This window comes from Paenibacillus sp. J31R122 (assembly GCF_056269185.1).
This window is the reverse complement of sequence record NZ_JBWDNM010000017.1, coordinates 57,672-115,342: the sequence shown is the minus strand read 5'-3', so window position 1 is coordinate 115,342 and position 57,671 is coordinate 57,672. Positions and strand designations below refer to the sequence as shown.

Below are 57,671 nucleotides of genomic sequence, written 5' to 3'. Positions count from 1 at the left end.
AACAGAGAGCCCGACTGTAGATAATTTACCTGATCAAAGCGGAGTTATTGAGCCTGACGTGCCGGCATCCGGTAACACGGATAGTGAAAATAATAATACGGATACAAACAATTCAGGAGCATCCGAGCCAGGAGTATCCGAGCCCGATCCAACAGCTCCCGTCAAAAGTGGCGAGGGTACTTTCGTCGGATTAAGCGACTCACACTCTATTGAAATAGAAACGAAAGACGGCGCAATGCCCTTTCAAGTATCGGAAGAGCTCTTAGCTGTCGTGAATGAATTGCCGTCCGATTCAAAGGTTACATTTGAGTATACGGAGAAAGAGATTGAAAAGGGCAGCGGTGTAAAGCAAAATTGGCTTAAAAAAATTGAACAAAGCAAATAACCTTTAGCTTGAAGGAGCGAAAGCAGAATGCGGGTTGCGATTGCAGGTGGAACGGGGTTTATAGGAAGTGCGCTGACTAAAGCTTTGCTGCAGAGAAATGATGAGGTTTGGATTATTTCAAGGAAGAATGCTAAAAATCAACTTTCCGGAGGGCTCCATCAAATAACATGGAGTGAGCTGGACGCAGCTCCGGCTTTACTTGAGGGAATGGATGCCATAATTAATTTAACTGGCGAATCGATTAATCAGCGGTGGACCCCAGCAGCAAAGCAGCGGATCATACATTCTAGAATCACGGCAGCAGCCCGCATAACTGCTCTTCTTTCCGCATTAATTGAAAAACCTCCACTCGTTATTAACGCTTCAGGAATTTCCGCATATGGAATGTCTGATGATAAAATATTCGATGAGACAAGTCCAACAGCAGTTACAGACTTTTTGTCGGAGGTCGTTCAAAAATGGGAGCTTGCAGCTGATGTTATACCTGTTGAACGACTCATTAAGCTCCGCGTAGGTGTGGTATTGAATGAAAAGGATGGTGCGTTTCCTCTAATGGCTATGCCTTATCGCTTGTTTGGCGGCGGCAAAATCGGCAGCGGAAAGCAGTGGCTGTCTTGGATTCACCTTAAAGATATGGTAGCACTCATCCTGTTCTGTCTCGACAATAAACAGATTAACGGTCCCGTCAATGCTTCTGCGCCTGATCCGGTGACGAACGACGCTTTTGGTCGCGCACTTGGCAAAGCGATGGGAAGGCCACACTGGTTTCCCGTTCCCACTTTCCTTATGCGAACATTATTCGGTGAAATGTCTACTTTATTGCTTGATGGACAACGAGCACTGCCTCAAAAAGCACTCGATTACGGCTTTCTATTTCAGTATCCGACTGTTGACAGCGCGATGCAGCAATTAGTCGGCCGTAAAGCTTAAGCTACATTGACTGTAGCTCATAGGATGGCCCCTTCATGCCCGCTAAATGAATAATATCACCTATCGCTAGCGTATATGCCTTGTACGGAATCATCGCTTGGCCATTTAGCAGGCTGCCATTCCTAGAACCAAAATCCTTCGCTTTATGCTCACCGTTAATAAACTCAATTTCCAGATGAGTGCGCGACACGCCACTGGCGCTGTCTGCATAGCTCACCTGCTCACCTGCTCGTCCAATTTTGAAGCTTGCAGCATTTAACTCAATCTTCGTTTCTTGCCCTTCCCAGCTTCGCTTTAACCAGATTGAAGACTGCCTTCCTTTTTCTTGTGATTGCTGAGGAGCAAGCAGTACTGTTGCTTCAACAGGAGGAATCACTTTTTTCTCGGCTGGCACAAATAAACGATTATCCATTTCTGGCTCTTCCAATTCCAACGATATCGATGACATTTTTGCCGGAGAAGGCTCATTTCTATTATTTGTCTCACGCCAATACTCTAGCTTACGAAATGGCAACGAATCCGGTACGATTGGCTCCATTTCAAATTGCGTTTTCTCTGAAGATAACGCGGTTTTTCTCGAAATAAACAAAAAACCTGCAAGAAGCAGCAGCGTCACACCTAAACTAATAAACAAGCTTTGGCGAGTTAGCGCCTCTGCATAAATAAATCTCCAATTACAAGCAATCGCTACTATTAACCCAGCAGATGCTATCCATTTTCTCTTACCAGTATGGACATCCTGTTCTTGCTCTTCCGCATAAGGAATGTCCACGAACTCTTCCTCCATTGCGATAGAATGGTTTTGCTGCTCAAGCTTTGGCGAAAGTAACTGCGGTTGCTGATGTGCTTGATGGCGTGCTTGTGGATTCGGTTGCTGATGTGCTTGTTGGAGTATTTGCTGATTCGATTGCAAATCTTGCTGTGGAGGACGCAGTCGCTGATGTTTTGTCTCCGGTCGGACTTCCATCTGAATTTGCGGTTCTTGGGAAGCTGCTGCCATCGGCCCGCTTCCGCTAATAAGATCCAGCAGCGTTTCACGCAGCTCCGCTAATGGCCACTTATTCCCATTAAGATGTTGTAGTACACGCTTTAAACCTTCTCCATTAATTTGATGTACATAGGAAGTCGATCGCACAATCAGCGACATTAAATCTCCAGTTCCCATCGTCTGCACAGTATCATGATCTTTCATTGGAACATAAACGAGCCTGATATCATGAATCTGTTCTCCAACAAATATAAACTGATCACTTAGCAGGCAGCCTTCCGGCCTAAGCATATAGTTTTGACATTCATTTAAAGCATCTATAACCCCTAACAGTAGTGCATAATATTCTTCCATCGTCAGAGGCTGCTGTTGTAAACGGTGAACAAGCATTCTAACGCCGGTTAGAGAGTATCGAAAGGTTATCCTGCCGTTTAACTCGAGCCAATCTACGGGCAGCAAATAGGGAATTCGCTGAGTTTGCAGCATGTTCAGCTCTATTTCATCCAAATCGTTGCGATAGATGCCCGCCACCCGATCAATCGTCATTTCATGTCCGCGATTCATAATAAAATCAATTTGATAGTTTTGTATTATTATCAACTCTTCCATTGTAAAGTACGTTAAATTATCAAGTACCAAACGGTTATAGCCGCGGGTAGAACCGCTAGCATAAAAGGGAACTTTTTGCCGGATTCAGCCCATTGCAGCCATTGCTTCACTTTCCAGCCAGTTGCAGGAATAATAATTGCAATAAACCCCACTGCAACCTTCTTTCGCAAGGAGCTGTGAACGATAACTAGAAACAGTCCTATCAGACCTGCATACAGAATCGAATAAAGCAGCAACTGAAGCACCGTCCATACACCTACCCAGGCACCAATCGCCCCAAATAGCTTTACATCGCCAGCTCCAATTCCTTTAGCAAAATAAAGCATCAGCAGCGGCGCAAAACCAGCCGCAGCACCCGCTCCCGCCGCAATTAGTCCAGAGAGTCCATTTGCAGCTAACTGGTATATCAATGCCCCGATAAAAAAGCTGAGTGTTAAACGATTAGGTATGATTTGCGATCTGATATCTGTATAAAATGCAACAATTATCAATAGTGCAATTGCTGCTATTTGAACGATGTCCATAGCACACTCCTTCCTCATAAGCTGTTTCTCATTATCGTTATTCGTTCATATCGTTCTTCTTCTCTACAACAAAATGCTTCGAAACCGAATTTTCCACATCTCCGACTGCGGAAGCCGTCAACTGCCATATGCCAGGCGTTGTATTTCCAGAAACATGCCATGTCCATTGCACGAAGCCGTCAGTATCCGCTGTTGCTTCTCCCAAATGCTTCGCTTTACTAGAGCCGCTTTTGTATACCACCTCCATAGAAACAACAGCTCCTGGCGCTGTTTTCACGATAACAGTCGCTTTCCTTCCGGGCCGAATCGGTGAAGGCTCGATTGCTATAATTTGCAGCGGAACAGCTTCCTCCGTACCGCTGTCAGAACCGTACCTTGCAGGGGCGGCATCACTAATCCAGACCCTTTCTGCTGCTTGTTCCTTTAACACGATTGGCTTGCCATAAAAGGGAAGCTTAAGCGGAAACTCATATTCAACCGCTATCGCCAAATAGGGCTGCTCTTTCTTCTGCAAATCCGGTAATGTTAACAGCTGCAGTTTTACCCGAGCAGGATCTATGATCGCTTCATCAGCAAACTCTCTTATCAACGGCTCGACTACAGCTCGTCCTATTTCAGTTGCAGCCATGTTCTCCAACGGACGAAAGTCACCGCGCAGTGCGGATGCTATGAGCGTTCCAGTCGGATCAGGCAGCCAGTCCGCAGCTTGCGCTGCTACCTCACTCCATGAAGATAGAGGACTTTTTGTCGGCTGCTGGTCTGTACCATTAGGTAGTGAATCTGTAGGTAGTGGATCTGTAGGTAATGGATTGCTGGCAGCAGCTTGCTGCCAGGCCAAATGAACGGGGTGAATATGTGTTGCCATTTGCCTTACAGCCTGTTCTGCAGCTGAATGAAGTGCCATCTGTACCGCACATAAGCGGATGAGCACAACAAACACCAGTAGTACAATTATTATTAGAGGCATAACTAATGCAGCTTCTACTACAATCGAGCCCTGTTCGTTTTTTTGTCTGCCGCTCTTAGTACGACCAGCCAATCGTTTGCGTTGTCTCATAACGGTTGCCGACAACCTTTCCTTGCAAAAGTCCAAAGTGTCCTAGTGTTCGCATTAAACCAGGAATAAACCAAAGCTCCATTGAGAAACGAGCCTCACTAGTCACCGCGCTTGGTACTTCTGATAACACGATCCCGCTATTTTGCTCAATAACAGCAATCATTCGAGCCAGCCTTGAGGCTTCATTAGCTCCATGCATGAATTGAAATATTCGTAAATAATCGATATAGGATAGTTCGACCTTCACATATTTGGATAACGGTGCAGAGCCTCGCTCTGTAAAAGCAATCATATCTTCCATCGTTTTTCCTAATCCGTAAATAAGAGCAGCTGACAGTATTAGCAACGGATGACCTAACGCTCTGCTCTCTACAAGTCCTTCCATCGTGCGAATAGCTAATCGAGCTGCAAAAAGCTCACCATACGCAGCCGCTAGATTTGCTACTGAATTGTGAAAACCATAAATAACATACTCAGCTTCTTGATTATGGAAGGAAATAGCATCCGAAAATTCTTTAGTGTCTCCAGTCTCCAGCAAGGAACGCAGCTTTTGCGGAGGAAATGATGTATACCGATGCATAATATACTCTCCGAAATAAAGAGTACTTCTCGTTCGCTCTAGCATGTCTGCCAATCCGGTAAACATGTTACCCATAAGAGCGGTTGAATGCTCTGCAGCTCCATACGCATCATTTGGTTGTTCTTGCTGAATAATCTCCACAGCAGCATCAGATTGTTGATTGAATAGAAGATTGTTGTTATAACGCGACTTCACCTGATCAAAGAGCTTCTCTTGTTCATCGGTTTGTTTTACATTTGTCATTCTATTAAGCATGCCGCGCGCCTGCTTCCAGAGAAAACCTGCTTGCGCCTCCTGCTGCTTAAGCTGCTTCTTCACGTCACTGTCATGCAGCGTTTTCTTCCGTTCTTCAAGAACAGCGGCTGGTCGAATATAACGCTCCTCGTAGAGTCCATAAGCAACTCGCATACTATTGACGCCTTTTATTAATGCATCAGCTGATGTATTCACGATCGGCCTCGACAATGAGGCTAATACAATGGATTGGAAACTCTCAATTTCCCTATTTAGTGATAAGCTGGCTGCTCCTTGAGCTTCAATCTCCATTCTGTATGTACTGAACCAGCTTTCCGTTAACAATAGCTCATTTGCAGATTGTTTGATCTGCTCAATATCCGACTCTGTGCTTGAAGGCATTTCATCCAATTCAGTCCCAGGTATTTCGCTCTTCGAAACCGTATCGTAACTCGAATCAACTGATGCTTGATTGGCTTTCTGAACAAGCAGCTGCATTTCGCCATTCAGAGCCTTTGCCGCTTCTAACTCCAACAAAGCATCTCCTTGCAGCTTAATATGTCGCTTCAGCATCTCTGCACTCTGCTGAAGAAGCTGGGACGTTCCCGATCTTGCTTTATCCTCATACGCTGCTATTTCATTCGTATATTTCGGTAATTCATCACTTTTAATCGACAGGTCATACACAACTTGCGAAGCATACCTATCATATTCATTAGCTATGCTTATTTCAGTGCTGCCCCCTGAACCAAGTGCGGCTTGCATCGGAATCCTCGCATTAATACCACTTTCACTTACCGCATCCGCAGCCTGCTGCTGCAGTTGGAGTGCCTGAGCTAGATGCGCTTCACGCTGCTCATACAGCTTGCGCAAGCTCTCGAGCAAGTCCATCGTCACTGAAGCCTCTTTCATTGCTCCCGCCATCGGAGCAAATCTAGCAGCCAGCTCCAGCGTAAAATCAACTGGCGCCTTATATTTCATTTCTTCCAACACTTGCCTCGTAAAGATGTCATGATTGCCAAGAACCGCCGCAGTATTCAGTGTTGCAGACTCCAGCTTAGGGCGGGCAAGCTTGACACTTTTATTCGATTCAATCATTGTCCCTCCCGCATTGCTTGCAACAGCCTCATTAAAAATCGTTTGACCCTCCGTCCCCCCGCGTCCGAATAACCCATATTTCTCATATAGCATCGAATCATATGCTGATAGCACCGAACGAACGCCTGATCGAACGGAATCCTCTGTTATCTTATGGAGTGCAGCAATTCGCGCATAATCAATTAACAACGAGAAAAAGAGCAAGAGCGATGATAGTACGATTACTGCAAAAACAGTGACCGCACCATCGTCTCGTAATAGGAGCCTTATTAGTATCGACTTTCGATCTGCATGATGGTCTTTTCTCGCGATCACGTCTCCTTGCCCTCCCTCCGATATTCGATATTGAAGCATTCATTGCGTTAGAGACGACTTAGCATCTTTATAGGGTGACAACACCTTGCCAGCATGTGTCTTCGAGTAATTTCCTTCACTCCCATTGCTCTTAAGCTTCTTTGAAAAATATCTGACTAGATCCACACTACGAATAAATTCTACGGGATCAACTATTGAAGCAGCAGTTACCGTCTTCGGCACTTGTTTTAGCCAATTCTCTTCCAAAAGTGACAGGGATAGGGGCTGCTTCAGCTTCACTTCCACTTTTCGTTTCAACAGAGCATGCGAATAGCTGATTTCCCCCTCGTAGGCAAGTCCAGCTTGCCCAAACCAATTAACGGACTGCTCCATTTTTCGATGGGATAAATCAGATTTACTGCTCTCTCCAACCGATTTATCCAAAGGAAGATCGACTACTGCATCAGCTTCTTCCCCTCCTATCCCAAATAGGCCGGTGAGCATTTCATCCTCACTCAATCTCCAATATAGGCTGTCATACTTCGGCTCAGAGAGCATTCCGCTTCTAGAATCACGAAAGCTATTATCCCATCCAAAGGCTGCGCGTTCGGCCGTAGAAGAGGCGGCATAATATAGAACAACCTTCTGATACATATACATGCCAAACATAATAAAGAGGAGGATTAGCGAGAGCAGTATCGGGAACACCATCGTTGATTCTAGCGTGAAGCTGCCTTGCTCTTTCTTCAAACCTTGAAGCAATCCAGTTTTCCGCTCTAGTCTCACCGTCTTCACCACCTATCCCATCCTATGACTAACTAAATATTTTATCCGCTTCGTCGTCAGCTTTACCCATTAACCGTTCAATAAGCGCAATAACCCAATCTTTAAACAGAAGCGCAATAATAATAACAACTGCAATAATTAATATTATTTCAAGCGTCCCAAGACCGTCTTCCTCTTTCCAAAGTGACCGAATAGCTTGACCTAGCTTTCTCATGGATCCATCTTCCTTTCCTATTTGGATTAAGACATCAGCAATACTGCAGGTGCAGCTACTAGAATCATTAATACGAGTAAAATACCTACGAGCGGAAAAACCAGTTTAGATGAAGCCTCCTCCCCGCGCGCTCTAGCTATCGCCTTCCTTTTCTCCCATAACGTATACGATAGCTCCCTTAGTGCGAGAACGAAATGCTCGCCACCGCGGCGGTAATTGAGAAGCAGCACCGTCGTGAAAATAGAAACCTCCTGTACAGCGCACCGTCGGTTAAAGCGTTCTATAGCATTATTGAACGATTGTCCATTGTGTATCGACGAAACCGTATCATTCCACTCCTTGTATAATGGATGTGCATCCGTTTCTTTCCTTTCCAAGCAGCGTGCCAAAGCATGGTTTACCGTTTCACCTGCGCCAACTAACAGCATCAGCTTGCTTAGCATATCCGGCAGCTCTGTAATCATTTGCTGCTTGCGCTGCTCCACCCTTCGTCTTGCCTCTATTACTTGACGAATAGATAGTACGACGCCAAATACGAGTCCCATCATAAGCAGCAACGGTTCATTGGCCAGTAAGCTGAGCCACGCACAGCCTGTTAGCGCCGCATAACCATTTCCTATGGAGGCCGCTATCTCTAATTTTGTTCGCTCAATTGTCCAATCGTTTCCGTTCAAAATAATGAGCTTCATATGAAAGCTGCCAAGCTGGAGCTGGAGAGCGTCGAACAATCGTAGCCGTTCTAAGATACGAGCAAATGGGTCATTCATAATAAGCTGTCTTAGAGGCAGCACAGGTGCAGGCGCTTTAAGCTTGCCCGCGAGTTGGAACGCTTGCTTCCAAACGAGCTTTATTACTCTTGCTCCGATTAAGTACAACCATATGGCAGTAAGCAGCGTTACAACTGCTGCGGACATCCGTCCATCCTCCTTCTACATCCGAATGCTCATGATTCTGTTCATTACCCAGAAACATAGGAGTAAAAGAGCAAGCGCTGCCGTTAGTAGAATATAGCCCATTCCTCCATACAAGGGAGCCATATAATCGGGAGCGGCAAAGCCCAAAAAAGCTAAAAATACAAAAGGAACTGCCATCATAATTCGCGCCTCAAACTTTTTTTGTGCGATCATTACCGAAATCTCCTGCTCAATTTCTAGCTTCTCGCCAATAATGGTCGAGGTGCGCTTCATTACCTCCAGCAAATCTCCTCCTGAGCGCTTGCACGCTGTCAAGGCATCTACGAATTGCGTTATTTCGTCAATCTGGGCACGATCAGCAAATCCTCGCAATGCTTGCTCAAGCGGCTCAGCATTGTCCAATCGGAAGCTGATAACTTGAAATTCCAGCAGAATTTCAGTTCGTGAGTCAGGGTATAGCAGCTTCAAATCATCAAGTGTAGAAAGAAATGCATTTTCAATAGAGCGTCCTGCAGCTAAAGATGAGGTTAAAGAAAATAGCGCTTCTTTAAATTGCAGCTTTAGCCTGTCCTTGCGACGAAGCAGCATCTTTCTCTGCCTAAAGCGGGGGGCTAACATACCTGCTGCTGCTCCGACAGAAGATACAAGAACCGAATGATAGAACAAGTAAACTCCTGCGAAAATGACGCATGCAGCAACAACCGCAGTAACCAAAAACTGTCGACGACTTAACTGATATTTACTATAATCCGTTAATGAACTGCCTCTTCGACGTTTGGCTGCTGCCGACCCGCTTTCCCAGCCGCACCAAGTCAGCCCCTTTTGAATACTCCATTCGTTTAAGCCGCTCAACTCACCAGGCCTCCCCTGCTCGCTATTCCCGCCATGATCAGCTTTTCTGTTCGAATGAGACTATTGTCCGTCCGCTTAAGCGCTCCGATCACTCGCCCCTCTGCTTCCCCCTCCTCCTGAAACAGAAATAATGGATTAAGCAATACTTCACCCGCTTCTACACCTATCACTTCATAAATTTCGGTCACCTTGCGCGTACTATCCCGAAATCGAGATAAATGGATGATAATATCAATAGCGGAGGCAATTTGTTGACGAATGACCGTAACAGGCAAATCCGCCGCGCTGAGTACCATTGTCTCAAGACGGGCAATCATATCCCTTGCTCCATTACTATGGCCAGTGGACATGCTCCCAGAGTGTCCTGAATTTAATGCTTGCAGCATATCCAAAGCTTCACCGCCTCGCACCTCACCAACGATAATTCGATTTGGACGCATGCGCAGAGATGCTCGGATTAAATCACGAATCGTTATTTCCCCTTTACCCTCCGTATTCGAATTACGTGTCTCGAGGGAAACAAGGTTTGGCATGGTCCGAATTTGCAGCTCAGCTGAATCCTCAATAGTAACGATTCGTTCATCATTCGGAATGAATTGCGATAATGCGTTGAGAAAGGTTGTTTTCCCCGTTCCAGTGCCTCCGCTTATGAAAATGTTATATTGAGCGCTTATCATTTCTTCAAGAAATTGTGCAGCTTCAATCGATAATGAGCCAAGCGCTACGAGCTGCTTCATTGTAAGGGGCTGTTCAGGAAACTTTCGAATGGTCATGCAAGGTCCCTTTAACGCGACAGGAGGCAGCACTACATGCACGCGAGAGCCATCCTTCAACCTCGCATCAACAATAGGTGAAGATTCATTAACGACGCGATTTACGCTAGCAACAACAGTCTGAATGAGATCCTCCAGCCGTTCCCTACTTTCAAAAGCAACCGGCAGCTGCGTCATCCGTCCCCTGCGTTCAACAAAAATTTCAGCATGGTGGTTGATCATAATTTCACTCACTGATGCATCTTCCATTAGCGGCTGCAAAATATCCAGACCTCTAAAGGAGTGGAACAGTCTGCGCACAAGACTCACCTTCTCAGTGGCCGTCAGCGGATTTCGTTCACACCATTCAAACACAATTTCTTCCACAATACGTGTAAGACTGTCGTCAGATAACGCACCGCTGAAGTCTATTTTTGAACGGACCTTATTACGCAAATCGAGTACGGTATTATCTGTCAGCAATGACGTCCCCTCCTTCCCTTGTCAGGTATTTAAACAGCCTCTCCACCGAAGCCCGAAACAAAGGCGATGACAGCAGAGTCGCCCCGCTTGATATACGCCATTCAGGCACATCAGGCAGCGCAATACAAGCGTGTTTCAATCGGTCACTCACCTCTATCTCTTTCGAATGATCAGACTGAGAAGCTCTATTTCTTATGAACTCGAATTTATGTGTTAAACAAGTAAATTTCTCTCCCCACCTCTGTTCACCATATTTAAGCGCCAGCTTTTGTTTATTTAATGCAGACAAGCTATCATCCATAACCCATAGAACCTGATCCGCTTGCTCAATCATTGCTTGATGAAGATCACTGAGACCATTATCTAAATCAATCACTATGAGATCATACTGCCTGCTTTTAACGATAACATCTAAAATGCTAGTTGCATCTTCTGGGGTTAATGCCATCCGATCCTCCATATTTGTGAAGGGTGCTAAGTAATCCCCGTTCAGCAAGGGATGACGCTTGCGATGCTGTGTAAGCCAGCTAAACATTTGCTTAGATTGCGATTTCACCCCATACAGCAGCTCCGAAAATCCTTCGCTTGGTGACGTATCGTCCGCATAGTCCGTATAGCTATCTCCTAGCCAATTGTCGGTTGTATTCCACAGCTCTAAATTCAAATAAAAGGTTTTGTACGAATGTGAGCTGGCAGCCTGTACAAGATGCAGCGCCAAAGCCGTTTTCCCGACACCGCCAGCGGCGGAATGAACAGTAATAACCATTGGGCTTGATGTTCCTTCATCCCTAGCCGTTGAATGTGCTTGAACAATTTCAAAGCTTGCCCGGATCTGAGATAATCGTTGAAGCAGAGACGGCAGTGCTTGAAATTGAAGCACCTGCAACTCCTTCTCATATTCATTAAGCTTCATAACCAATGGTACAACTGGAATATGGGGTATCACAGTCTTCTGATCATCTTTCAATTCATCCAATAGCTCCGGTTGTGCTGCCAATAAATCAAACTTGTAGCCTTGCTTCAAATATTGCTTGATGGCTTCCGCATGCGTGAATGCTACTACCTGCCATTGTCCTTCGAACGGTCCATCACGAACATAATCCGCTAATCGTTTCAAATATTCTGGTTCCTTCACTGCAACCGCAAGCTTATATCTCTTCAACCCCAGACGGCCTCCCTTCGATTGTTAAAACACAAAAAAGCACCGTAATAGGCGCAGATAACTGCAGCCCTATACGGTGCTTCCGTGTTCGATATTTAGCTTTGTATAAAATTTACCATATCGTCTTCTATCTCGTCAACCAAGGAATTACTTTTTCTTGTCCCAGTCACTCAAAAACTTCTCGATGCCAATATCAGTGAGCGGATGCTTCCAGAGAGATGGCAATAGTGAACCAGGAATCGTTGCAATATGAGCACCAGCAATCGCAGCCTGCTCGACATGACCGATATGGCGTATGCTTGCAACTATAATTTCGGTTGAAAAACCATAATTTCGGATGATCGTATTCAAATCACGAACAAGTGTCATCCCTTCAACACCGATATCATCCAGCCTGCCAACGAACGGACTGATGAAGGTTGCTCCCGCTTTAGCTGCCATTAGTCCTTGTGCCGCCGAGAAAACAAGCGTCACATTGGTTTGAATGCCCTTCTCCGCAAGTGCGTGCGCAGCGTACAGTCCATCCTCCGTCATGGGCAGCTTAATGACCACATTCGAGCCCCATTCCGCCATTTCAAACGCTTCTTGCAACATATCTTCTGCTTTCGTGCTAATCACTTCTGCGCTGACAGGACCAGATACGATACTGCAAATCTCTTGAATAACTTGTTTAAAATCCCGTCCTTCCTTCGCGATAAGCGAAGGATTAGTAGTTACACCATCAACGAGTCCAAGCTTGGCAATACGTCTAATTTCCTCTACGTTAGCTGTATCCAAGAAAAATTTCATATCTGATCATCTCCTTTTTCTAATGAAAAAATAGATTGATTTCCCGTTCTGCGCTTTCATCCGAATCTGAGCCATGCACGATATTGCTAGCTACGTCGATAGCATAATCACCGCGAATCGTTCCAGGCGATGCTTCTGAGGGATTAGTTGCGCCAATAAGTGCTCTTGCATTTATAACGGCGTCTTTACCCTCCCATACCATTGCAAATACAGGTCCAGATACGATAAAATCGACCAACTCACCAAAAAATGCTTTCTCACGGAGATGCTCATAATGATGTTCTGCATGTTCTCTGCTAAGCTGGATTAAACTAGCCTTTAAAAGCTTGAAGCCTTTATCTTCGAACCTTGTTACTATTTGGCCTACCAAACCACGTGCTACTCCATCAGGTTTCACCATTACAAACGTTTTATCCATTAAGATCCCTCCATTAATTGGTATAGCATTTATTTCGTTAGCCATTCAGTAATAATGCCTGCAGTTTCTTCAATCGCTCTATTCGTTACATCAATAATTGGACAATCAAGTGACTTCATGACAGCTGTAGCGTAGTCAAGCTCCTCTTGAATACGTATGGAAGAAGCATAATGCGCAGACGAAGGAAGTCCTAATGTCTTTAATCGTTCCGTTCGAATTCCAAGTAAATGATCCACCTGCATTGTAAGCCCGACAATAAGACGCCCAGGCGCTGACTTCAACTCCACAGGCGGATTAACCTCTGGCATCAGAGGCAAATTCGCCGTCTTAATCCCTTTATGTGACAAAAATATACTAAGCGGTGTTTTGGAGGTTCGCGATACCCCAATAAGAATAACCTGTGCCTGCACAAGCCCCCTAGCATCCTTGCCATCATCGTATTTCACCGCAAATTCAATCGCTTCCATTCGACGATGATACTCGTCGTCGATGGAGTGAAGCAGTCCGGGCTCACGCTTAGGAAAGCTGCCAAAGGTGTCAACATAGGCTTGCATCATAGGGCCCATCACATCTACCGCGCGAATGCCTGCCTTCAAAGCTTCTTGTTTCATTAATTCCCGCAGCTCCGGCTGTACCAGCGTATAGCTTATAAATCCCCCGCTGGCAGCCGCTTCAGCAACAATACGAACAATCTCATCCTCAGATTTCAAATGCCCGTATCGTTTAACTTTCGCGCGTTCCGATGAAAACTGCCGCAAGGTTGCCTTGGCCACCGCTTCCGCTGTTTCGCCGATAGCGTCGGAGCACACGTAAATAATTTGCTCTTTCATAAATCTGGCTCCTCCAATTCCCCAACGGTCGTTATGTCTGCCATCAGACGTATAATGTTCGACTTTGATACCCATCCAGTCACTTCCGGATCATCCAGACCCTGCTCCTCGCGAGGCACAATTACCGGCAGGCAATCAACTTGATGTAGCGACATTTTGCGAATCGCTTCCATCACTGAATCATCGGGCATTAACGTCACGATATTAGGATAACGGGTCATCACCATACTGACGGGAATGGCTGCTGCACCAGCGTTGCCCAACGTAATTTTTAGCAAATCCTTAGGCGTCACAATTCCTGCAAATCGCTTCTGGTCATTAATGATTAGAAGTGTATCCGCATTTTCGGTAAACAACGTAATAACCGCATCATGTACAGATAATGTATCTGGAACATTAACAGGAACCCCCTGCACCTCTCTTACCTTCATGCTATTAAAGCGCTGCAGCGGCTCACTGTTCGATCGATAATTGTTGCCAAGAAAATAACCGACTTTCGGCTTCGCATCCAGCAGCCCTAACATAACGAGAAGCGATAGATCCGAACGCAATGTCGGCCTGCTTACACCAAGGTATTCTGCCAATTGTTCACCAGTTACCGGCGAATGCTTCTTCACGAGCTCAAGAAGCTCCAATTGCCGCGAAGATAGTTGAATCTTAGTCCCCTCCAATTCTTATATGACTCAAATTAATGCCATATAACACTCTTATATGCTAAATAGAATATCACATTAATATATAACGTACAATAAATAATAATAAAACTTATTAATCACACAGTATTTTGATTATCTGAATATCTTAATGTACCCCGAAATATTACTTCTTCATACTAAAAATACAAAAAAACAGGTGCAAAATGCACCTGTTCTTACTTAACCTCTCACTTATCCTTTGTCATTTCCAAAAATAAAGCAACATCCGCCGATGTCAGAGCAACCGCTTCCCGCCAAAAATCTATTTCTTCAAGCTTCACATCAAGATGCTTCTGAGCTAGCTGCTCAACCGTCATTCGTCCTGTATCACGAAGCAAACCAACGTAACGATCCGCAAACGCTGAGCCCTCATTAAGTGCTCTCGCATAAATACCCGCGCTGAACAAATAACCGAATGTATACGGGAAATTATAAAAAGGAACATCCGTTAAGTAGAAATGCAGCTTAGAAGCCCAGAAGTGTGGATGCACTTCACCCAACGTATCACAAAAGGCTTCTCGCTGAGCCGCTTCCATCAGCGTGTTAAGCTCCTCTACGGATACTAGACCTTTGCTCCGAAGCTCGTAGAATCTGGTCTCGAATAGAAAACGCGCATGAATATTCATGAAAAAAGCAACGGAACGTTGAATTTTATCTTCCAGCAATGCCAGCTTCTCATCTGGTTCCGCAGCAGCTTTCATTGCGGAATCAGATACAATCAACTCTGCGAAAGTTGAAGCAGTCTCTGCCACATTCATTGCGTATTCCTGCGATAGTGCAGGCAAATCGTTCATAACATGCTGATGGTATGCATGTCCTAGCTCATGCGCAAGCGTAGAGATGTTAGAGGCTGTTCCTGAATAGGTCATAAAGATGCGTGTTTGACCTGTCTTTGGAAATGCAGTGCAGAAACCGCCTGGACGCTTGCCTGCGCGGTCTTCCGCTTCTATCCAGCCGTCACGGAATGCTATTTCCGAAAAATTAGCCAGCTCAGGACTAAATTTTCGGAACTGCTCTACTATAAAGTCTGCAGCTTCTGCATACGGGACCGTTCTCGATGCAGTGCCGATCGGCGCTTCAACGTCATGCCAATCTAACTTATCGACTCCAAGCAGTTTTGCTTTCCGTTCCAAATAGCGTACCAGCTCCTGCTTACCCTCCATAATAGCCGCCCACATCGCCTGCAGCGTTGCGTCACTCATTCGATTCATTTGAAGTGGATCTTGAAGTACGGATTTCCAGCCTCGCTTCTCATATAGCTTTAAACGAAAACCAGATATACGATTTAATACTTCAGCGCATAAGTCGGCCTGTTCAGACCACTCTCTCTCCCACTCCTTGAATGCCGCCTCGCGAATAGTACGGTCAGCATCAGATAAGCGATTATCCATTTGACCAGCCGACAAGGCACGCTTCTCTCCATCTGGACCCACATCTATAAATTTTGCTCTTGATACGATGACATTATAATAATCTCCCCAGCCGTGATAGCCGTCTACAGCCAGATCACCGGCAAGCGCCTCCAGCTCTGGAGCCATTTTATGTTTTGCCAGCTCACGGCGTTCCTGTAGGTTGTATGCCACTTCAGCTAGCTTCTCATTCGTGAGCAAGTTCTGCCATTCACTCTCTTCAAAACCGCGCAATAAATTATCGTAGCGAGTCAGCACCCCTAGAAGCCTTGCCGTTAATGTTTTAACCCGATCATTTAACGAGCTTGCCGCTGAATCTTTCATATTTTGAGCTAATAAACAGGATACGAAAGATTCCGATTGGCGAAGTCTTAGTAAGACAGACTGCATGATTTCTGTCATTACCTCTATGTTTGCCGCGTTTCCATCAGCGCCTACAGCGAGCAGATCGTCCAACCGAGCAATATCTTGCTCCATTCCTTTAAGTTCTTGCAAGAAAGCTGGCGAGTTCGAACCTCCTGCATAAAACACGTCTAAATCCCAGCTTTGCGGGTATTCTTTATTCATCTCCATATCTTCCTCTCTCTCCAAAATAAAAAAAAGCCAAGAAGCGGCCGCGTTTTTATTTGCGCAAACCTTCTCGGCGGTGTATAACTTAATTATATCCAGAATGGAGGAATTACACCATGTCTAAACCATTGCAAATCTCGGCTGATACAGCTGTTAAGCTTTCCAAGCAGCTTGGCGTCCCGATCGAGCATTTAATGCATATGCCGCGCCACATACTACTGCAGAAGCTTGCGGAGCTGGCTAAGAACGATACTCAACCAGCTTCAGAGAGTGAAGAAAAATGATGATTCCGTTTGAGCGAACATGGCCGTATGACATTATTATGGGCGATGTTTATGTAACAAGCTGTCCTTATTGCGATGAGGAAAATATACTGCTTCCGTTGCACCCGGCAGAATTCCAGAATATTAAAGATGGCAAGAAGAGACTGCTTGTATTTCCTTGCTGTCACAGCAGCGTTTCAATTATTGATATTGATCATGACTATTTGCTCATGGACCGCACTCTTCGTAAACGCAGTCGTTAACCAGTAGATAATATTGCTCCAGTTGCTTCAGATGTGTCGCCGGACATTTTATTGGGTCTGGCTTCCATTTCCTCACGAATGAGCTTCCATTGCTCCCTACTTGCCCGAATCATTGCTGCATCGACGATTTTCTTGTCATTGACGACACGCGAGAACCATCTGACAGCCTCGTTCGGTTCTCCTATTCGGTGATTGAGCTCGCCAATCATATACATAAGCTTCGCATTGTTTAAGTCTGCGCCCTCCGCCTCATATACATGAATATACGCTTGAAGCGCAAAGCTCAGAAACCGTTTTTCCTCGTTCTGATTCATATCGTATCGGTGCAGCCATGCTATATGGTGTAATAAACCCGCAATGACACGATCCTTCTCCCCAACCGCTTGAGCGCTTAACAGCGCTAGCTTGTAGCAAGTCATCGCTCGCTTCGCAGTACGTTCACCGCCAAAATCCTGCACCTGCCAGTGTATTCCTATTTTCTGATTATATTGTTTTTTTTGCTGATCATTTAGACGATCCAATCCATTTTCAGTCGTTGCAAATCCGCAATTCGGACATACACGAACGACGTAAAAATCCGGATTTACATCCGCTTTATAATAACCACAAAAGTCAGAATCCATTGATATCGGTCTTTTGAAGCTTGGCCGTACTCTAGAGGTCATAAACGTATTTTCGCAGCAAATACATATCATTTTCGATTGATACAGTGGTTCGATAGCTATCACGTCTCCTCTTCTGATGTGTTTACAAAGTGGTAGGCAGGTCCGGATAATCTGTTAATGACAATCGATTGTAGTTCTTCTTCTATTCCGACTTCTTGCAAAGCTCTACGCATACAGTCTAGCCACGCTTCCGCACGCTCAGGTGTAATGGTAAAGGGCAAATGCCTTCCACGCATCATCGGATGACCATACTGATCAGAGTACAACTGCGGTCCCCCAAAAAACTGTGTCAGAAATAAATATTGCTTCTCAATAACTGGATCAATATTCTCGGGAAAAAGCGGACCAATTAATGGATGAGCTTGTACTTTTGGGTAAAAAGACTCAACAACTAGTCTTAACGCCTCGGAACCACCAATTGCTTCATATAGGCTTATATTATTATTCATCGTCATTTTCATCTCCATTATGTAGGTAATTAGTATTATATCACAACAATTTTTGATAGAGACACGAAAGAGCCCGCGTCATTATACGCGGGCTAGGGCAAGTAGATAAAATAATTAAACTTCATAGTCCTCTTCACCTGGTGCTGAAAGGGACTCTCGGATGACATAGACAAAAGCGCAGACTAGAATACCAGCCATTATACTCATTCTTATCACTCCAAACGTATCAAAGGTAATTCCATTGTACCATAAAAAATATAGGAATCCATCTTTTTTGCAAGCGTTTTCTTTTTGGGATTGTTAATATTTCACTTGGGTCAAGTGATGGATGTCCCCTTTCAAACATATATGTGTAGGAGGGGCTGTACAAATGCTGCATGATCTAGTTATTTTAGTATGAAAAACGTAAGGGGGCTGTCATCCTGCTGCGCGCGCTCGTCCATCCTTTATCCATTACCGCATTTGCCGCTTCGCTCATTGTACTGTTAATGACTGTCTATCCGACCGAAACGCTGCACTCGTCGCTGCGCGGTCTTTCGATATGGTGGCAGGTTCTGTTTCCCGCTCTGTTCCCTTTTTTTGTAATTTCTGAACTACTACTTGGCTTCGGTATCGTTCATTTCTTCGGCAAGCTGCTGGACCCGTTGATGAGACCGCTATTTCGACTGCCCGGCATCGGAGGCTTCGTAGTTACAATGGGCTATATTTCGGGCTATCCCGTTGGTGCAAGACTGACAGCAAAGCTTTGGGAACAGCGTTTGATCAATCGAGTTGAGGGTGAACGGTTAGTCGCTTTTACGACGACCTCCGATCCCATTTTCTTAATCGGAGCCGTTTCAGTCGGATTTTTCCAAAATGTCGCGCTTGCTCCCATCCTTGCGGCGGCGCATTATGGGGGCGGATTAATCATTGGTCTGCTGATGCGTTATCACGATCGCCATGCTCCAACATCTAGTGATACGACATCAACGGCTCGTAAAGCAAGTAATTCTCCAGTAATAAGGAAACGTAGAGCTTCACGTATCGCTTCCGCTTTTAAAGCTATGCATGATGCGCGACTTCTCGATGGCAGAGGTTTTGGCAGGCTACTCCAGGACTCCATTGAATCTGCACTCCGTTTAATGATAGTTGTTGGCGGGCTCGTCGTCTTCTTCTCTGTCATAATGGAAATGCTGACTCACGCAGGTGTCGTAGAAGCGCTTGCCGAAGCACTTCGTTATCTGTTTGGATTAATTGGACTACCTAAGCCGCTCGCGGATGCTGGTGTATTTGGTTTATTCGAGGTGACACTGGGCGCTCGGGCGGCAGGTACTGCTGGTACAGGACTGCTCCATCAAACCGCTATTGCAGCTTGGGTGCTGTCATGGGGTGGATTATCTGTACACGCTCAAATCGCCAGTCTGATTAGTAAAACCAATATGCGTTATTATCCTCTATTCTTGGCCAGGTTGCTGCATGGTTTTATTTCAATGGCACTTGTGTACATTCTATGGGGATGGCTTGGTCCATAAATAAAGGCCATTAGAAAAAGTGTTTTTTCTCGTCAATTCTATATCAATTCTATACTTGTACAATAACTTACTCGGCGACTCATTGAATTTGTAGCCAATATCCTTTATCATCTTAAGTACTACGGAGATTGGAAGGAGATTCACCTTGAAATATGCAGTTATCGACCGAGGCGATTCGTTATCCCAATCATTGGCGGCACAATTCCATAAGCTAGCTGCAGAGCGCGGCTTCAAACGAAACGACGTAGCACCTGAAATCGTCATTTCCATTGGAGGGGACGGCACGCTGCTGAAAGCATTTCATACCTATGTCGATCAAATAACGGATGTCGCTTTTGTCGGAATTCACACAGGACATCTAGGCTTCTATGCGGATTGGAAAGCAGATGAGTTAGAAGAGCTAGTACGGTTTATGGCAGAAGAAACACCGAAAATCGTCCGATACCCTCTAGCAGAAATAGAGCTTGTGACGCCTACAGAAAGCGGCCATCACCTCTCTTTGAATGAATTTACATTAAAAGGTGTGGACGGTACGCTCGTCGCGCAAATTAACATTAATGACGAAATGTTCGAAATGTTCCGCGGAGACGGAATTGTCATTTCTACCCCTTCGGGGAGCACAGCCTATAATAAAAGTCTTGGCGGCGCAATCGTGCATCCGTCTATCGAATCATTGCAAATTGCGGAGATCGCTTCAATAAATAATCGCGTGTATCGAACGCTTGGCTCGTCGGTACTGCTTCCGCAGCATCATCATTGCGATATCATCTCGAAAAAGCAGCAGAAGCTGCAGCTCACCATAGATCATGTAAGCATTATGCGCAGCGATATCCGTTCAATACGTTGCAATGTATCCAGCCGAAAGGTCAGCTTTGCCCGTTATCGACCATTTCCGTTCTGGAATCGGGTACGCGAAGCATTCCTCGGCTACGACGTTCATTAATTAGAAAAAAAGACACCGGAGGGCTCCAATTAGGAGCGTCCGGTGTCTTTTTTGGATTGATTGGATTCAGAGGAAGCAGCAACCGCTTCATTGGCAGCAAGCCGAATTGGTTTTTTGCCCTTGTGATCATTTCCTCGATGGCCCTTACGCGGTTGATACTCTCGTCGTCCGCCACCGCTTTGATTGCGTTCACCGCCGCTGCGAGATCCTCGGCTTTGTCGTTCTTGAGGAGGCAACAAGGTCGCCTCTGAATGATTTGAAGCTTCATCTTCCATTACATCCGCAAAGTCCGACAGGTCAGAAAAAGCCGCGTCTACCGCCGCTCGAAGATCTGCCGCCTCAATTCTCGGCTTCTGATCCTCCGCATCGAAATCATAATCCTCAGGTTCTCTCTGCGTGCTTACCGTTTTCTCTAAAATAAAGTACGCGCAGCCGAAATTACAATATTCATTAATGTAATCTGACATGCCGGAAAAGCTGCTCTCTTTCGTAGCCTTTTGATGATTGTCACGAAAGAAGCCCTTCAAACGTAACTGACTGTATCCCCAGTCTCCAATTATATAATCGTAACGCTCCAGCACCTCGCTATAACGATCACGAAAAGCTTCTGGATTCCAGCCATTTCTGTTCTCAAGCAAAATTTCGTATGATTTGCCTCCGATATGAATCAAACCCATCTACCCCACCTCATCTAAGCGTCGATTACATGCTGCTTGAGCAAGCGCCGGATGAAACTGAAACCTGCTGCTCATCTACTTCTTCAACACCATCTGCAGCAATTGCCGCGTGTGCTGAATTCGTTTGCTCATGCGCATGATAAGAACTGCGAACTAATGGTGCGGATTCCACATGGCTGAAACCGCGTTTCAGTCCTTCTTCTTTCAGTTTTGCAAATTCATCCGGATGTACATAACGAACAATCGGCAAATGAGTTGGCGAAGGCTGCAAATATTGACCGAGCGTCAAAATATTCACATCCTGAGCGCGAAGATCATCCATTGTTTGCAAAATTTCATCCCATTCTTCTCCTACGCCCAGCATAATGCTCGATTTGGTTGGAATGTTCGGTTTCATCTCTTTAGCACGTCTAAGCAGCTCCATCGTACGGCTATACTTCGCACGTGCGCGAACACGGTCGGAAAGTCTCTCCACCGTCTCGACGTTATGATTCAAAATATCAGGATTAGCATCCATCACAATTTGCAGTGCTTCCGCGTTTCCAAGAAAATCGGGAATAAGCACTTCGACACGACAAAACGGCATCCGTTTGCGGATCGCATGTACGCTAGCAGCAAATATGGATGCTCCTCCATCTTTAAGGTCGTCGCGCGCAACAGAAGTGATAACACAATGCTGCAAGCCCATCTGCTCCGCTGCTTCTGCAACCCGTTCTGGTTCGTCCAAATCGAGCTCAGTCGGCAAGCCTGTCTTAACCGCACAGAAACGGCAAGCGCGCGTGCAAATATCGCCCAAAATCATAAATGTAGCTGTGCGATTCGCCCAGCATTCATAGATATTTGGACAACGTGCTTCCTCACAAACGGTGTGCAGCGTTTTGGAACGCATCATATTTTTAATTTCAGCAAAATTACCGTCAGTCGCTAGTTTTATTCGAAGCCAATCAGGCTTTTTCAAAGTTTCTCGTTGTTTCATGCGGCATAACCTGCTTTCGAGTTAATCTATAAGTCCTAAACGCATGGGTTTATTATAACATGTTTCGCATAAAAATAGCACTTTCTTAAGCTTTACGATGTATTCGTTTCCCCTATATACTCACATATCTGAGCTAAAAAGCAAATACTATTTCAGCTGCTTTCGCTGACGCCGTTAAATAAGAATGCGAGCGAGGTATTGGAGCATGGAGAAAACTAGGAGGTCATCAAGAACATTTTCGGAACAAGAGGTCAGTAGCTAGGGTAAATACGAATGTACGTTGTGTATCGGAAACAACCATAACTAGGCTTATTATAAAAGAGCCGAATGGATCGTTCTCATCCACTCAGCTCTTAGGATTATTTTACAATAATTTGTATAACATCACTTACCGTTGCTCCACTTCCATTCATAAACTCGCCGCGATATTGATAAATGCCAGGAGCTTTTCCCGAAATTTGTGTAATTGCCGATTGGGCATTTGGTGTGTGTGAGGATAAAGATTGCGTTTCAATAAGTTCGCCATTTTCATATAATCGATACTGTGCTGCGTTCGTGCCCCACCACATATTAGCAGTAATGTTATAGTTCCCATCTTGATCCCAGTTGTCACTGGACAACACAGGTTTGCCGGGATTCGCCTCAGCCACGGTGACGGTGTGTGGATCACATGAAGTCGTTCCATACCAATTCGATAACTCACATGTATACACATAAGTTCCATTTGGCTTACCTTGAATAGGAATAATGGAAGTCTGGGCTGCTGGCGATGCATCGGCCAGTGACTTCGTTTGAATCAATTGGCCATTCTCATACAACTTATACAGTGAGCCATTGTTTCCCCACCACATATTCATCGTAACCTCATAATTGCCATCATGTAAGCCTGTCGCAACACCGCTATTATTCGATAGTATCGGTTTACCTGGCACCCCATTTGCAAGCAGCGGCGGACTAACGGAATGCCGTTCGAACTTGACTGCATCAGCCCTCGTATAGATCATATCGGCAGGAAGGGTTGGAGGATCTACCGTTGTCTGAGTAACCCTTGTTAAACGAACATATTCACTGCCGTCTCCTGTAAAGTCGAACGTTCCAAGATTAACCCAACCCGACGAGCCGACTGTCGCGTCGATATACGTGACTTCGGTAACCGACTGATGCTTCACTTCCACTTTGACATAATTATCGTTTGCCGTCGTATGGACGAGCTTGTAGATGGAGACCGTATATTTCCCCTCTGGAAACTGAGCCTTCCATGTCGCCGACGATCCTTGAACTGTAGAGTAACGGGACTTAACACCAATTTTGTATCCGGCTAAATTGCTTTGGCTCCAAGATCCTTCTGTCGTGTATAACCCAGTCGTATTCGTGCTGTCGACAATAACCGTTAGGTCTCTGATCGTTATTGTCAAAGGCGGTGTTGTTAAGGTCACTCCGTCAATCGTTACAGTGGCCCATACCTCAATGTGATCCGTTTCCCCATCGAGACTTAGAAGGGTCAACAAACCGCTACTGTCCACTTCAGCCAGATCGGTTCGATCAACGAAATACTGCACATTTGCCTGTGTCAGATCACCAATCAGACCGTTATCCAAATAGCCGGTTACGTTCAGTTGTGCGGTTTGAGTCATCTGCAGTTCGTCCCGATCCGACAGGATCACCACAGACTCCAATTGCGGCATCTTGTTCGGGTCCACCCACATCATCGCATCCGCAACTACTCGTGACTTATTGGCCTTATTGGTTAATTCCACGTACCCACTATCGCCTGCTGCAAAAGGATAAGCTCCCAGGTGCACCCAAGTCCCATTGGCCGTTGTCTCATCAACGGTAACCGTTTCGGAGCCCCCGCTATAATAAACGGTAAAAGAGGCATTCGTTGCCCAATTTTCACTAGTAGCAGTTATTTGCGGAAGCTTGTAATACACACTGTAAGTCACACTTTCCGGCAGCTCAGGCCGCCATAGAATTCTGCTTGTCGCTGTGCCGGCAGTCGATTTGGCATACACATAGTTATCATAGTAATAGTCGTTAGCCGTTGTATCCCGTATCCAAACGCCGTCTGTCTCCGCCTCCGTATTATCCACAATGATAGATGAACCATCCTGCCAATCCGGTTGAACTGGAATTACCGTTACCTGATCAGGCAGATAGAGTGTCCGCTTGCGAGTCTGTTTCCCGTCTGATTCCACATAATAAGTGAAGGTTTGGGATAAATCGTTTACCCGTATCGACCATTCCATCGGATATATCGTATCTGGAATGGTCATATACGTAGCCCCGCCATCCAAGGAATAATGGATTGTCGCTGGTTTCATCGTTTTTGCCTGCACATAAGCATCATAAACCGTTTCGTCGGGCTTGACGATTAGCATGCCTTTAACCGCATCTATTGGACTGTGGATATCGAAGAAATAACTTGCATCCGATGTATCAGCAGTTCTGACCTGGTGCAGCGGCACATCAATGTTGAGTCCTTCTACAATGATAGCGGTTATTCCCTTGCTTGAAACCGTGGCATGAATGATTCCGCCACTCATAACCGCTTGCTCTGGTGTGCCATTGTCGCGGATGATGGTTACGGTATAATCTTGTGCCGGGTTGAACCCAATGATTTGCGCATTCAATTCGATCGGAGTCTGAACTTCAGATGACGATTCGTTGCTTAACCCGATGTAGAATTTATTCCCGCTCTCACCCGTTATCCAGTTCAATTGAGGATGGTTGGTCTGGATAATCCCCTTGGGCATCCAGAGCCAAACGTCGGAATTGCCATAAAAATGACCTGGTTTATTCCCATAGAGGTGATATTTGAACCATAAAAAATTTGTTTCAAATACGGAAGGAAATGTAATACTCCCATTCGATTTCAACGATTGTTCGCTGATCAGATAATCCATCGTTTGCCCGAGTTGCGCTGGCATATGGTGATAATAGATAGATGTAGCCCCGCTTGGGCCTTCCAGAGGAAAATCCGGTTCAAGTTGACTAACGGCGAAGCCCTTATAGTAATAACCTGGATAGCTGGAATATCGTCCGATGACCGCATTATGAGCGATATCCTGCAGCAGTTTATCACCTGTATAGAGTGACAATCTCAGCATGAAAGGAGCCTCCTGCGCATTCATCCGATAATAGCCGGTTGTACTTCCCGCCTCAAACGTCAATCCGCTCGGTGAAACAAGCCAACTGTCCGCTTGTACGCCCCCGGCTGCATCTTCTGGGAGCTTGCTCCTAGGATATTCGTATTTACCGCTTTCCGGCCAATGGAACGACTCCGCGTAATTATACGTCTCCGGCTGCGGAATCGTAACGGTGCCTTCAGCAACTGGACGAGCAACGAACATGGTGGCGTACTGTTTGGCTTCTTTGTACGCGGCATTCAAGTATTTGGGATCCTTCGTTTCCTCGTAAAGCTCCAAGATCTCCATCCACAGCTTGCTATAATAATAAACAAACTCATTTTTACTCACATTCACGGATTCAGGAGTATCGATATGTTGAATGATGTAGCTGTCGGCTGCAGCCTTGGCAGCATCTAAATACTGCGCATCCCCCGTCATACGATACATCATAAGGGGCTGAATGACAGGCCCCCGGTCTTTCTGGTCAGGATCACGCACAAGGTACTCTTCCTGCGCCAGCGTCCCAATTCCTGCTGAAGTACCCATCATTTGATTGACAGCGGATACGCTTGAAACATCGAACGGCAGGGTTGCCATTTTCCATAACGAAGGCACGCCGTATACTTTCTTCTGTGTCGGCGACCAACCGATACCATTTCGCGATACACCATACTGGATGGACGGCAGCGCTCTCGTATCGTAAAGCTGGTCATCCCCGGTCAAATAGTAAGCCCCCAGAAGAACTGCATTCGATGTTGTTCGAACGCTATCCTCGTTCTCGATATCTATAAAGCCCTTGGCACGGCTCCACCACCCGCTAGGTGACGGGACATAATGAACAGAGTCGTCCCCCTGCGGCTCTATCTTGAGCAGATCGATCATATTGAACATCGCGTCAGTAAGCGACTGATCGGCAACATTTTCCCGGTATGCCGAATAACCGTATTCATTGCGGAGAATATCCTCGTAGGCCTCATACAGACTGTTGCTTTGAGCGATTAGCCCCATATGAAACTGATACGTGGTTTCCGCGGTCATTTGCGAATAAGTCCCCAGCTGAGGAGCATAAAGGATCGGCTGCACGCTGCCTTCGTTGTTGACAAGACTCATCCCAAGCCGTTGTTTCGTAAGGCCTCCCGTCGGTTCAAATTCAACCGGAAGCTCTTCCGACGGTACAAATACGCCATACGACAAAACGTTCCCCGCGCCGTCTTTCTTCTCAACCAGACTCATCGGAGCGGTCAGCTCTCTCAAGCTTGTTGATTCCACTGTACCTACCATTTTTGCATGCGACCTGAAACCATTTAAAACTTCATTGACGCCAGAGATTAGCTCTGTTGTGAAAGACTGATAGCCAATCACATAATTGCCATCCCGGCGAGGTGTAAAGGCGAATGAAACATCTGGTTTGTCTCCTGACATGGACCAGTTCACTTGAAAATCGTAATCGCTTCCATGCGTAGAATCGGTTAATACCGCCGTGTGGCTGTCGGGAAAATTGATCCCGTCAAATGTAATCCAGCGTTTGTTCATCGTATCGTAGTAATTGGTTCGACTCCCCGCATCCCCTTCCAATAAAACCCATTGTTCCTCAAGTCTTTCCGCTACATTATTTATTGGCATCCAGTGCCCCGTGTCCGTGTTCTTGTAGAACATATCACGAACAATGGATTTGCCTCCATCCCATGCTGCTTCATAGAAGGTCGCCTTATAGTTTGCGTTTTCGATACTGCCTTTTTCCGTGTAACTGAGATTCGCCAATATGCGGCTGCGCAGCGGGGGCAACGGTGGAGCTTGCTGCCGGATATTTCCTTCGAACTTGACCGCATCGGCCCGAGTAATGATGGTGCCCGTCGTAGGTTGCGTTCGAGTCAACCTGACAAATTCGGAATCAGCACCACTGAAATAATACTCACCCAAATCAACCCATCCGACAGATGGGCCCGACGAGGGCCTCAGATCCATAAACATGACATCAGTAATCCCGTTATGAACAATCTCAATCTTTACATTACTATCTGCTTTATCCGCCCAATCAAGCTTGTAGAACGATATTCTCGCCGTCCCTGCTTCCAATCGCGGATTCCATGTGATGCTTCTTCCCACAGCATCCGTATATTTGGAACTGGAATTATTGTATCCCTTCACTCCCGCACTTGTGGTCCAATAAGGAGCGGAGTACCCGTTATTCGCGTTATTCGCATCAGCGGTGACTATACTGTCAATCGTGATGCTTCCATCATCAATGATGATCGTCTTATGCGGCTCTTTCTGCTGAATATTCCCTTCGAACTTGACCGCATCAGCACGCGTAATTATCGTACTGGTGCTGCTGGTAGACCGAGTCAATTTAACGAATTCTTCACCAATCCCAGAAAAATAGTACTCTCCCAAATCAACCCATCCCGCAGGAGCGCCAAATGAAGGTCTCAAATCCATAAAGAGAACATCCGTCGTTCCATTGTGAACGATTTCAATTTTTACATTGCTATCTGCCTTATCCTCCCAGTTAAGCTTGTATAACGATATTCTCGCCGTTCCCGCTTCCAGTCGTGGATTCCATGATATCGTTCTGCCTGCTGTACTTGTATATTTGGAACTGGAATTATCATACCCCTTCACCCCTGTACTTGTAGTCCAATTCGGAGCCGAATATCCATTGTTCTCGTTACCCGCATCAGGTGTCACAACATCATTGATCGTGATGCTCCCGTCATCGATGATAATCGTCTTATACGGTAAGGTCTCCGCATTAGCGGTCCTTATTCCGAATAGGCTTAAAGGAACTATCATCGTCATGATGAAAACGATTAAGAAAAACAGCTTCCTTTTTATCATACAACTCACAGCCTCCCTTTATATTGATAACGCTTTCAAAATATTAATGCCCTCCTTTGTTTGAATGATCGCAAAGAAGCAATTAGCCTTATCCTTCTGGCTAATTCCCCCTCTGTCTTTTTTATCATAGCATGTCACATAACCCTGAAATTTCTTTAATTTCAAGAATTTCTTATAAGATTTTAAGCAAGAAGAAACGGCTTCGCCATCCTCTGCAAGAGGAGGGTATCCGTTTCTCGTAGAAATAGAAGAATACTTTATCGCGTGAAACATATAAAGTCTTATATCAAGCAAAAACGCCTTTAGCGTCCTTTAGACGCTGAAGTAGCTTTGACGGTGAAATATAAGCCCTTTATAAGCTAACAATCTTATAAATTCTTATATTTTTAAAAAAGAAACCTACATCGTATTAGACTGCTTAACTGCAGTCAGATACGATGTAGGTCTTACAATGGAAACAAAGTCGATTTTATCTACTATAATGGCGGCTGCACCAACAACAACTTCCCAAGCTGGATCACCGTTTGATCGTACCAATCCGGATGCTGCCGAACATGCTCCATACTTCGTTCATTGCCGCATGCCTCAAACACTGCCGTTTTGTCTGTCTTCTCGGTATCCACTTCGAAGCGAACCGTATGTTTCCCATTCGGGAGCTCCGGCAAGAAAACATACTGATTCCGATTATGATCGTTGTATGGTGTGAATCGATCGACAAGGAAAGGTTCCCCGCCATCTACCGTCACCTTCAATCTGCCGGAATCAGGCCCCCCGATATCGAACAGACCGATGTGAGTGCCTTCGAACTGCACCGTGATAGCCTCCTCCGGATCGACCGCTCGCCATAGGCCGGGGAACAACCAATTGTACTCGCGGACCAAAGCTAAATCATCGGGGGTTCTGTAAGACCATCCTTCCGAAAAAATGGAAATGTCATCCAGAGGCAGCATAGCGGCGTACTCCCAAGGATTGGCCGGGACCAACGGGTTTTGAGGCAAGTGATGTTCCAACCTTCCTAGGTGATCTCGGAGTTCACTAATTTGCTCAAATGACCGGGTGATCGTATCCGTGTAAATCTGGTGTCCTTCGGGAATTGTCGGATGGATCGAATCATGCGTAAAAATAACGGCTCCGGGATTAGACTGGTCTGCCTTTGAGGTGAAAATGAGCTTTCCCTCAGATACCAAATGACTGACCGCTACGCCCAGATGAATCGAAGGAATACCGTAATAATCGGCCACTTCCTCCTGCATAAGAGCCCCTTTCTGGTATTCCCCAGACTGAAATAGGGCCACATCCCGCTCCTTCAGCGTATAAACGAACAGGATATCTGTAAACCGGCTCCGCTTGCGGATCTGACGGACAATTCCTTCGATCCGCGCCTTGGATTCGGGAACTCCGCCATCGTTACCAACAAATTCAACAAACACTAGATCAGGCTGATGACGCAGCACATCCATCTCCAAGCGGGCGCAGCCCAGGTCCGATCCTGTCCCATCAATGCCTGCGTTCACAGAGCGGATTTCCGCCTTGGGATATTGCTCACGAAGCCATTCTGCCGTCATGACCCTGTATCCTTCAGAACGGGTATTACTACCGCCAAAATAGACGATTGTCACCGTTTCCCCATTTTCCAACTTCTGAATTACATTAGGGAGCCCTCTTCGAGCGAATAATTCCTTCATCGCGACTTCACCTTACCTCACTGTTCGTTTTTAGGAGCAAACAATTTTACAGCAAACACTTCAAAATAAGGCGAACCGTAAGTCGCACAGAAATCAAATCGAATTTGGGTTACACCTTTCGCATCCACCTTATGTTTATTCAATGTGAGATAATTCCCACGGATTTTAATTTCCCTTTCGGTTCCGTCTTCTAAGGTCAGGGTCATGTCATAATCTTGGGTAAGGAGCTCGATCGGATGGTCGAAATGCTCCAAATCCAGCTGCGAATTGAAAACAAGATGGATTTCATCCAGATTTTTGGGGCTTGCAAAAAAGAATTCCAACCATTCCTGTCCTTCCGTACGTTCGGAAATCCAGCCGTTCGGCAGGCCATAGGGTCTGGAGTAGCCGTTGACGATATTCTCAGGACTATACATATTCTGGGGTGGCAACAGATCCTTGAAGCAAATGCTCTTATTGAATTTCTTCAGCCTGGACGGCACTTCCGGCCTATAATGGAAGCTGACCGCTCCTGTCATTTTCTCTTCATTGCCGTATACGGCAAGGCTCGCCGCACCTTCCAATACGATGTAGATTTTGTCATCAGCCGGCTTCTTGCAGCCCAAGTCCAGCGTAATCCAGTCGTCATGACCGGCTGCAATAACCAAGCGGTAGTCTTTCAACTCACTGGCGGGAATGTAGTTTTCCTTCCGTTCCCCGCCAAACAGCTTCACCTGCAGAGTTTCCGAATGCTCAGACATATTTTTAATTTTGATCCTTACGCTTTCAGCAACGGATGTCTGAATCGGCAAGACCAAACATAACCCTTTCTCCAAGGAAATCTCTTCGGTTGGATGAAGATTGTCATAGCTGCGCTGAGACGAGGCACGAATAGATAATCCATCAGCGAAGTAAGGATCCAATTCCTCTTGAAGCCCTACAATCGTTTGCCCGTCTCGAAGCAGCAGCGCCTGCAGCTCCCCCATATGAGCTTCGACTATCGCCGCGGGGTCTATCTCATATTTCAAGCATAACGAAGCAGCCGTTCCAACCGCCTGCCCCATACAACCGCAGGTTGCCATTACCCTTGTAGATCCGAAAGCCACATGGGTAGCACTTATATTGCGGCCAGCGAACATGAGATTAGGAATATTTCGTGAAAATAAACTGCGGAAAGGGATATTGTACAATCCAGGCACGAAATTCCATGCTGTAGCCGGCCCCTCATCGTAGATGCCCTTATTAGCATGTAAATCCATATACCATCCTCCGACGGATACAGCATCTTCGAAATGCGGCTTTGCTGTAAGATCGTTCTGAGACAACATGTGATCCCCTATAAACCGCCTCGACTCCCGCTTTCCAGGAATCGGGCATACATAATCCAAGATGAGATTGTCCACATCATCAAATTCGCCGCTATTTTTGATATAATCCCAAATCCCGTAAACCAATTTCCGCAGTTCCAATGCGATGTCTTCATTATTCTTGATAATATCCATATGTCCGCCGTATTCCAGCCACCACAATCCGCCAAGCCCGTTGATTTTTCTAGGAATAGCCCGATGGTTTAAGCCTTTTCTGATACTATCGAAAAAGGCCAACTTCGTAATATCGTACGCAAAGCCAGGCCTCTTGTACGGAACGGGATATCCTACGTCACGGGCTTGAAAAAGGATCGTGTCTCCCATTGTGTAATGGTCCGCCACTTCAGGAGCCAAGTCTTCCTTGTATTCATGCTTCGCTTCTCTCCCCCATCTGAAGAGAGCACCTGCTTGATAGCCGACAACTCCATCTCCGGAGCAATCGATGTAGGTGCGGCTTTCAAAACGAAATTTTCTTTCGGAAGCCAATTGAAGGCCCTCCACCCATTTAATTCTACCGTTCTCCATGCCCGTTTCATGTACGCATGTATTCAGGAATAGAGAAATGTTAGGCTCATCATAGACCATATCCAACAAGACCGTATCCGAAAGCGAAAGCATAAGCTTCTTGTTGTATAACGGATTATAGTGAAAAATCTTCAACTTGAGTTCTTCCACCAACCCGCCCTCGCGTGCATAATAGGATGGACTGTTTCCGAGATATGCCGACCCGTTGATATGAACCCTGACCTCGCTGCTCGCATTTCCCCCAAGAACCGGTCGATCATTAATAAGTGAAACTTGCAGCCCTTGGCGTGCGGCAGCAATGGCAGCGCATATCCCAGCAATACCTCCGCCTACGACGGTTACATCTGCTTTAATAAGCTCCATTTTGATAACCTCCATGATTAGATACTTCTATCATGGTAATCCTTTTGACCCTCGTTTTTTTACATGATTTCACGAAAAATTCATACATTTTTTTGCAACCTTATTTGGATTCATACCGTGTCATTTTTATCCGATATTGCTTAGGAGTATCACCCGTATATTCTTTAAATAATTTGCAAAAATAACCTTCATTCACAATTCCTACTTCCTCGCACAATTCCAATAAAGAATAATCCTGAACATTTAACAGCTCGAGAGCTAATTGAATTTTTTTACGGTTGATGTAGCTGATAACGCCTTCGTTCATTGTTTTTTTGAATAAGCTGCTAAAATAAGATGGAGCTAAATTCACTTCCTCGGCAATAGCCTCCAACGTTAAACGCTGTTTCAGGTTTTTCTCTATAAATCGCATAGCACTCATGATTTCTGCACGATGTAAAAGTTGGCCAGCGTGTACATATTCGAATGTGAAGTCGCTAATATAGGTAAGCTGCTCCCGAAAAGCCATAAATTCTATGGGAAACTCTGTTACTTCCGTGGTCAACTTGTTCCCCGATTTAAACTTCACAGTAATGTCTCTATACAAGTCTCGAAGCATAGGTGCCATGATGGACTTATGGATTTTATGGTCCGTAACATATTGGTTCAAATCAGCAAATGCTTTCTCCAGCTCTTCCTTGGAAACCTTTCTTTGCACCCATGCAAGAAAATCAGCCAGCTTCTGCTGAAAGTCCTCCTTTCTGTCATCACGGTAATGAAACCGATGTGCGGGTGTTTTGACTACTTTCTCTGTATGATAATAGAAATCCTCACTCACATTTTTAGCTTCCGTGTACGCTTGTTTGATGGATTCCCAGCCTCGGTGCGGGCCTCCAAAAGCGACAGATACCCCTTGATTCAAATATTGATGCAAATGGGAGACGATCTGCCCCCCCAATGTCTGGCAAGCATATTCCGTTTCCATATCACTGCGATTATTTTCCCAGGAAAGAAAGCCAATAAAACGATTATCGGATAGATCCGCAGCTACACCTCTACCACCATTCATCACAGTTTCTTCGATTATATTGGTAATCGCATATTTCAAGATGTTTTGGTCAGCCGCTGAGTATTCGTTTCGGAAACTTTCATACAGATTCATTTCAACAATGAAGCAGCAATAATTGGCTTGAAAGAAATGGAACTGCATGCGATTGGCAAAATCCGATGCCCGATGAGAAGGAATTTCGCCTCTGATCAGCTCGTTAAAAAATTGCTTGTGGACTCTATATTTGTTTTCAAGCACGGATACGTTTAACGATTGAAATTCCGCTTCTTTTTTCTTAACCTCATTTAAAATCCCGGCTGCCTTATCTAGAGCTCGATCTAAATCCGCTTCCCTCAGTGGAACCTTAACAATGTACTCCAGTACGTTGGCTTGAATAGCTCTCTGTGCGTATTCAAAGGATGAATAGGCGGTCAAAAGAATGTATTGGGTATGGGGAAGCTCCGGCTTTAGTTGCTCAATCATGGAAATTCCATCCATTCGGGGCATTACGATATCAGATATCACGATATCCGGCTTATGCTTTACAATCTCCTCTAACCCCTCCAGCCCATTATTCGCTTTTCCCACAAAATGAAATCGCCTATCCCTATGGGAGAGCTCGTTAAAAAACAATTCCAATCTTTGAATGATTAGATCTTCATCGTCAACAATGAAGCAGGTGTAGTCTCTCACCATCATGCATCTCCTTTAAACAAGCCTGCTGGGAATAAAGCGCGAACACGGGTTATTTCCTTAGGTATGCTTATGATTTGGAGCCCGAACTGTTCTCCGTAGTGAAGTCTTATTCGGCCATGAATATTATTTAACCCGATTCTTTTCCTTTTTACTTCCACATCACTCGGTTCTGAAATTAAAATATGCTTTATTTTATCAGCTGGAATTCCCTCGCCTTGATCAACTACTTCTATGATGACGATGCCGCCCTCCCTGTACGCATGAATCGTAATCGGGCCTTCGATCCCCCCTCCGTTATAACCATGGAAGATACTATTCTCCACAAGGGGCTGCAGCAGCATTCGAAAAACCGGAAAATCTATTAATCCTGCTTCGATATTCTCAATCAATTGGAAGTTCCTGTTATAACGGATGTTCTGGATCTCGATATAGTCCGATACATTTCGCAATTCCTGATGTAGTGAAACCTTCTCCGAAGCGTCATCTATCCCGTATTCCAATAATGAAATGAGAGACCCGATCACCACATCTACTTTCTCTATTTGTCCGAGGCGTATAACATTGCTGATAGAACCAAGCGTGTTATACAGAAAATGAGGGTTTATTTGAGACTGCAGTACTTGGATTTCCAGCTTCCGCTCAAGTTCATTATGAAGCTCCGCTCGCCGAATCAGTTCCACAATTTGCTGCAGCATACGATCGAAGGCTTGGGAGAGATCTCCGAACTCATCGTTTCGGTTAATCGTCATTGTAGTTGTCAGGTCGCCTTGCTCCACCCGCTTCATTTTTGTTTTGAGCGCATAGAGCGGATTCCTTATATATTTGGCAATAAAAAAGGAAATGATCAAACTTAAGAGAAGACCTGCGGCTAGAAGCCCGATATAATAGGTTTCTAGTCTGGACAAAGCAGCTTTCAAGCGTGATTCATCGTTGATCGAGATGATAGTCCAGTTGAATTTCTCCGTCGGTTTTTTCAGAAGAGAGACCGGAAGACCATCCTTGGTATGCAGTTGAAGGCTTGTTTCTGCAGTATCAAGAATTTGTTCCGCTGACGTTTCCCCGATTGAAAAAGTATGATCTTGAATATTTAATGGTCCTTTATTTTCCGAAAATCCGGCAATGATTTTACCCGATGCGGTGATCAGAGCTAGATTCATTTGTTCTTTTTTATTAATCTTGAACAAGGTTTCTTCAATGGCATTTAGATCCAAATCTACCGCAATGGCCATAGGAAACGGAGCGCCGTTCAGATATCGAACCATCGTAACTGTCCAGCCGGAATACTTAGATTTGTAAGGAGCACTGACAAATGTAGTCCATCTGTTCTTGTCAGCCGCATCAAACAAAGGTTCTCTTTCAGTTAAAGGCTCATCGAATATTCGGGTAGGTGTACTTCCACCTAGAATGGATAAATCGCTTTTGATCAGGTAAATATTACTGACGTAATTACTGTTGAGTTCATATAGCTCTCTTAATTGCTTTTTAATCACTTCCGTATTGTCAATGTTCGCTTTCACCGATGTTTCGACCGAGAACAGGATCGTCTGGAAGGAGGAAAAATTAACGGTGAAATACTGATCAACCTTGTCAAGTATTTGGTTCGTGTAATAAATGTCATTGGTTCTTATTTCCTTTTGGACATAGCGATAAGACAATTGGCTTATCAAGATTATGCAGCTTAATACAAACGCAAACACAATAAAAAATAATTTTAAAGGCAAGCTGATTCTTCTTCGCATCGATCCTCTTCCTTTTAATTCTGTATTAAACTAAGAATAGCATATGACAATAAAGAGAGGGGCTAATAATAGCCACTCTCTTCGTTTAATTTACTTGATTATGCCTGCTTCTTTAAATTGCTTGATTGCTGTTTCCTTATATTTCTGCATTTCAAACTTGGTATCCAACGTTTGGAGGAAATTATCCCAATTGGAAAGAGGGTCTTTACCAGTCATAAATTTAACCAAGCTTTCATTAATGAAACGCTGGCGGTCAGCTGCCAAGGAATCGCTAGGGTCTGCAGTCAATAAATTTCCAGGCAAAGTAGGCCCCACATATTTCTGGTTGTTCGTAAAAGCTTCTGCTGTCTTAGGATTCTGGAAGCTGAAATACTCAGCATCATCACCACGACGCGGCATTCTATAATGATCGACCCATAGGTATTTTTCTTTCATTTCCTTCGATAATTCAGAGGTTTTATTTTTGACCTTGCCGTCCACCAGATCCCAATGAATCCCTTTAATTCCGTATGCAAAATTCGGATATGCTTCTTTGTCCGTAAAGAGATAATTCAGCATAGACAAGATCCGAATGATTTTGTCCTTATCCGCTTTCTTGGATATGGCCCATGAATTGCCTTGGAACGATTTTCTCTCTACAATTTGATCACCGTAAGGACCTATCATTGGAGGAATAACGATCCATTCCGGCACCTCTCCGCTGATTTCTTTCATTTTCTGCTGATAATCCGGTTCCAGCCTGCGGGCATCTCTTATCATGAAGCCAACTTTACCCTTAAATAACTTTTGGTCCAGCAAATCGGGCGAATTCATCGTCACCCAGTCTGGGTCTACCACATTGGCTGTCATCATTTTATTAATGTAAGCGAGCGCCTCTTTCATTTTGGGATCGATAAATAGGAATACTGGTTCATTATCTTTCACTTCTATGGCCGAGGGAGGATTGACGCCAAACATCCACATTAAGCTATCGAAACCGTAGGTTTGTAGATTACCTTCTTTATTCATACCGCCAATGAATCCGTACGTATCGTTTTTGCCATTACCGTCCGGGTCTTTCTCTGTAAAGGCTTTCATCACTTCAAACAGCTCGTCAGGTGTCGTTGGCACTTCCATATTCAGCTTTTTCAACCAATCGTTACGGATGAAGAAGCTTCGACTGATACCGTTTACATTATCATAACCTGGAACTCCAATAGTTTTTCCTTGATAGGACATCGCCTCCCAGGAGTCGTTGTTAAAACGTTTCTGCAATTCAGGAAATTGATCCAGATACGGAGTCAAATCCGCAAGAACGCCTTGGTCATAATATTGCGCGAGATCAGCCCGACTCTTCAAGAAGAGTAAATCTGGAATATCCCCGCCTGCAATAAGCGTATTTAATTTGGTTGTTGCTTGCCCAGCTTGAGGAATCATCATATCCAATTCGATGTTCATTGCCTTTTCCAGCATTTGCCGTTGAATATCTTCATCACGTGGAGGTATCGGAGCGGCAGCGTTGAAAGTACCTTGGTTAAACATCGAGATTTTCATTTTGTTCGCAAACTTGTTATCCTCGTTACTCTCGTTACTCTCGTTAACCTTGGATGGTGAGCTGCTCGAAGCTGTCGTTTTAACTTCTCCTTGTCCCCCACATCCTGACAATACCGTTCCCAGCCCTACTATAGCAGCCAAAATAGTAAAAGAAATCCTTGTACTTTGCATATTGACCTCTCCTTTGCTTGTATATTATCACGGATTTCCCGTAACAACCTAGATAAGAATTGCCTTTTAACCTTTTATCGATCCCATGAGCATACCCTTAGTAAAATGTTTTTGCATAAATGGATAAACGATCAGAATCGGGATCGTAGTCACGACGACAGCAGCCATTTGCACAGCGAACTGGCTAACCGTCCCGGAATTGGCCATCGACTCAGCGCTTTGTGTTGCGACGTTAAGCAGAATGTTGCGCAAGACAACTTGAAGCGGCATTAAGTTCGAATCATTGATATAAACAATGGCATCAAAATAACTGTTCCAATGCCCCACTGCGTAAAATAAGGAAATCGTGGCAAGGACAGGCATGGACAGGGGTAAAATGATTTTCCATAACGACTGAAGTTCACTTGCGCCGTCTACTCTCGCCGATTCCTCGATTTCAGCAGGCAATTGCTCGAAAAAGCCTTTAATAATCACCAGATTAAATGCACTAATGAGATGCGGAATAATCAATACCCAGGGACTGTTTAGTAATCCCAGAGAGCGGATTAACAAATAAGTCGGAATTAATCCTCCGCTAAACATCATGGTAAACACAATGAATATTAAAAACGGACTGCGTCCCGGCAAATATTTTTTGGATAACGGGTACGCCGCGATTACCGTAAAAAACACATTTAACGCAGTGCCTACAATGGTTCGAAACAACGTAATTTTATACGCCTGCCCTATACCATTAGAAATGAATACTTCTTTATAAGCTACAAAGGTAAAGGATTCTGGTATAATAACAATCCCTCTTCTTAACACTTCTGATTCTGGTGTTACCGAAACAGCAACTACATATAAAAAGGGAAGTAAGCAAAGTAGTGATAGCAAAATAAGAATAAAATAAACGGCTGCTTGCCATACCTTTTCCCCGATTGTCAGTTTAATCATATCTAATACCACCTCACCAAATTTGCCCATCGAATTTTTTGGCGAGCTTGTTCGCAGCCAAAACTAAAATAAATCCGATGACAGCTTTAAACAGTCCCACAGCAGTAGCTAAGCCAATCTTAAGACGCTCCAGCCCTTCACGGTATACCCATGTGTCGATAATATCGATCTTCTCCTGGTTAAAAGTGTTGGCAAACATGAATATTTGGTCAAAACCAGCGTCCAGGATATGACTTAATTTAAGGATTAGCATCAGAATAATGACTCCTCGAATGCCGGGTAATGTTACATGCCATAGCTGTCTCGATTTGGAAGCGCCATCAATTCGAGCCGCTTCATATAAGCTTGGATCAATACTTGCTAATGCGGCAAGGTACAGTATCGCTCCCCATCCAATGTCTTTCCATATTTCAGATGAGATGACCAGCAGTCTTCCCCAAGCAGGTTCTGTTAGAAAGGAGATGGGTTGAACACCATTTTCCTTCAAAATCATATTAAAAAGGCCATCTCCCGGGGCTAATAATGCTACCATCAATCCATAAACAATGACCCACGATAGAAAATGGGGTAAATAAGTGATTGTTTGTACGATTTTCTTAAACCATTGGGTGTGAACTTCATTAAGAAGCAAAGCAAGTGCGATGGGAGCAGAGAAACCGAACAAAAGCTTATACAGCGATATAATAATCGTATTTCTCATGATGTCCCAGAAATAAACGCCGTTAATAAAATCTTTGAAATTTTTCAATCCCACCCATGGGCTATCCCATAGTCCTAAAGCCAGGTTGTAGTTTTTAAAAGCAATAATGATTCCCGCCAAAGGAATATATTTGAATACGGCAAAGTAAATCAATGCCGGGAATAAAAGAGCATACATCACTTTATACTTTTTTATCGTCCATATCCATGAATTCCGCTTTTTGGAGAGGGGAATGGCGTCCGCTGCCAATTTCGCTTGCATGTCATCACCTCGTCTGTATTTATATTTGTATAATAGCATCCTCCTATCAGATAAATTTCTGTAATTTCAAGATATTCTTATAAGATATTAAGTAAGTTGTCTTTGCTAAGAAGATCGGCAACCGGGGGGGAAAGGGCATGTATGGGATGGTAGACAAAGAGTATGTAAGGAATCGGCATTACGTTGACGGTTGGTCCATTCGGGAGCTGAGCTTTCCAAGAAAGGTCTGTACGACAACGAATAGGCGCTCACCTAGAAAGGTGAACGCACTCGTTGTAGTAATGAAACGCACTTTTTTAGCTATGTTTCTTCAGGATCCTAGTAACATTAAATATTGAAAGATTTACTGCAATCCATACTTCAAGACTTTATTTGTTATATTCGTATTCATGTTTCGCATAAAAACCAATGATTTGCAAAACATAACGTTATAACCGTCATGCTTTTGAAAGGGTGATGCGATTGAAGCTGACCATTCCTATAGTCGCGGCATTAACAGCAGTCTCTCTGCTTATTATCCATCCTGTCGACTATATACACGCTAGTCCTGTTTCAAATTCAGAGTCAGTAGCCGCAACGGAACAAACAGCCGCAGACACCAATCCGATGCTGGCGAGAAGAAGTTTGTATGACAGACTAAGCTTATTTACAAGTATTCCATGGTACTGGTTAGCAGCTATTGACCAGTATGAGCGCTCTTTGTCTAAGGTGCGCCCTAAGGTTAGGCCTATGCTGGGCAGCACAGTTGGCGTATTTATCGATCAAGAGCGCTGGGCTGGTCCCCTTAATCCTAATCAGGACGATAGCTCTCCTGCATCCATTCATTGGTTTAACGGGATTGGACGCGACGGTGACGGCAACGGGCAAGCAGAGCGTAACAGTGACATTGATCTGCTTTATTCGCTTGTAAGCCATATTACTACGTATGGTATAACAGAGGATGATTTCTCAATTGGGCTATGGCAGTATTATCAAAACAGCCGTGCCGTTCAGCGAATTCAACAATTTGCTCGGATTTACGATCATTTTGGAAAGCTCGATCTCAACGAGCACGCTTTTCCTGTGCCGATTGGCACTAACTATTCTTATAAAGACACATGGGGAGCAGGCCGGGGCTGGGGTGGCCGCCGCTCTCATGAGGGCACTGATATTTTTGCGCCTCATGGACTTCCAGTCCGAAGCACCTGTTACGGTATTATTGAAATGAAAGGCTGGAACCCTTACGGCGGTTGGCGAATTGGAATACGAGACCTGAATAACTTCTACCATTACTACGCACATTTGTCCGGATTTGAGAAATCGATGAAAATCGGCGAGGTCGTTGAGCCTGGACAAATAATCGGCTGGGTGGGCAGCTCAGGCTATGGCAAGCCAGGAACACAGGGCAAGTTCCCTCCTCATTTGCATTACGGGGTATATAGTGATCGAGGGTTATTCGAGTGGTCCTTTGACCCATACCCTATGCTTAGGCGCTGGGAGCAGGCTGAGCGAGCTCGCATGCGTGCAAAAAACTAAAATATAAAGACGACTTTATCATCCTTTCATTTGAAGGAGGATAAAGTCGTTTTTCTTTTTATCATTTATTATTAATCCACGTTTCCACCGTTGTTGTTCCCCGTTGACCCTGAAGCTTTATGTGTTTTGGACTCATCAGCATCCTCTATTTGCACTTCATTTGAAGATCCCGCATTGGCTGAGGCAGCCTTATCCGGTTCTGATGTAGTTGAGATTCCGTTGCTATCACCTGGGTTTAGAGGCACAGATATATTAGGCGCTTGCGCTGCAGATTCACCTACCGGCTTGCCCGTATTGTCGTAATAATACATCGGAACATCCCCAACAACGAGTAAATAGGAAATAGGAATATCCGTCTCGATAATCTCAGGCTCCGTATCAAATGGAATAATAATCGCTACCTCCGCAATGATTCGAATGTATACCTCCACTAGAATCATATTGATGCCCGCATCCTTCTCACGCGTGCTAAGACCGACCTTTGCTGCACCAACTGGCTCGAATTTAACCGGTACCTTTGGCCCAAAGGATGAAATAATGGCACTGTTCAGCGCAAGCCCGATTGGAATATGCTCCGGAATGCTTTTCATCTCGTCTAAAGTTGATTGGACCGTATTTATTGTTTGAGAAGTAATTCTCATATGTTCTGCGTAATTTAGCATGAAGCCTGATATTTTACCATTACTGTTCATTTTCCAATCAATGAGCTTATCTGATTCCGTCTGCCTGGAAACCTGCTCCGTGATCGCCTTATTAATGGCTTGAGTAGCCAATTGCTTCACACGTATTTTAGCCACATTCATTAGTGGCGGACGTAAATTCCGTTCAACATATATGAAGGATTGAACTGAGAATAGCATCATGAAAACTAGTAAAATGAGAATGATGGTGCGGCGTCGTATTCGCGGCTTTGTTGGCCGTTGCCCCCAAGCGCCTGCGGTTCCTCCGCTGTAATTACCGCGTGGATGGCTGCGCCAGACACCAGAAGATCCCGCGCTTCTTGGGCGGCTGCCAAGCGACATCGCTGGGCGGCGAATCCCCCATTTCCGAGTACCGCCGGACGAGCTCGGACGAGAACCCCATTTCAAAGCGTTAGTATTCAGACCTGATCCCCATTTTTTGGGGGAGGGGCTTGATGAACCAGAGCTTGATCGACTTCCCCAGCTAACTGTCTTCACCTTTCGATAAGACCGACCAGACCAAAGTTGACTGCCGCCTAACAGACGAAATCGCCAGCCTTTTCTGCCCCATTTCGCCAATCGGAACCCCTCCCCCATCGTCCTGTCCGCTTACCATATCCATACTTATGCGGGACTCGGACAAAAAAGAAGACGCTTGACCGATGAATGCTTTAAAGTAATGAGCGAATGTAGGCCATGTTATCACGCAGCAGAGTTTCTGATGGTGCTGAGGCGCTAAAGTCCTCGAAGCTGAGCCAGCCGTCGTAACCGACCGCTCGCAAATCAGAAATGACCTGAGGCCAATGAACGACGCCTTCAGATATCGGTCCCCACGCAGCCTTCCATTTCGGGTCATGCGATTTATTGTATTTTTCAACCTCGCCATCGCCGACTAAAGGCGATACTGCGCCCGTACGATTCCATACAGCATTTTTCACATGAACATGTGCCAGATAGTCACCGAGCACTTCAAGACCCATCTTATATTGCTCGAAGCCTTCATGTACCATATTGCCCGGATCATAGATGACTCCGATATGATCCACATCAAAACCTTCGACAAGCTGCCTAGCAAGAGTTGCACTAGACGCAATGTTTCCGTGATGAACTTCAATGATACCCTTCACTCCTAAGGTTTTGCTCATCTCTACCGTTTCGTGAAAGTAAGCGCGTGCTTCCTTCAACAAATCCCAGTAATTTCGGCTTCGGTCATAGCCTGGAACACCAATACGAATCGAAGGAGAACCGAGCAGCTTAGCCGCCCTCATCGCGCGCTCCGTTGCTGATAAGTCGCCGCTCTGTATATAGGATGCCAGATTGGGCACTTGAAGACCCGCGTCATCAGTAAGCTTCTTTAAAGCAAGCAGCTCCTCTTCCGAGGCATTAGACTGTACGGTTGAATAATTATTTCCCCAGAATGATGGTGCTTCTTTTTGTCTAGAAGCATCTGTAATTGTGAAACGCCACTCGACACCGTCATAGCCATTTTTTTGAAGTAGATCAACTGTTTTATGAAGCGAACAATCAGGCAGCATTACAGTAAATACAGATAGTTTCATCCTACACCTCGTCCATTCATTGTTTTGATAAACTGTCTTCATCCTACCATAAGAGCTAAATTCCCTCTCACCTCAGCTTTGCGTAAATAACCTATTCATTTAACTCTGGTTGTCAAAAAGAAGCATCACTGCTGTCAATAAATCAAAGATGACTTTTCAATCGGTACCCCATACGTTAGACTGAAGTAATACGAAATATTATAGTGCAAAGGAGTTATCAAATGGCTGTCAATCGTCGCCTATTAACAGATCTAGACTTCCAAGAAGTAATCGACACACAAACGCTCATCCGCGTCTTTCAAGATAACCATATTGTCGACTCCAGTACACTTGTTGTGCGGTTTGATAATACACTGATCATCACCCAATCTGGTGTAAGCGATATGACGTATCACAATCGGGCTGACTGTGAGTTTTTTGAGCTTAGAAAGCGCTAATGCGCAGCAAAAAAATAGTGTCTTCCTATCGAGCAAATAGGAAGACACTATTTTTACTTTGAGGAGACATAACCGCAAATCGAACGGTTATTTAGCTCCTGCTTTTATTAAAATCTGTTCAATTTCTTTGAAGCCTTTTTTTCGTGCGTGCTGTAGAGGAGTCACTTTATTATTGTCTGGGATATTTACATCCGCGCCATGATCTATAAGCAACCGCACCGTTTGCTGCTGTACTTCGTTACCATCATTTAAAATAATTGCTTCCAATAAAGCCGTCCAACCTAGGTTGTTCACATGGTTAACTTCTATATCCGTATTAGTGAGCAGCTCTTTGATCACATTCACATAGCCATGTTCCGAAGCAGGGATCAAAGCGGTTCCACCATAGCGGTTAGTAATTGAGGGATCTGCGCCTGCTTCTATTGTAAGCTTTAGAATTTCAAGGTATCCTTCCGCACCTGCATATAAGAAGGGATTATTTTTCATATCATCCTGGATATTAACGTCAGCACCCGCTTCAATCAGAACTTTAACTGTCTCGATATCCTTGTTATAAGTCGCGATCATGGAGGCCGTTCGGCCCTTTAAGTCCTGTGCATTGATATTGGCGCCATCCTTAATCAGCCTTCTTACGGTATCCGTCTCACTTCGCTCAACTGCTAGAATTAGTTGCTCATTCACAGCTTTACTCTCCTTTTTTTTCGGATCCCCAATGTCAACTGAGACACAGCCCTGGAGGATGAACATGCACCCTATGACTATTGTCAGACTCTTCCACATAAAACACAACCACCTATTTTAAAATAATCAATGATTCCGAAGAAGAAATCGCCCACGTCCCGACAGGTGTTAACGTATATGTCGTTCCCACGCTCATTTTACCATTTTGTATGATATCAAACACACCTACTGCACCTTTACGGCTAGAGTATTTATAAGCTGCTACTAGTTTATCTCCGTTTGGAGCTGTCAGCTCAATATTTCGGCCTGAAAATAATTCATCGCCAGGGTCTTGCGATAGGATCACATTAATTGAGGTTTCACTCACAGCTTCTGCACCTGTTACTTGCAGCGGCGCGAACACCTTTGCTACAAATGAAGAATTTGCAATATTCGCCCAATCGGATGAAACCGTATATTTTACGCCTGGAGTTAGAGTTTGTCCTTCTGGCAGACGGAATTTTGGTTCTTGCTTTCCATCTGTCGATTGCGTAAACGGTACATATTTGGCGATGATCGGCTGACCGCCTTCTGGTGTAATCGTCACTTGTCTAGCTTGCATAGATGGGATAACTTGATAGGTTTTTCCATCTGCTTGTTCACGATCATTCAAAACGAATGCATTTGCACCTCGGCCGCCGCTGTACGCGGAAATAACATATCCATAGTCTACAACGCCATTCGCCTTCAATGACTCAATCTCGAAGGTATCGTTCGTCACTTGACTAGCTGCTGTCATTTCCAGTTTCGTTCCGCTGCCTGTAAAGGAACCGGCTTTTTGACCTTTGTAAGTTAAGTTATACGTTGTGCCTGCTTTTTGAACAGAAGTCGGAACGATATAGGTTGCTACTGATCCAGTTTTCAGACGAGGCATATTCGTCAATGTCAATCCGTCATTAAATACGAAATCTTCTTTTGCTTTCGCAAATAATTCATCCTCTGGCAGAAGTGCCTTATCGAATGTTACGACCATTGTGATTGCATTTAACGCTCTAACACTTGTAATCTTAGCATGCTCTGAAGGAATGGCTTTACGAGCGGCTTTGAGCAAATAGGCAGTTTCTCCGCGTGATGCAGTGCTGCTTGCTGAATAAAAACTACCCATCCAGTAATTTACGGATTTCTCATCACGCTTCAATGCTTTGGATACAACTTGGATAAGTTCAAGATCTGACACTGTGCCTCTCGGATTGAACTGTCCGTTTTCTGCCTTCATGATACCGAGTCCCACAAGTTCAGCTGCATAGGAGTAATACCATGCATCCGTATCAACATCCGTAAACTCTACTAGATTCTCAGCTGTCCCTTCTAGATTGAACGTTTTGATCACCAATTTGGCTAATTCAGCGCGAGTGATCTGTCTTTGCTCACCCATCGAATGATCGGGATAACCTTGCATCAAGCCAAGCTTGAAAAGCTCACTGACAGCATCTTGAATCTCCTTATCGGACAGCTGAGACACTGTCTGAATACCTGTTTGACTTGTCGCTGCTTGTACATTTAAATTCCCGTAGGGTAAAGAAGCTGCTCCTAATGCAGCAGTTATCATCACTGCTGCTACTTTTTTAGTAATCGGGTTCATTATAAATTCCTCCTCATTTCAGTTCATATTGCCTATAACTTATATGATAGAGGATAGAGATAAATTGCTAAGGTACATTATATTAACAAAATATAAACTGCAGCTAAAATGTTTGGAAACTTCACTAATATTCACGATTCTATACGGTAAACCGATATCCTGCCCCCCAGACGGTTTCGATATATTGCGGGTTAGAAGGATCAGCTTCTAGTTTTCCCCGAAGCTTGCGAATATGTACCGTAACCGTCGCAATATCGCCGCTAGAATCCATTTTCCAAATCCGTTCAAATAAATCTTCTTTCCCAAATACACGATTTGGATTACTTGCTAGAAATACAAGCAGATCAAATTCACGTGTTGTAATGGCAACTTCTTTATTCCTTACAAACACTCTCCGTGAAGCTTTATCTATGAGTAGTCCGCGGATATGAATTTCATCTTGAGCAGCTGGTTTTTGCTTATTCAGCAATCGGTCGTACCTAGTTAAATGCGCCTTCGCTCTCGCTACTAATTCACTTGGACTGAATGGCTTTGTTATAAAGTCATCGGCTCCCAAATTGAATGCTCGGATTTTATCAATTTCTTCTTTCTTTGCTGAAACAATTAATATGGGAACTTCCTTTGCATCGCGTATGCGGCGGCATAATTCGAACCCATCCAGCCCTGGCAGCAGCAGATCGATGATAATCAGATTGTAGTCCTCATTAAGGGCGAGTTGCAGTCCTTCATCTCCTGTATGGCATAAATCGACTGAGAAGCCGTTTAATTGAAAATAATCCTGCTCAAGCTGAGCAATTGTCGTCTCGTCTTCAATGATCAGAATTCGTGTCATTGGCCATCAAGCTCTCCTTCGTTTGTTCGTCTCAGCTTCAAGAAAAGACTGGTCCCTACGCCTTGTTCACTTTGCGCCCAAATGGAACCACCGTGTCCTTCAATAATTTGGCGGGCAATCGCCAGCCCTAATCCGCTTCCGCCTTTTGATGAATTCCTCGATTGTTCAGCGCGATAGAATCGTTCAAAGATATGTGGTAGAGCCGCATCCGGGATACCCATACCGTTATCCTTGAATTCGATTGTCACCCATTCCGAATCAGCTTGAATAATAGAGACACTAATTTGTTTGCTCGGGTTATTCATATATTTGAGTGCATTATCAATAATGTTCAAGATCGTACGCTTTAATTTCTCTAAATCCGCGGATACCATTATATTTTCGTAGTCATAGTGATCCCAATTGATCACGATGTCCTTGCCCTCTAATTCGTAACTCAGTTCATCCATACAATCGTCCAAAAATACGATAATGTCTACTGGCTCGAACATAAATGGAACTTGTTTCAAATCCAGCTTAGAGTATAAAAACAACTCATCTACCAACTTGTCCATATCAACGGCCTTCGTATAAATAATATCAACATAGATCTCCATTTTCTCAAGAGTATCAGCCACTCCATCTCGAATCCCCTCAATATACCCTTTGATATTCGTAATCGGTGTTCGCAGGTCATGAGATATATTCGAGATCAGCTCTTTCCGATTCTCTTCATATTGCAGACGTAGATCCACAGACTCCTGAAGTCGCTGCCGCATACTCTCGAATGCTTCATTAAGCTGACCAATCTCATCATTCGAATGCAAATTGAGTTCAAATTGCAAATTGCCTTCCTTAATGCGATTCGCAGAGCTCCTAAGCAAGTTCAACGGCTTAATGACACTTCGCGTAATCCAGCGATACAATAACATATTTGATACGATGAGCACGACAATCAAAATAAGTGATAGGATCGGCAGGAGCTTGCGCGTCAGCTCCGCAAAGGGACTCCGTTCACGTATTACGAACACGCTGCCTTTAGCTCCATCCGAATACAAAAAATCATATTTCGCATAGGCGTAGAACCGTTCACCGATATTAAAGGTGCTGCGAATCTGATTATTTTTCAAATCATACAGCGGTAAAGCAAATTTCAACTCCGGCTGATTAAAGGTCAATGACTCGAAAATTTGATTGCTCTCACGCCTTACATAGAGCCCTGACTTCTCGGCTCTAAGCTTGAAGTCGTAGTCCTTCAATAATTCTTTGTTCTGAAGCTCATCCGGGTCATTCTTAGCCATAAATTTCAGCTCTAAGAAAATAGACTCCCCTTGCTCGGTTAAAGGATTAATCTGATAATGCACTTTATAAATATCCCGAAAACTGTGTAAGTCCCCCGTAGAAGCAATTGTATAAAGGCTTGCCGTCAACATGATAAACATCAAACTTATAACGAACATACCGGTAAAAGATAATAATAGCTTAATACGAATCGACATAATCTCACCCTTATACAAGCCAGTTTAGTTAGTCCAAATATTAGCACATGTTGGTACCATGATTAAATAGTACTTCCGCAATTGGAAATATGTTGTAAACTAAAGACATCAACATATTATCATTTCGGGAGGATTTCTAATGGAAACTATGCATGTTCGCAAACCCTCTAACTTTTATCGCCGTCGCAATACCCCTACGTATACTTTTATGGCCTGGGCGGCCTTCATTATCGCTTGCGGCTTTGAGTTTATCGGGATTTACACACTTGAGCAGCCCATGTCCGTTCAAGGTTATTATGCGGTAACTGGAGTTCTTCTGATCATAACGTCCTTCCTCCTGCAAAAGGTAGCAAGGGACAACGATGAAGACAAATTTCTGAAGGATTACAATCCAAGCTATCGAGCTAGAAACACCGCTGCTTTCTCCTTCATGGCATGGGCAGGCTTTATTATCGCGATCCTCGCTCAATATATCGGTATTTACACACTCGAAGAGCCCTTGTATGTAAAAGGCTATTATGCAATTGCTGGCGCCTTTCTGATTGTCGCTTGTCTCGTTCTACAAAAGACGATTCGTGACAATGAAGAGGATAAAATTCACATGAACATTAATGAAGAAATAGATGCCTAACTGAAACGCACTCAAAAACCTTTCACTCTTACAAAAGAGCGGGAGGTTTTTTTGTTGTCCATTTATTGCTCAGAAAATGTATCTATCTAGAGCTTTAGGTAATCCTAAAAATGCCATTTCTTTTTTATCCAAAATATCACACTAATTAATTTAGATAGGATGATGATCGATGTTCGCCTTATTAAAGCTAATGATTAGAAAAAGCAATTCCAAATACCGCATGACAAAGGACACCGCACCTCCCTCTGATGTTGTTCTTATTAAAAGTGATTTATCTGCTAACATCAAATACCTTCAACAAATATTCAATCTAGCTCCTGATTTTTATATTCGGAAGTTTCAAAAGGATCAGCAGGAAGCTTCTGCAGCACTTGCTTATATAAACGGTATGGTTGATATGACCTCTATTGACAATAATATTTTGCAGGAATTGATCCATAATGCTCCCGATAAGCAGTTTGAAGTGAACGAAGCGGTGAGTGTCGGGGACTTTCGTGTGGTATTGGACTTGAATCTGGTTGAAAATGCAATACTCCTTGGAGATAGTGTACTTTTTGTCGATGGCCAACCGAAAGCTTACATCTTTGATACGAAAGGATGGCCGCAGAGGTCGATTGAAGACACTAAAGTTGAAGCATCCCTTCGAGGGGCACATATGGGCTTCGTGGAAACCGGTGGCCAAAATATTGCATTAATTCGCAGGTATATACCACACCGTGAATTGAAAATTAAGGAGCAAATCGTTGGGGAACGCGGTAAAACTAAGGTTTCGATCCTATATTTAGATGACGTGGCCAATAAGGATGTACTCAAGGAACTAGAAACACGAATTAAACAGATTGATGTAGATGCCATCTGTAATACAGGGGAGTTAGTTGAATTCATCGAGGATAATCCCTACTCGCCTTTTCCACAATTTATATTGACTGAAAGACCTGACAGTGCAGCTTCCCATATCCTTCAAGGAAGGTTCGCTGTCGTTGTGGATAAGTCTCCAACTGTGCTGATTGCTCCGACAATCTTTGTATCCTTTTTTCAAAGTGTGGACGATTACAGCAGCAGATGGCTGATCGCTTCTTTTATTCGGCTCCTGCGGTTTTTAGCCTTATTTATTGCTTTGTTTCTTCCCGCTGCATATATTGCGCTTATTTCTTTCAATTACGAAGTTATCCCTTTACAGCTCATTTTGTCGATTGCGGAGACGAGAACCCGCGTTCCGTTCCATCCGATTATGGAAGCTATCCTGATGGAAATAATGCTTGAAATGATGAGAGAAGCTGGCATTAGGCTACCTGCGCCAATCGGACAATCCATTGGAATTGTAGGGGGTATCGTAATCGGTCAAGCGGCTGTACAAGCAGGAATTGTCAGCAATATTATGGTAATTATTGTTGCCTCTACTGCTATCGCTTCATTTATTATTCCCAGCTACGATATGGGCGCTTCAATTCGGCTACTTCGATTTCCAATGATGCTGCTGGCTTCAATGTTTGGGATTGTGGGCATTGTTTGCGGTGCGATTGCTTTAGTTGGTCATTTCGTATCACTTGAATCGCTAGGTACCCCTTATGGCAGTCCACTAGCTCCTTGGAGATTTGCTGATATGAAAGATGTATTTATTCGTATGCCTCTATGGACGATGATCAAGCGACCTAAAAGTACTAGTGCAGTTCAATCTGTCAGACTAGATAATTCTCAGAAAGGGGAAGAACCATGAAAAAATACGCCTTAAATGAAATTACTTTTATGCAGTTTATTTTTATCGTTCATGGAGCTCAAGTAGCTACAGGTATATTCTCACTGCCAATGGATTTGGCAATTAAAGCAGGAACCGATGGCTGGATATCCCTCCTTATCGGCTATGTCCTCAGCATGATCGCCTGTATTATAATCGTGCTGACTTTTAAAAAATACCCCACCGATACATTGCCAGATCTGTATAATCGCCTATTTGGCAAAGTCATCGGAAAGATTTTAATCATCCCAGTCATTGCTTATTTTGTATTCTTTGTTTGTACGGTACTTACATTCACCATGCTCTTCGTAAAGCACTGGTTTTTACCACTAACTCCGGACTATCGGATCATGATTTTATTGATTGTCCCAGGGTATTTTGTTGCTCGCAGCGGTTTGCGTGTATTAGGACGATACAATGAACTCGTTTTTTTTCTAATGATCTGGATGCCACTTATCCTAATGGCCCCTTTGAAAGAAAGTCATTGGATTCACATGCTTCCTGTTATCAAAGAAGGATGGGGGCCAATTTTTGATGGAGTACAAACGACCATATATTCTTTTCAGGGCTTTGAGTGCTTGTTTTTTATTTATCCTTTTCTACAGAAAAAGGAGCTTGCTGTTCGTGGAGTCATTATTGCCAATTCATTGACTTTAATCGTTTACCTAGGAATCACCTTAATTTGCTTCACATATTTCAGCCCCGATGATATTACAAGCTATAATCAACCACTGCTGAGTTTCTTGAAAGTCGTTGAATTTCGGTTTCTTGAACGCTTTGACATGATTTTTTTAGCTCTTTACCTATTTATCATTTCAACCGCTTGGCTGACTCATATGTTTGGAGCGGTCTTTAGCACAGGCAAATTGTTTGGGAAGGAGGCTCCGCCTCTGTATGCCGCTGTAATCTTCCTGCTAATTATTACACTCATTATTGCTGTCCATCCTTCATGGAATCAGGCGCAACAATGGCAGCAAAATATAAGTAAAACAGGAGTATGGTTCGCCTATGTGTTTCCATTTTTTCTATACCTGTATGTCCTTCTCTATAAACGTTTTACGAGGAGAGTATCTTAATGAAACGTGTTTACCTATTTTGTTTGCTGATGGCGCTGTCAATCCTTCCGGGTTGTGTGGATCAAATCAATATTGAAGACATCTCGCTTTCCCTGGTACTGGGAATTGATCTCGATGAAGAGGACCGCCTTGTCATTTCATCAACCAGCCCTGTATTTAATTCAGAGGCGAAAGAAAAGGAAGAGACTAGTATCGTTCAAGCCCTTACACTTCGCCAATCCAAGCGACAATTTGATGCCACGGTCACTGCTCTAACTAGCCGAGGCAAGCTCCAAATGCTGCTCATTGGCAAACGTGTTCTACAGCACAAAGATTGGTTCCCTGTTTTAGATGTCCTCTTTAGGGATGGTAAAAATACGGTTATGACTCAAGTTGTTATGGTTGACGGTCCTGTTGCGGATGTTATCAAGTTCAAGCCTAAAGACAAGCCACGTCTACCTATCTATTTGACAAAGCTGATTGAAACCGCTCACCTAAGAAATATTACAGTAGCAACGACCGCTCAAGAGCTTCGCCGTCAAGTTGCAGATAAAGGATTAACGCCTAGTATTTCGGAGCTTAAAGAAGATGGACAAATTAAACTGACGGGCACAGCGCTTTTGGCGCAGTCCGGTAAATACAAACTGTCCATTAATTCTGATGAAACCCAACTGCTCCGAATCATGCAGCATCAAACAGAGGGGGAGTTTTCCTTAACGATTCTCGTTCCCGAGCTGTCGAATGAGGGGATTTTCCATAAGGATACTCTAAACATTTTGCCTGAGGCCATTTCTGTTAAAACAAAAACAAACTATAAGGATGACAAGTTTATATTTGATATCGGAGTTAACATGAGAATATCCATAAAGGAGCGCTTATTTCCTTTTGACGTCAAGCGGGAAGCACCTAAATTGGAAAAGGAAATTGAAGACCAGCTGCAAAAGCAATTTCTTCAATTGATAAAAAAAATCCAAAAAGCCAAAATCGACCCGATTGGGCTCGGAATGTATGCGAGAGCTTATGAGTATTCCCATTGGAAAAAAGTTCAGGATAACTGGGGGGATACCCTATCGAAAGCAGAAATCAATGTGAAGGTCAAAACAAAGATTCAAGCAATGGGATCGATAAAGTAATGTTCTAATTATAATGAAAGCCTCCAATATTTGAAAAACGTCCAGCCAGAAGAGCCTCATGTGCTCTCCTGGCTGGAACTGTTACTCCATCAGAAAGAAATACTCCCCTCCTCAGCACTGCATCCTCTCTTCCATCTAGGTCAAGTTAAACGGTACTACAAAAAGTTGGTACTTATGCTTAATGATACTAACTCATACAATGAGGAGAATGATTAACTTTTACACTTACTTTTTGAAGCATGTCATTAGGCTTCAGCATTTGCAAAGGTTAGGAGAGATAATGCGGTGAAAACACTTATCGAGCGAGCATCCTGCTTAAAGGACTATGAAGTAGAGTGTTACAGCATATGTTATTTCCTTTTACAGAAAGAAAACTTAGCTATTGATACGGCAAAAAGAGTTTTGAAAGAATTGCTCTATGATGAAGGGTTTTATAACAAGGACGGAGAGCAGAGAAGGCTGGAAATACGTAAACTTACTAAGAAATTCGCCATAAAGACATACCAAATACATATCGCATCATCATCCTGAGTCAGAGCAGGATTAATTGTAACAGCTTTCAGTTTTCCTTACGAAAATATTAAAGATATTCCACAATAATACCGGCTGTTTCTTCAATGGCCTTATCGGTAACGTTAATAACGGTGCATCCGAGCTGCTTCATTAAGTCATGAGCATACTCCAGTTCTTCAATAATTCGCTGCAAGGTTGCATTCGGGAGCCCTCAGGCAATCCTAATACCTTTAATCGTTCTTTACAAATCTTGAATATTTTCTCGGCATCCATCGTTAGTCCGATCACACGATGACTAGGTATTTTGAACAGCTCAGTAGGTGGCTTAACCTCGGGCATTACGGGGAAATTGGCTGCTTTAATCCCCTTCAGTTTTATCGCCATGATTCCCCTCCAGATAAGAGTTCAAGCAATAAAACCATGGCAGGCTACTCTAACCAGCAAATTTAATGGACACTTGCGAGAGCATTTCCTGAGTCATTTTCTCCAAATTATATTGTACGCAAAATCCCCATTCTTCCTTGGCAGCATTGCAGTCGATTGCATTAGGCCAGCTATCGGCAATCGCTTGTCTGACTGGATCCACCTGATAGGCGATTTTAAAGTGAGGAATATGCCTTCTTATTTCTGCTGCAATCATTTCTGGCTCGATACTCATTGCCGATACATTAAAAGCATTGCGATGCTTGAGCTTGGAAGCGTCTGCCTCCATTAGTGAGATGATAGCATCAAGGGCATCAGGCATATAAATCATATCCATAAAAGTACCTTGTGAAATGTAAGAGGTATAACTGCCTTTCTGAACGGCATCATAAAAAATTTCTACTGCATAATCAGTAGTTCCTCCGCCCGGCGGAGTGATATAGGAGATGATTCCGGGAAACCGCAGCCCGCGAGTATCTACTCCAAACTTTCTATAATAATAATCACACAATAATTCCCCTGAAGCTTTACTAACGCCATACATGGAAGTTGGTCTTTGGATGGTATCTTGCGGAGTATTACTCTTGGGTGTTGTAGGTCCAAATGCACCGATAGAGCTTGGAGTAAATAGCTGGCAATTTAATGTTCTAGAAACTTCTAATGCGTTGAGTAATCCACCCATATTCAATTGCCACGCAAGTAATGGTTTTGCTTCCGAGGTTGCAGACAATAGCGCAGCTAAATGAATGATTGTATCTACTTGATGTTTACTCGCGATATCGTACATGGCTTGGGGATCGGTTACGTCTAAAATTTCAAAGGGACCTGCTGCCTCGTGTTTACATACTTGTTTTATATCCGTAGCAATTACTTGGTCCGTACAATAAATTTGCCGCAGTCTAGTGACTAGCTCTGTACCAATTTGACCCGATGCGCCAGTAACCATTATTTTTTTCATCTGAATACCCCCTCTATATAAGCTTCAGCTCTTTTCCTACTTTTTCATAGATCGCTAATGCCTTTTCTAGCATAGTCTGAGTATGTGCTGCAGTTGGCATATTTCTTATTCTTCCGCCGCCTTTTGGTACAGTTGGGAATACAATCGCTTTGGCATAAACACCTTCTTCATAAAGCCTTTTGCTAAATTGCTGCGTCAGCTTTTCATCTCCAATAATGCACGGTGTGATCGGCGTTTCACTATTCCCGATATCGAAGCCTAGTTCATGAAGTCCCTTCTTCAAAAATTTGCCGTTCTCCCACAATCGATCTATAAGCTCCGGATTGCTCTTAATGATATCTATAGCTGCAATACAGGGTGCAACAGCTGCAGCTGGCATTGAGGTCGAAAATAAAAACGGCTTGCTTCTTGCTTTGAGCCAATCAATTAAATCTTTCTTGCCGGCTACGTACCCACCTATGACACCGATAGCTTTGGAGAGCGTGCCGATTTGAAAATCCACTTGATCAGAAAGTCCAAAGTGCTTTACTGTACCAGCGCCCCCACAGAGAACTCCCGAACCATGTGCATCATCCACATAGGTTATGAGATCATACGCCGCTGCAATCTCAATAATTTCCGGAAGCTTGGCAAGGTCCCCATCCATGGAGAAAACACCATCTGTAATGACCATGATTTTCTTATATAAACCGGATTCTTTAATTGTCTTCGCCTTACTTCGTAAATCATCCATGTCGGAGTGATTGTAGCGAATAATCTTCGCTTTAGATAATCTGCACCCTTCAATGATTGAAGCATGATTTAATTCATCGGATAGTATGGCGTCGTTCTGATCCATCACTGCAGAGATAGCAGCCATATTACAATTAAATCCTGATTGATAGACAACAACTGCTTCCGTCTTCTTAAACTGAGCTAATTTTTCTTCCAACTGTAGATGAACATCTAATGTTCCATTAATTGTCCGTACAGCTCCCGCTCCTGTGCCATAAATATTCACTGCCTCTACGGCTGCCTGGATTAATCTAGAATCAGTCGTTAATCCCAAATAATTATTTGAGGACAAATTGATATACTCTTTGCCTGCGATTATGATTGTCGCCCCGTTGGCCCCCTGCAAAGGATCGATTATGTTGTATAATCCTTTACTTTTTAGTTCAGTCAAATTTTCGCTTAAAAAATGTGCTAACTGTATGCTGGACATATTTCCGCCTCCTCTTTATACGTTATACTATACATACGTATCAGATAGCGTACAACATAAATTTTTGAAATAGTCGACTTTTGAGTTTATTTACGTTACGATGGGTAAAAAAATAGAGACCGAGGGTAGAGAATTCATGGAACCGATACATGTTAAATTGGGCAAAAATTTAAAATCAATTCGTAACAGCAGAGGCTTGAGTCTCGATAAAGTGGCGGAGTTAACCGGAGTTAGCAAAGCAATGCTTGCACAAGTAGAGCGTGGTGAGTCTAGTCCATCCATTTCGGTAATTTGGAAAATCGCGAATGGGCTTCATTTGTCCTTCACATCATTAATCGAAAAGCAAAGTCCTTCTATATCTATTGTTAAAATTGCCGATATGGAACCTTTGTTAGAAGAAAAAGGCTCGTTTCGGTCTTATCCCCTCTTTCCATTTAGTCCACAAAAGCAATTCGAAATTTATATTGTGGAAATGGATCCGTATTGCTATCACGAATCCGAAGCACACAGCGCCGGAGTAGAGGAATATATTGTGCTTTTACAAGGAACTCTTGAAATTTCAATTGATGGCAGTAACCATATAGTTAATCCAAGTGAATCCCTTAGGTTCATTGCAGACCAACCCCATAGTTACAGGAATAATACGGACAGTATCGTACAGTATCATGTAATTATTTATTATCCATAATTCATAATGAGACCGAACTAACAAGGTTAATCTTCAGAAATACATGGTGGATGGCAGAGGTGGTTTACTGCAACTTATCCCCCGTCTCCTCACTTCACAAGACAACAATCTAAATATAATAATTTATATGCCTTATCACTATCTACAGGTCCATGGGATGGTAATGAAAAAAGACTGGATATTTGGTCAGAGAATCGCAGGCCAGTTTCCAGTCTTTAGTGAGTTGAGGAGTGTTGTTTAGTTCGGTTGTGAGTTAAAATCTATGTCAGCCTTTCACCGCGCCCATTGTCGCGCCTTCCATCAACAGCTTCTGGAACAGAATGTAGATGATAATGCACGGTATCATAGAAATTGTTACTCCCGCGAACAGCGTCACCCAATCGGCGGTATACTCCATCTGCTTGTTCGCAGAATACATTTGTACCGCGATCGGATACTTCTTAGGATCGCTTAAGTATATGAAAGGTCCCATAAAGTTATTGTAGAATCCAAGAAACTTAAATACGGCAACCGTAACAATACCCGGCGTCGATAGAGGAACGACAACCCGCCAAAATCTTTGGAACAGCGTGGCGCCATCCATCGTTGCGCTCTCTTCCAATTCCTTCGGCAGAGAGCTCATAAAACCGCCCAGAAGCATGAGATAAAATACGCTTTCCCCTAGGCTGGACAATAGAATTAAGCCTGTCAGGCTATTCGTTAATTCCAGTTCCCTCATAACCACGTACTGAGGAACGAGAGCATTTACACCAGGTAGAAATAAGGAAAGCATAATCAAGCCCCAAATTACTTTTCTCCCCTTAAACTCCATACGCGTCAGCGCGTAAGAATTGAGCGTCGTGAAAAAAATACCGAGTACCAAGCTTCCGCCCACATAATAAAAGGTATTCAGAAGCGACTGGCCAAAGCCGTATTGGTTCCAAGCCTTCGTATAGTTCTTCCACTGCAACTCCGTTGGCAGCGCCCAGATGTTCTGAAAAAATTCCGGATTGCTCTTAAGTGACTCATAGAAGACCCAAGCAAGCGGAAAGAGAATCGTCAGCGCCCATAAGATTAACAGGATGCGCCAGATGACATCCATAAATGTATGCTTTTCTTTCAACCCTATCCCTCCGAACCCTTTGAATGAAAATTAAAACTCTACGTCTTTTTTCGGCAGGAACTTGTCCGTCAGCACTTTGGCGGTTACTAATATAACAAAGAGAATCATACCAATCGCGGAAGCATAGCCGTAGTTCCGATACTCCTCTCCAAAGGCCA

General features: G+C 44.1%; 52 protein-coding genes and 1 pseudogene (2 of these 53 cut by a window edge). 14 read left to right on the top strand and 39 right to left on the bottom strand.

All coding sequences use genetic code 11. The annotated features are described in order from the left end of the window. Both AC0YN7_RS24645 and AC0YN7_RS24640 read left to right on the top strand, forming a co-directional pair. A protein-coding gene (locus AC0YN7_RS24645; protein WP_475812664.1) for a hypothetical protein crosses the window boundary here: on the top strand, positions 1 to 385 show its 3' portion. 137 nt of this gene lie to the left of the window's left edge; only the last 385 of its 522 coding nucleotides appear in the window; its start codon lies off the left edge, out of view; it ends in the stop codon at positions 383 to 385. Between the two features lie 27 nt (positions 386 to 412). Beyond that, complete coding sequence (locus AC0YN7_RS24640; RefSeq protein ID WP_475812663.1) at positions 413 to 1,315, top strand: TIGR01777 family oxidoreductase; 903 nt, start codon at positions 413 to 415, stop codon at positions 1,313 to 1,315. Between the two features lies 1 nt (position 1,316). Here the strand turns inward: AC0YN7_RS24640 and AC0YN7_RS24635 are convergent, their stop codons facing one another. The 15 genes from AC0YN7_RS24635 to AC0YN7_RS24565 all read right to left on the bottom strand — a co-directional run bounded on the left by AC0YN7_RS24635 (position 1,317) and on the right by AC0YN7_RS24565 (position 16,570). Next, positions 1,317 to 2,903 carry a DUF6382 domain-containing protein gene (locus tag AC0YN7_RS24635; protein ID WP_475812662.1) on the bottom strand — a complete coding sequence of 529 codons (1,587 nt, stop codon included), beginning with the start codon at positions 2,901 to 2,903 and terminating at the stop codon, positions 1,317 to 1,319. A gap of 20 nt (positions 2,904 to 2,923) precedes the next feature. Next, a complete protein-coding gene (locus tag AC0YN7_RS24630; protein WP_475812661.1) occupies positions 2,924 to 3,436 on the bottom strand; it encodes an A24 family peptidase in 513 nt (170 codons plus the stop codon). Positions 3,437 to 3,473: 37 nt separating this feature from the next. Then, the gene (locus tag AC0YN7_RS24625) at positions 3,474 to 4,493 is read right to left on the bottom strand and encodes a TadE/TadG family type IV pilus assembly protein (RefSeq protein ID WP_475812660.1); all 1,020 of its coding nucleotides are present in this window, start codon (positions 4,491 to 4,493) and stop codon (positions 3,474 to 3,476) included. Continuing rightward, entirely contained in the window at positions 4,459 to 6,720 is a 2,262-nt protein-coding gene (locus AC0YN7_RS24620; RefSeq protein ID WP_475812659.1) for a hypothetical protein, read from the bottom strand. Before AC0YN7_RS24620 ends, AC0YN7_RS24625 begins: the two co-directional genes overlap by 35 nt. 39 nt (positions 6,721 to 6,759) lie before the next feature. Continuing rightward, entirely contained in the window at positions 6,760 to 7,494 is a 735-nt protein-coding gene (locus tag AC0YN7_RS24615; RefSeq protein WP_475812658.1) for a TadE/TadG family type IV pilus assembly protein, read from the bottom strand. A gap of 19 nt (positions 7,495 to 7,513) precedes the next feature. Then, positions 7,514 to 7,699, bottom strand: coding sequence for a Flp1 family type IVb pilin (locus tag AC0YN7_RS24610; protein WP_475812657.1), 186 nt, complete (start codon positions 7,697 to 7,699; stop codon positions 7,514 to 7,516). A gap of 26 nt (positions 7,700 to 7,725) precedes the next feature. Next, a complete protein-coding gene (locus tag AC0YN7_RS24605; protein ID WP_475812656.1) occupies positions 7,726 to 8,613 on the bottom strand; it encodes a type II secretion system F family protein in 888 nt (295 codons plus the stop codon). Between the two features lie 15 nt (positions 8,614 to 8,628). Beyond that, positions 8,629 to 9,465, bottom strand: a complete 837-nt coding sequence (locus AC0YN7_RS24600; protein WP_475812655.1) for a type II secretion system F family protein — start codon at positions 9,463 to 9,465, stop codon at positions 8,629 to 8,631. Then, positions 9,462 to 10,697, bottom strand: coding sequence for a CpaF family protein (locus tag AC0YN7_RS24595; protein ID WP_475812686.1), 1,236 nt, complete (start codon positions 10,695 to 10,697; stop codon positions 9,462 to 9,464). The genes AC0YN7_RS24600 and AC0YN7_RS24595 overlap by 4 nt, the downstream gene beginning before the upstream one ends. Further along, a complete protein-coding gene (locus tag AC0YN7_RS24590; RefSeq protein WP_475812654.1) occupies positions 10,687 to 11,862 on the bottom strand; it encodes a CpaE/TadZ family protein in 1,176 nt (391 codons plus the stop codon). The genes AC0YN7_RS24595 and AC0YN7_RS24590 overlap by 11 nt, the downstream gene beginning before the upstream one ends. A 147-nt stretch (positions 11,863 to 12,009) precedes the next feature. Continuing rightward, positions 12,010 to 12,651, bottom strand: coding sequence for a fructose-6-phosphate aldolase (fsa, locus tag AC0YN7_RS24585; RefSeq protein WP_475812653.1), 642 nt, complete (start codon positions 12,649 to 12,651; stop codon positions 12,010 to 12,012). A 19-nt stretch (positions 12,652 to 12,670) separates the two neighbouring features. Next, positions 12,671 to 13,069 (bottom strand): nucleoside-diphosphate kinase, encoded by a 399-nt coding sequence (gene ndk / locus AC0YN7_RS24580; protein ID WP_475812652.1) that lies wholly within the window; start codon positions 13,067 to 13,069, stop codon positions 12,671 to 12,673. Between the two features lie 29 nt (positions 13,070 to 13,098). Continuing rightward, on the bottom strand, positions 13,099 to 13,899 hold the full coding sequence (locus tag AC0YN7_RS24575; protein ID WP_475812651.1) for a pyruvate, water dikinase regulatory protein: 801 nt from the start codon (positions 13,897 to 13,899) through the stop codon (positions 13,099 to 13,101). After that, positions 13,896 to 14,534 carry a helix-turn-helix transcriptional regulator gene (locus AC0YN7_RS24570; protein ID WP_475812685.1) on the bottom strand — a complete coding sequence of 213 codons (639 nt, stop codon included), beginning with the start codon at positions 14,532 to 14,534 and terminating at the stop codon, positions 13,896 to 13,898. The genes AC0YN7_RS24575 and AC0YN7_RS24570 overlap by 4 nt, the downstream gene beginning before the upstream one ends. Before the next feature lie 248 nt (positions 14,535 to 14,782). Next, positions 14,783 to 16,570: a M3 family oligoendopeptidase gene (locus AC0YN7_RS24565; protein ID WP_475812650.1), complete on the bottom strand. Its 1,788-nt coding sequence runs from the start codon at positions 16,568 to 16,570 to the stop codon at positions 14,783 to 14,785. A 119-nt stretch (positions 16,571 to 16,689) separates the two neighbouring features. Here AC0YN7_RS24565 and AC0YN7_RS24560 point away from each other — a divergent pair, with 119 nt between their 5' ends. Together AC0YN7_RS24560 and AC0YN7_RS24555 are read left to right on the top strand one after the other, a co-directional pair. Next, positions 16,690 to 16,857, top strand: a complete 168-nt coding sequence (locus tag AC0YN7_RS24560; RefSeq protein WP_475812649.1) for a YycC family protein — start codon at positions 16,690 to 16,692, stop codon at positions 16,855 to 16,857. After that, the gene (locus tag AC0YN7_RS24555) at positions 16,857 to 17,099 is read left to right on the top strand and encodes a hypothetical protein (RefSeq protein WP_475812684.1); all 243 of its coding nucleotides are present in this window, start codon (positions 16,857 to 16,859) and stop codon (positions 17,097 to 17,099) included. Before AC0YN7_RS24560 ends, AC0YN7_RS24555 begins: the two co-directional genes overlap by 1 nt. Here the strand turns inward: AC0YN7_RS24555 and AC0YN7_RS24550 are convergent. Then, complete coding sequence (locus tag AC0YN7_RS24550; RefSeq protein WP_475812683.1) at positions 17,096 to 17,824, bottom strand: DUF2225 domain-containing protein; 729 nt, start codon at positions 17,822 to 17,824, stop codon at positions 17,096 to 17,098. The two genes, AC0YN7_RS24555 and AC0YN7_RS24550, sit on opposite strands and share 4 nt — an antisense overlap. Further along, entirely contained in the window at positions 17,824 to 18,213 is a 390-nt protein-coding gene (locus tag AC0YN7_RS24545) for a globin domain-containing protein (RefSeq protein WP_475812648.1), read from the bottom strand. Before AC0YN7_RS24545 ends, AC0YN7_RS24550 begins: the two co-directional genes overlap by 1 nt. 422 nt (positions 18,214 to 18,635) lie before the next feature. Here AC0YN7_RS24545 and ylbJ point away from each other — a divergent pair, with 422 nt between their 5' ends. Both ylbJ and AC0YN7_RS24535 read left to right on the top strand, forming a co-directional pair. Further along, positions 18,636 to 19,724, top strand: a complete 1,089-nt coding sequence (gene ylbJ / locus AC0YN7_RS24540) for a sporulation integral membrane protein YlbJ (protein ID WP_475812682.1) — start codon at positions 18,636 to 18,638, stop codon at positions 19,722 to 19,724. 145 nt (positions 19,725 to 19,869) lie between these two features. Beyond that, complete coding sequence (locus AC0YN7_RS24535; RefSeq protein ID WP_475812647.1) at positions 19,870 to 20,667, top strand: NAD kinase; 798 nt, start codon at positions 19,870 to 19,872, stop codon at positions 20,665 to 20,667. 29 nt (positions 20,668 to 20,696) lie between these two features. Here AC0YN7_RS24535 and AC0YN7_RS24530 read toward each other — a convergent pair whose 3' ends face one another. From AC0YN7_RS24530 to AC0YN7_RS24485, 10 genes are all read right to left on the bottom strand, one after another. After that, on the bottom strand, positions 20,697 to 21,344 hold the full coding sequence (locus AC0YN7_RS24530) for a YutD family protein (protein ID WP_475812646.1): 648 nt from the start codon (positions 21,342 to 21,344) through the stop codon (positions 20,697 to 20,699). A 25-nt stretch (positions 21,345 to 21,369) separates the two neighbouring features. Further along, positions 21,370 to 22,320, bottom strand: coding sequence for a lipoyl synthase (lipA, locus tag AC0YN7_RS24525; RefSeq protein ID WP_475812645.1), 951 nt, complete (start codon positions 22,318 to 22,320; stop codon positions 21,370 to 21,372). 359 nt (positions 22,321 to 22,679) lie between these two features. After that, entirely contained in the window at positions 22,680 to 28,286 is a 5,607-nt protein-coding gene (locus AC0YN7_RS24520; protein WP_475812644.1) for a golvesin C-terminal-like domain-containing protein, read from the bottom strand. A 476-nt stretch (positions 28,287 to 28,762) separates the two neighbouring features. After that, entirely contained in the window at positions 28,763 to 29,971 is a 1,209-nt protein-coding gene (locus tag AC0YN7_RS24515) for an SGNH/GDSL hydrolase family protein (RefSeq protein ID WP_475812643.1), read from the bottom strand. 17 nt (positions 29,972 to 29,988) lie between these two features. Continuing rightward, complete coding sequence (locus tag AC0YN7_RS24510) at positions 29,989 to 32,205, bottom strand: FAD-dependent oxidoreductase (protein WP_475812642.1); 2,217 nt, start codon at positions 32,203 to 32,205, stop codon at positions 29,989 to 29,991. Between the two features lie 100 nt (positions 32,206 to 32,305). Further along, the gene (locus tag AC0YN7_RS24505; RefSeq protein WP_475812681.1) at positions 32,306 to 33,928 is read right to left on the bottom strand and encodes a response regulator transcription factor; all 1,623 of its coding nucleotides are present in this window, start codon (positions 33,926 to 33,928) and stop codon (positions 32,306 to 32,308) included. Continuing rightward, positions 33,928 to 35,667: a sensor histidine kinase gene (locus tag AC0YN7_RS24500; protein ID WP_475812641.1), complete on the bottom strand. Its 1,740-nt coding sequence runs from the start codon at positions 35,665 to 35,667 to the stop codon at positions 33,928 to 33,930. The genes AC0YN7_RS24505 and AC0YN7_RS24500 overlap by 1 nt, the downstream gene beginning before the upstream one ends. 90 nt (positions 35,668 to 35,757) lie before the next feature. Beyond that, positions 35,758 to 37,371 (bottom strand): extracellular solute-binding protein, encoded by a 1,614-nt coding sequence (locus AC0YN7_RS24495; protein WP_475812640.1) that lies wholly within the window; start codon positions 37,369 to 37,371, stop codon positions 35,758 to 35,760. 66 nt (positions 37,372 to 37,437) lie between these two features. Further along, a complete protein-coding gene (locus AC0YN7_RS24490) occupies positions 37,438 to 38,307 on the bottom strand; it encodes a carbohydrate ABC transporter permease (protein WP_475812639.1) in 870 nt (289 codons plus the stop codon). 13 nt (positions 38,308 to 38,320) lie between these two features. Next, a complete protein-coding gene (locus AC0YN7_RS24485; protein ID WP_475812638.1) occupies positions 38,321 to 39,268 on the bottom strand; it encodes an ABC transporter permease in 948 nt (315 codons plus the stop codon). A gap of 456 nt (positions 39,269 to 39,724) precedes the next feature. On the opposite strand from AC0YN7_RS24485, the gene AC0YN7_RS24480 reads away from it, so the two are divergent. Then, positions 39,725 to 40,783 carry a M23 family metallopeptidase gene (locus AC0YN7_RS24480; protein ID WP_475812637.1) on the top strand — a complete coding sequence of 353 codons (1,059 nt, stop codon included), beginning with the start codon at positions 39,725 to 39,727 and terminating at the stop codon, positions 40,781 to 40,783. Between the two features lie 71 nt (positions 40,784 to 40,854). Here AC0YN7_RS24480 and yunB read toward each other — a convergent pair whose 3' ends face one another. Next, entirely contained in the window at positions 40,855 to 42,042 is a 1,188-nt protein-coding gene (yunB, locus tag AC0YN7_RS24475; RefSeq protein ID WP_475812636.1) for a sporulation protein YunB, read from the bottom strand. A gap of 92 nt (positions 42,043 to 42,134) precedes the next feature. After that, positions 42,135 to 43,022 (bottom strand): sugar phosphate isomerase/epimerase family protein, encoded by an 888-nt coding sequence (locus AC0YN7_RS24470; RefSeq protein ID WP_475812635.1) that lies wholly within the window; start codon positions 43,020 to 43,022, stop codon positions 42,135 to 42,137. Between the two features lie 221 nt (positions 43,023 to 43,243). Between AC0YN7_RS24470 and AC0YN7_RS24465 the strand changes: the two genes are divergently transcribed. Continuing rightward, positions 43,244 to 43,459: a hypothetical protein gene (locus tag AC0YN7_RS24465; protein ID WP_475812634.1), complete on the top strand. Its 216-nt coding sequence runs from the start codon at positions 43,244 to 43,246 to the stop codon at positions 43,457 to 43,459. A gap of 87 nt (positions 43,460 to 43,546) precedes the next feature. Here AC0YN7_RS24465 and AC0YN7_RS24460 read toward each other — a convergent pair whose 3' ends face one another. The 4 genes from AC0YN7_RS24460 to AC0YN7_RS24445 form a co-directional block, all read right to left on the bottom strand. Further along, the gene (locus AC0YN7_RS24460; protein WP_475812633.1) at positions 43,547 to 44,239 is read right to left on the bottom strand and encodes an ankyrin repeat domain-containing protein; all 693 of its coding nucleotides are present in this window, start codon (positions 44,237 to 44,239) and stop codon (positions 43,547 to 43,549) included. 13 nt (positions 44,240 to 44,252) lie between these two features. After that, positions 44,253 to 45,761, bottom strand: a complete 1,509-nt coding sequence (locus AC0YN7_RS24455) for an S-layer homology domain-containing protein (protein ID WP_475812632.1) — start codon at positions 45,759 to 45,761, stop codon at positions 44,253 to 44,255. A 139-nt stretch (positions 45,762 to 45,900) separates the two neighbouring features. After that, positions 45,901 to 46,593, bottom strand: coding sequence for a response regulator transcription factor (locus tag AC0YN7_RS24450; RefSeq protein ID WP_475812631.1), 693 nt, complete (start codon positions 46,591 to 46,593; stop codon positions 45,901 to 45,903). After that, positions 46,590 to 48,071, bottom strand: a complete 1,482-nt coding sequence (locus AC0YN7_RS24445; RefSeq protein WP_475812630.1) for a sensor histidine kinase — start codon at positions 48,069 to 48,071, stop codon at positions 46,590 to 46,592. The genes AC0YN7_RS24450 and AC0YN7_RS24445 overlap by 4 nt, the downstream gene beginning before the upstream one ends. 148 nt (positions 48,072 to 48,219) lie before the next feature. Between AC0YN7_RS24445 and AC0YN7_RS24440 the strand changes: the two are divergent. From AC0YN7_RS24440 to AC0YN7_RS24420, 5 genes and pseudogenes are all read left to right on the top strand, one after another. Continuing rightward, a pseudogene (locus AC0YN7_RS24440) lies at positions 48,220 to 48,441 on the top strand (YiaA/YiaB family inner membrane protein); the annotation flags it as partial. 60 nt (positions 48,442 to 48,501) lie between these two features. Continuing rightward, a complete protein-coding gene (locus tag AC0YN7_RS24435) occupies positions 48,502 to 48,702 on the top strand; it encodes a YiaA/YiaB family inner membrane protein (RefSeq protein ID WP_475812680.1) in 201 nt (66 codons plus the stop codon). Positions 48,703 to 48,922: 220 nt separating this feature from the next. Then, positions 48,923 to 50,419 (top strand): spore germination protein, encoded by a 1,497-nt coding sequence (locus AC0YN7_RS24430; protein WP_475812679.1) that lies wholly within the window; start codon positions 48,923 to 48,925, stop codon positions 50,417 to 50,419. Further along, a complete protein-coding gene (locus tag AC0YN7_RS24425; RefSeq protein WP_475812629.1) occupies positions 50,416 to 51,513 on the top strand; it encodes a GerAB/ArcD/ProY family transporter in 1,098 nt (365 codons plus the stop codon). Before AC0YN7_RS24430 ends, AC0YN7_RS24425 begins: the two co-directional genes overlap by 4 nt. Further along, positions 51,513 to 52,625 carry a Ger(x)C family spore germination protein gene (locus AC0YN7_RS24420; protein WP_475812628.1) on the top strand — a complete coding sequence of 371 codons (1,113 nt, stop codon included), beginning with the start codon at positions 51,513 to 51,515 and terminating at the stop codon, positions 52,623 to 52,625. Before AC0YN7_RS24425 ends, AC0YN7_RS24420 begins: the two co-directional genes overlap by 1 nt. 580 nt (positions 52,626 to 53,205) lie before the next feature. On the opposite strand, the gene AC0YN7_RS24415 is transcribed toward AC0YN7_RS24420, so the two are convergent. Genes AC0YN7_RS24415 through AC0YN7_RS24400 form a run of 4 tightly spaced genes read right to left on the bottom strand, consistent with a single transcriptional unit; the run spans position 53,206 to position 55,723 of the window. Then, positions 53,206 to 53,289, bottom strand: coding sequence for a hypothetical protein (locus tag AC0YN7_RS24415; protein ID WP_475812678.1), 84 nt, complete (start codon positions 53,287 to 53,289; stop codon positions 53,206 to 53,208). Next, entirely contained in the window at positions 53,289 to 53,522 is a 234-nt protein-coding gene (locus AC0YN7_RS24410; protein ID WP_475812627.1) for a kinase/pyrophosphorylase, read from the bottom strand. The genes AC0YN7_RS24415 and AC0YN7_RS24410 overlap by 1 nt, the downstream gene beginning before the upstream one ends. Positions 53,523 to 53,571: 49 nt before the next feature. Beyond that, positions 53,572 to 54,519 (bottom strand): NAD-dependent epimerase/dehydratase family protein, encoded by a 948-nt coding sequence (locus AC0YN7_RS24405; protein ID WP_475812626.1) that lies wholly within the window; start codon positions 54,517 to 54,519, stop codon positions 53,572 to 53,574. Positions 54,520 to 54,532: 13 nt separating this feature from the next. Then, on the bottom strand, positions 54,533 to 55,723 hold the full coding sequence (locus tag AC0YN7_RS24400; RefSeq protein ID WP_475812625.1) for a glycine C-acetyltransferase: 1,191 nt from the start codon (positions 55,721 to 55,723) through the stop codon (positions 54,533 to 54,535). A gap of 136 nt (positions 55,724 to 55,859) precedes the next feature. Here AC0YN7_RS24400 and AC0YN7_RS24395 point away from each other — a divergent pair, with 136 nt between their 5' ends. Then, a complete protein-coding gene (locus AC0YN7_RS24395; RefSeq protein ID WP_475812624.1) occupies positions 55,860 to 56,411 on the top strand; it encodes a helix-turn-helix domain-containing protein in 552 nt (183 codons plus the stop codon). A gap of 265 nt (positions 56,412 to 56,676) precedes the next feature. Here the strand turns inward: AC0YN7_RS24395 and AC0YN7_RS24390 are convergent, their stop codons facing one another. Further along, the gene (locus tag AC0YN7_RS24390; RefSeq protein ID WP_475812623.1) at positions 56,677 to 57,513 is read right to left on the bottom strand and encodes a carbohydrate ABC transporter permease; all 837 of its coding nucleotides are present in this window, start codon (positions 57,511 to 57,513) and stop codon (positions 56,677 to 56,679) included. A 30-nt stretch (positions 57,514 to 57,543) separates the two neighbouring features. Next, positions 57,544 to 57,671 carry the 3' end of a carbohydrate ABC transporter permease gene (locus AC0YN7_RS24385; RefSeq protein WP_475812622.1) on the bottom strand. It continues 820 nt past the right edge of the window, so 128 of the gene's 948 nt are visible here — the last part of the coding sequence; its start codon lies off the right edge, out of view — the gene reads right to left on this strand; it ends in the stop codon at positions 57,544 to 57,546.

Coding starts and splice junctions, on each gene's coding strand:
- AC0YN7_RS24470 (WP_475812635.1), bottom strand. CDS start 43,022: ATGAAACTATCTGTATTTACTGTAATGCTGCCTGATTGTTCGCTTCAT.
- ndk (WP_475812652.1), bottom strand. CDS start 13,069: ATGGATAAAACGTTTGTAATGGTGAAACCTGATGGAGTAGCACGTGGT.
- AC0YN7_RS24455 (WP_475812632.1), bottom strand. CDS start 45,761: ATGAACCCGATTACTAAAAAAGTAGCAGCAGTGATGATAACTGCTGCA.
- AC0YN7_RS24505 (WP_475812681.1), bottom strand. CDS start 33,928: ATGGTGAGAGACTACACCTGCTTCATTGTTGACGATGAAGATCTAATC.
- AC0YN7_RS24630 (WP_475812661.1), bottom strand. CDS start 3,436: ATGGACATCGTTCAAATAGCAGCAATTGCACTATTGATAATTGTTGCA.
- AC0YN7_RS24485 (WP_475812638.1), bottom strand. CDS start 39,268: ATGCAAGCGAAATTGGCAGCGGACGCCATTCCCCTCTCCAAAAAGCGG.
- fsa (WP_475812653.1), bottom strand. CDS start 12,651: ATGAAATTTTTCTTGGATACAGCTAACGTAGAGGAAATTAGACGTATT.
- AC0YN7_RS24565 (WP_475812650.1), bottom strand. CDS start 16,570: ATGAATAAAGAATACCCGCAAAGCTGGGATTTAGACGTGTTTTATGCA.
- AC0YN7_RS24410 (WP_475812627.1), bottom strand. CDS start 53,522: ATGGCGATAAAACTGAAGGGGATTAAAGCAGCCAATTTCCCCGTAATG.
- AC0YN7_RS24480 (WP_475812637.1), top strand. CDS start 39,725: ATGCGATTGAAGCTGACCATTCCTATAGTCGCGGCATTAACAGCAGTC.
- AC0YN7_RS24520 (WP_475812644.1), bottom strand. CDS start 28,286: ATGATAAAAAGGAAGCTGTTTTTCTTAATCGTTTTCATCATGACGATG.
- AC0YN7_RS24495 (WP_475812640.1), bottom strand. CDS start 37,371: ATGCAAAGTACAAGGATTTCTTTTACTATTTTGGCTGCTATAGTAGGG.
- AC0YN7_RS24610 (WP_475812657.1), bottom strand. CDS start 7,699: ATGAGAAAGCTAGGTCAAGCTATTCGGTCACTTTGGAAAGAGGAAGAC.
- AC0YN7_RS24405 (WP_475812626.1), bottom strand. CDS start 54,519: ATGAAAAAAATAATGGTTACTGGCGCATCGGGTCAAATTGGTACAGAG.
- lipA (WP_475812645.1), bottom strand. CDS start 22,320: ATGAAACAACGAGAAACTTTGAAAAAGCCTGATTGGCTTCGAATAAAA.
- AC0YN7_RS24510 (WP_475812642.1), bottom strand. CDS start 32,205: ATGGAGCTTATTAAAGCAGATGTAACCGTCGTAGGCGGAGGTATTGCT.
- AC0YN7_RS24460 (WP_475812633.1), bottom strand. CDS start 44,239: ATGTGGAAGAGTCTGACAATAGTCATAGGGTGCATGTTCATCCTCCAG.
- AC0YN7_RS24640 (WP_475812663.1), top strand. CDS start 413: ATGCGGGTTGCGATTGCAGGTGGAACGGGGTTTATAGGAAGTGCGCTG.
- AC0YN7_RS24450 (WP_475812631.1), bottom strand. CDS start 46,593: ATGACACGAATTCTGATCATTGAAGACGAGACGACAATTGCTCAGCTT.
- AC0YN7_RS24560 (WP_475812649.1), top strand. CDS start 16,690: ATGTCTAAACCATTGCAAATCTCGGCTGATACAGCTGTTAAGCTTTCC.
- AC0YN7_RS24465 (WP_475812634.1), top strand. CDS start 43,244: ATGGCTGTCAATCGTCGCCTATTAACAGATCTAGACTTCCAAGAAGTA.
- AC0YN7_RS24425 (WP_475812629.1), top strand. CDS start 50,416: ATGAAAAAATACGCCTTAAATGAAATTACTTTTATGCAGTTTATTTTT.
- AC0YN7_RS24430 (WP_475812679.1), top strand. CDS start 48,923: ATGACAAAGGACACCGCACCTCCCTCTGATGTTGTTCTTATTAAAAGT.
- AC0YN7_RS24545 (WP_475812648.1), bottom strand. CDS start 18,213: ATGAATAATAATATAAGCCTATATGAAGCAATTGGTGGTTCCGAGGCG.
- AC0YN7_RS24555 (WP_475812684.1), top strand. CDS start 16,857: ATGATTCCGTTTGAGCGAACATGGCCGTATGACATTATTATGGGCGAT.
- AC0YN7_RS24605 (WP_475812656.1), bottom strand. CDS start 8,613: ATGTCCGCAGCAGTTGTAACGCTGCTTACTGCCATATGGTTGTACTTA.
- AC0YN7_RS24395 (WP_475812624.1), top strand. CDS start 55,860: ATGGAACCGATACATGTTAAATTGGGCAAAAATTTAAAATCAATTCGT.
- AC0YN7_RS24515 (WP_475812643.1), bottom strand. CDS start 29,971: ATGAAGGAATTATTCGCTCGAAGAGGGCTCCCTAATGTAATTCAGAAG.
- AC0YN7_RS24575 (WP_475812651.1), bottom strand. CDS start 13,899: ATGAAAGAGCAAATTATTTACGTGTGCTCCGACGCTATCGGCGAAACA.
- AC0YN7_RS24415 (WP_475812678.1), bottom strand. CDS start 53,289: ATGAAGCAGCTCGGATGCACCGTTATTAACGTTACCGATAAGGCCATT.
- AC0YN7_RS24490 (WP_475812639.1), bottom strand. CDS start 38,307: ATGATTAAACTGACAATCGGGGAAAAGGTATGGCAAGCAGCCGTTTAT.
- AC0YN7_RS24530 (WP_475812646.1), bottom strand. CDS start 21,344: ATGGGTTTGATTCATATCGGAGGCAAATCATACGAAATTTTGCTTGAG.
- AC0YN7_RS24435 (WP_475812680.1), top strand. CDS start 48,502: ATGGCATGGGCAGGCTTTATTATCGCGATCCTCGCTCAATATATCGGT.
- AC0YN7_RS24445 (WP_475812630.1), bottom strand. CDS start 48,071: ATGTCGATTCGTATTAAGCTATTATTATCTTTTACCGGTATGTTCGTT.
- AC0YN7_RS24420 (WP_475812628.1), top strand. CDS start 51,513: ATGAAACGTGTTTACCTATTTTGTTTGCTGATGGCGCTGTCAATCCTT.
- AC0YN7_RS24500 (WP_475812641.1), bottom strand. CDS start 35,667: ATGCGAAGAAGAATCAGCTTGCCTTTAAAATTATTTTTTATTGTGTTT.
- AC0YN7_RS24625 (WP_475812660.1), bottom strand. CDS start 4,493: ATGAGACAACGCAAACGATTGGCTGGTCGTACTAAGAGCGGCAGACAA.
- AC0YN7_RS24400 (WP_475812625.1), bottom strand. CDS start 55,723: ATGTCCAGCATACAGTTAGCACATTTTTTAAGCGAAAATTTGACTGAA.